This is a genomic window from Desulfofalx alkaliphila DSM 12257 (assembly GCF_000711975.1).
Lineage (GTDB): Bacteria > Bacillota > Desulfotomaculia > Desulfotomaculales > Desulfohalotomaculaceae > Desulfofalx > Desulfofalx alkaliphila.
The window spans coordinates 115,343-164,232 of record NZ_JONT01000004.1; the positions used below are offsets into that span (position 1 = coordinate 115,343).

Genomic DNA, 48,890 nt, shown 5'->3' on the forward strand with positions numbered 1-48,890 from the left:
TAGGAAAATTGAGTATTTTTCAACTAATCAATACATGATGTTAGATACATCCGCCAGAAGGAATCTTGAATTAACAAAAACCCTCTTGCATGGAGAAAAAAAGGGCAGTTTGCTTTGGGTGCTCGATCACACAGCCACCGCAATGGGCGGTAGAATGTTAAAGAAATGGATTGAGCAGCCTCTGCTGGACATCAAGAGCATCAATGCCCGTTTAGATGGTGTAGAACAATTCACCAAAGATATTTTCCTTAGGGAAGATTTAAAACAATTATTAAGTCAGGTTTATGACCTTGAGAGACTTACCACCCGGGTGGCATATGGAACAGCCAATGCCAGAGATTTAATTTCTTTAAAAAACTCGCTGTCTGTACTGCCGAAAATTAAGTCTTTATTAATAAACAATCAAGCCATGCTATTGTGTAAAAGTGCAGCTGAAATAGATACCCTGGATGATTTAGTCGAACTGCTGGAGACGGGGTTAAAGGATGACCCTCCTGTTGGAATAAGGGAGGGAGAGATAATCAAGGAGGGCTACAGTCAAGAAGTAGATACCCTTCGCAAAGCCTCAACTGACGGACGAAAATGGCTGGCCCAGTTAGAATCCAAAGAAAGGCAGCGCACCGGCATTAAATCGTTAAAAATTGGTTTTAACAAAGTATTTGGTTATTATATTGAGGTTACCAAAAGCAACATTAATGCTGTTCCGGAAGAATATCAACGCCGCCAGACCTTAGCCAATGCCGAACGCTATATTACACCCCAATTAAAGGAATACGAAGAAATGATATTGGGTGCCCAAGATAAGTTGGTGGAGCTTGAATACCAGCTATTCATCCAAATAAGGGATAGTGTTGCTCGGGAAATTTCACGAATACAGAAAAGCGCTGAAGCGGTGTCCAAGATAGATGTGATGGTATCACTGGCTGAAATTGCAGTAAAGTATAATTATGTAAGACCCCAGGTAAATGATAGTGGTAAAATTCACATAAAGGAAGGGCGCCACCCAGTGGTTGAATTATCATTGGAAGACGGTCAATTTGTTCCAAACGATACATTAATGGATAATGATGGGAACACTCTTCTATTAATAACAGGACCTAACATGGGTGGAAAAAGCACATATCAGCGTCAGGTGGCCTTAATTACACTGATGGCACAAATGGGGAGCTTTGTTCCTGCCAGTGAGGCTGAAATAGGTGTAACTGACCGCATTTTTGCTCGGGTAGGAGCCTCCGATGACCTGGCGTCAGGTAAAAGCACCTTTATGATGGAAATGCACGAGTGTAAGAATGCATTAAAAAACGCCACCAAAAACAGTTTAGTGATCATCGACGAATTGGGTCGGGGCACCTCAAATCTAGAAGGAATGGCCATTGCACAGGCGGTAATTGAATATTTACATGATGAGATAGGGTGCCGCACACTTTTTTCTACTCATTATCATGAATTAGCAGAAATGGAGTCTAATCTAAGCAATTTTAAGAATTATGCTGCGGCAGTGGAAGAAAAGGGAGATAACGTTGTTTTCTTGCACCGGATTGTACCTGGCAGAGCAAGTAAAAGTTATGGTGTTCACTGTGCAAGACTTGCAGGACTGCCAATGGTGGTGGTGGATAGGGCAAACCGCCTGCTTGTGGACTTAGAAATATATCGTCAGGCAGCGGAAGAGGTAATTTCCGGTGGAAGCCAAACTGCCACAGCAAAGGAAGAGGTTCAAACACAATTATTTTGTTGCAGTCCCGAAGCAGCAGAGCTGCTCGATGAAATTTCAGAGTTAGATCTACTAAATACTACACCACTGGAGGCATTAAATCAATTATTTATAATTCAGAAAAAAATAAGAAACATAAAACAATAATCCCACTTTCTATATGTAATATGATAAACTAATGAATTAATGTTAGGGTAACGGAGGTGTACCGGTGTACATTGGCATAGATGTAGGAGGAACCAGCACCGATGCAGTTTTATTATCAAGCGGAAGGGTGCAGAAAACGGCAAAGGTATATAACACTCCTAATTTAATGACTTCACTGCTACAGGCCCTAGACTCTGTATTAACAGGTGTTTCGGCCACTGAAGTAAAAAGAGTGGTGCTTTCAACCACTATGATTACTAATTTAATAGCAGAACAAAAGTATCACCCTGTTGCGTTGTTGTTAATGCCCGGTCCAGGATGTAAACTTTATAAATTCAGGGACGCCGATGTGCACATACTTAAGGGCGCCATCGATTATCGCGGCCGTGAAATAAGGCCCCTGGATGAGCAAGAGGTACTGCAGGCGATTAAAGAGGTGGAATCCAAAGGTTATAGTAAAGTTGCGGTTGTGGGTAAATTTTCCACCCGTAACAATATTCACGAAATAAAGGTAGCTGAAATAATAAAATCACAAAAGCCACATTGGCAGGTAGATATGGGCCACGTGGCTGGGGGGCAATTAAACTTCCCCCGCAGAATAGCAACTACTATGCTAAATTGTGCCACTAAAGAAAAGTATAGTTACTTTGTGCAATCGGTGAAGGAAGCTTTGAATAAACGTAATATTGTTAATGCCCAAGTGTTTATATTAAAAGCCGATGGCGGAACAATGACACTTGACAGTTCCGAGCAATCACCGGTAGAAACTATATTTTCGGGACCGGCTGCCAGCACTCTGGGGGTGCAAGCACTTACCCCAGCCGGTGAAACTTCACTGGTGGTGGATATCGGCGGTACCACAACAGATTTGGCACTGATTCTGTCTGGCCAGCCTTTATTATCCTCAAAGGGTGTAACATTGGGAGACGACCTGCTAACTCAAGTACGGGCCCTGGCAGTAAAATCAGTTCCCATTGGAGGCGACAGTGTAGTAGATCAAGTTGGCCAGGAGCTGATCATATATTCTGAAAGGATGGGCCCTCCCTATTGTCTCGGCGGTTCCTTCCCTACACCCTCTGATGCCTTAAATGTTATGGGGCTTACTAAACTAGGCGACATCGAAAGGTCATGGCAAGTAATGGAAGCCTTGGGTGAATCAATTAATATGTCTGCACTGGAAGTGGCCCGTAAAGTAATAAACCTAGTGGTTGATACCATAGCCATTGAAATAGAAAATATGTTTCTTGAATGGGAGCAAGAACCTGCCTACAGAATATGGGAAGTAATGCAGAAACGTAGAGTTAGACCCAAAAATGTGGTTGGGGTAGGTGGTGCCGCTGCCGGATTTGTGCCACAAATCGCCATTAGGGTTGGTGGAATGCCGGTATTACCTCTCTATACTTCATCTGCAAATGCCATAGGGGCTGCTGTAGCTAAACCAACATTGCAAATTACACTGCGTGCTGATACCGAACAAAATAAATTTAGTGTTGAAGAAGACGGTTATCAAGGCAGCATTAATGAACAGCCCTTTGGCAGTGAACAGGCTCTTAATTTAGCAAAGAGTTTGCTGGTAAAACGTTCTGAAAAAATGAATATCAGTGATGAAGTAAAGGACATTGAAGTAACCAGACGGGACGTCTTTAATATTGTACGAAATATGGTGACCACCGGGCGTATTTACGATGTATGCGTACAAACTCCCCGGGGTATTCAATGGCATGTGGGAGCAGGGGGTAAGTTATTATGAGAAAAAAAACAGGGATAGTTTTTTTCCCCGCATTTGACTGGTCTATCAGTGATATGCACCCCGAAAGGGAAGAGCGCTTGCTTTATACCCGTGATCAAATATTTGAAGAAGGGGTACTTGATTTACCGGAAATTGCTCAGTACCCCCCATTGGTTGCCACACCCCACGACATTGCCCGGGTTCATTTTTGCGTTCCCCAGGTGGATGATCAAGTATTGGCAGCCCACCGTATTGCAGCGGGTGCTGCTATGAATTTAAGTGATAAAATTATGGATGGGCAGATAAAAAACGGTTTCGCCATAGTAAGGCCCCCGGGACATCATGCCATGCGCGTGGTACATGGTAACAGGGGGTTTTGCAGTATTAACAATGAAGCGGTAGTAGTTGAGCATCTACGTCGCACCTATGGCATTAAAAAGATCGCCATAGTGGATACTGATGTACATCATGGTGACGGCACTCAGGATATATTTTATCACGATCCCGATGTATTGTTCATATCTTTTCACCAGGATGGACGTACCATCTTTCCGGGAACAGGTTTTGCTGATGAACTTGGCGGTCCCACTGCATATGCCAAGAACATTAACATACCCTTACCCCCGGGTGTAGCAGATAAAAGTTTGTTGTATGTGGTGGACAACTTAATATTACCTATATTAGAAGATTTTCAACCGGAATTTGTTATTAACTCCGCCGGTCAGGATAACCACTATACTGACCCCCTGGGAAGTATGTTAATTACTGCTCAGGGTTATGCTCAATTAACTGAAAAGTTGAAGCCGGACTTGGCAGTGCTTGAGGGTGGTTATGCAATTGAATCTGCTCTTCCCTATGTAAATCTTGCCATACTGTTAGCAATGGCCGGACGGGATTATTCCCATGTCATTGAGCCGGATTACCAACCTGAAAAGCTTGTGGAAAGTCCACAGGTTACCGATTATGTTCATCGGATGGTTGCAAATATACAAAGGGTATGGGAAAAAAGCAAAGCAATAACCATAGAGCAGTTATGTGGCAGTAATAAATTTTACCAAAGACAAAAAAGTATTTACTATGATACAGAATACTTTGAAGAAAAGCAGTTAGAAAAGGTACGGACTTGTACAAAATGTCCTGGCTATGTGGTGATAGACTCCCATGCTGCACAGCCCAAAATAGGACGTTGTCGAGTGCTAGCCGTCTCTATTCATAATCGCTGCTGTAAGCAGTGTATAGAAGAGGGTTTAGAGGCCTATAACGAGGCTAAAAAGGATTATCGATATTCTTATGTCTATTTGCAAGATAAAACACAGGATAACTTTTTGACCTTTAATAGGGAAGATAAGAGTGAGTTGAGAACGGAAGGTTAGCATCTAACTTAATTATTTGCGTCGGGGGTAATGTTTTTTGAATAAAATTAAGGTGCTGGATCAAGATACTGCCAATAAAATTGCTGCAGGTGAAGTAATAGAAAGACCCCTTTCGGTTGTGAAAGAATTGGTTGAAAACTCCCTTGATTCCGGTGCTAGCAAAATATCCATCGAAATAAAAGACGGGGGAGTTTCTGCTATCACCGTTAGTGATAACGGCTGTGGTATGGATGCTGAAAATGCGCCACAGGCCTTTTTAAGGCACGCCACCAGTAAACTAAATCGGGTTGAAGACTTGTTCGGTTTAGCTACACTGGGGTTCCGGGGCGAAGCACTGCCCAGCATAGCAGCGGTTTCTAAGGTGACAATGGTTACTAGAACAGCCAGCCAAGATAGTGGTATAAAAATCTCTCTCGATGGCGGTAAAATAATTGAAACCTCCACTGTGGGGTGTCCCCAAGGAACGAAAATTACCGTAAGAGATTTGTTCTATAACACACCGGCCCGAAAGAAACACCTTAGGGGAGCCGCAGCTGAAACCGCTCAAATAAGCGATGTGATAACAAGGCTGGCCCTGTCTCGACCCGATGTAAAATTCAAACTAATATCTCAAAACAGAATACTTATTGAAACTCCGGGTAACGGAAAACTAATCGATACAATAGTAGCCGTTTATGGTGTTCAAGTTGCTAAAAAAATGCTTCCCGTTGAAGGACAGGGCAATGGCATGCATATCAGTGGCTATGTAAGCAAGCCTGATTTAAACAGAGCAACCAGAACATATCAAACAATACTGGTTAACGGCAGATATGTAAAGAGCAAGGTTATATCAGAGGCCTTGCTGCAAGGGTATCACCCCTTGTTATCCTCAAAACGTTATCCTGTGGCTGTTTTGGTGCTTGAAATGATTCCGGGTATGGTGGATGTAAACGTCCATCCTGCAAAAATGGAAGTGCGAATTAGTCATGAAAATGAACTGACAAAACTCCTTACTTCGTCAGTACAAAGGGCTGTGCGTAGATTGGTGGCAGTGCCCCAGCTGGAAGAACAAATACCGGTACAAAATGTACACCCACCCACTGAGAACAATACTGGAAGCAATAAACAAATTGAGCTTGTCCTCGATAACCAAAGAGTAGCAAACTCAGATTTTAGAGTTTTTACAGAAAAAGTTCCCCAAGAACTTGATATACAGCCCGTTAATAAAGTTGAAGAAAAAGAATCAACATATAGTGCTGTTAAAGATAAAGAAATATTATCAACTTTACTGCCCTTAGGCCAGTTAATGCCCACTTATATACTGGCCCAGGGAGCCAATGGCTTATTTATTATTGATCAACATGCAGCCCATGAGCGGGTACTTTACGAGCAATATCTTAAACAAGATGACGGCAATTCCAGTCAAATGTTGTTGGCCCCAGTGGTGCTCGAACTTAATCACCAAGAGGCGCAGATTCTTACCGAAAAGATTGTGGTTTTTAGAAATATAGGATTTATACTGGAACATTTTGGCGGTAACACCTACATGTTGCGGGGTGTACCTGCCTCGTTTCCGCCGGGAAATGAAACCAGTTTTTTTTATGATGTATTAGACAGCAGTGGAGACGATTTTACCCATATGCTTAAGGCCAAATTGGCCTGTCACAGTGCAATAAGAGCCGGTCAAAAACTAACAGTGGATGAAATGCAAACACTTATTAATCAACTCAGTGAAACAGAAAACCCATACAGTTGCCCCCACGGACGGCCTACAATAATAAATCTATCCTTCAATGAATTAAATAAGAGGTTTAAAAGATGATTGATAATATGGGTAAACCCATTGTAACCACTTCATTAAGTTACAGCCACCAAGTTGTTGAAAGCGCTAAATCTATAGCAAGTCAACTGGGCCTATCATTTGTGTCAAGGAACGGCACATCGCTGACTAATATGGAATCCGGATATAACAGCACTGGTATATTGGTGGTGTCAAAAACCAAATTAAGTATTTACATTAAGGGCGAAGAATTCTTTTTTCACCCTGGAATGGCAAAATTAAGAATTAAAGAGCTAGTAAATGGCAATACTGATCTAATGATTAGAGCTATGGATTTACGTGCCGGGGATATGGTATTGGACTGTACTTTGGGATTAGGTTCTGATGCGGTGGTGGCAAATTATGTTGCCGGACCAACCGGAACGGTGGTGGGGCTGGAGAGTAACCCTCTTATGGCTTATGTGGTACAAGAAGGAATAAAGCATTATAAAGACGGCAATCCGGCCCTTATTAAAGCTATTCGTGGTATTAAGGTTATTAATGTCGATCACCGCAACTACCTAAGGAAGTTGCCGGATAAATCATTTGATGTTGTCTATTTTGACCCCATGTTTCGCAATCCATTAAAGAAATCTCCGGGAATGGCACCCCTGCGCAAATTAGCTAATAATGATTCAATAAGTAAAGAGACAATAAATCAGGCCCTGAGGGTTGCAAAGAAATGTGTGGTCATGAAAGAAACTGCAAAAAGCGAAGAATTTACCAGATTGGGTTTTAAGAAGATCATTGGTGGCAAGAAATCACCTATTGCCTATGGAGTTTTGTTAGCAGGGGGTGAAGATTTATGAAAAAACCCTTGCTGGCGGTGGTGGGGCCTACGGCCACCGGAAAGACAGAGGTGGGCGTAAATTTATCACAGAAGATAGATGGGGAAGTGGTATCAGCTGATTCCATGCTAGTGTATAAAGGAATGGATATAGGTACTGCAAAACCTTCGATGGAAGAACGCCAGGGTATACCCCATCACATGATTGATGTGGCAGTACCAACTGAAGACTACAGCGTTGCCCGCTATCAGCGTGAAGCCCGTAAGGTTGTGGCAGAAATTCATAACAGAAATAAAATTCCTGTAATAGTAGGGGGAACAGGCTTATACATTCGTGCAGTGGTAGATGAATATAACTTTGATGTGCCGGGAGAAAACCGAGAAATACGTCAAAGCCTATTACAACAAGCTAATGAAAAGGGTACTCAATGGCTGCACAGAGAACTGTCACTGGTTGACCCCCGGGCGGCTGAACGTATACATCATAAAAATGTACGGAGGGTAATTAGGGCGCTGGAAGTCTATAAACTTACAGGTAAACCCTTCTCCAGTTTCCAACAAGCGGAATATAAAAGCAGACCCGAGTATAAAGTAGCTTTATTTGGCCTTACTATGCCTAGAGAAATACTTTATAAACGCATTGAAAAGCGTGTTGATATAATGCTGGAACAAGGGCTGGTTGAAGAAGTCCAGGGGCTAATAAAACAAGGTGTAAAGGCCCATGTTACCTCTATGCAGGGTTTAGGTTATAAAGAAATTGCTTCATATCTTGCAGGTGAGTTAACATTGGCCCAAGCGGTTGAACTGATTAAGAGAGATACTCGGCGTTATGCCAAACGACAATTGACCTGGTTTAAAAGGGACCCACGCATAATCTGGTTTGATATGAATAAATACAATAATATAGACCTAGTTGCAGATGAAATTATAAAAACTTGGCAGGAATATAATTCAACTTTGTAGAAACATTTCCTAAATAAAGATAAACGGAGGTACACCCATGACTAAACCCCAGATTAATTTGCAAGATGCTTTTTTAAATCAAGTTCGTAAAGAAAATATCCCCATCACCATGTTTCTTATAAATGGATTTCAACTTAAGGGGTTGGTTCGGGGGTTTGATAACTTTACGGTAATTTTGGAAAGTGATGGCAAGCAAATGATGGTTTACAAACATGCTATTTCTACAGTAAGCCCTTTAAGGCCTGTAAATACAGCATTTGCTGAAAACAAAAATCTATAAGCTAAAAAGACCTCTCCCCTTGGGCGAGAGGTTTTCTTTTTATTATACAATTATAAGACAAAGGGGCTTGGCCGGTATGAGATAGTAATAGTTTATCTAAAATTTTCTAATTCATAACTTATACCTTGGGCGTATATATGAGAATAACACATAATATGCCCAAGAGGTGAACCCGATGGTTAAAATAAATATGTGGCAGAACCAAGGAAAGAAAATAGAAAAAAAAGATAATGAATGGCGCCGCAAACAACTGGGGCCTATACGGCCATCGGGAGGTGACCGACAACAGGCAAAAAATGAGCTAGGAGCAACCAGTCAGGATAATGTAAATAAAATAATAGCAGAGTTAGATAGTTTAGTTGGCTTAAAAAGTGTTAAGAAACTGATTACTGAATTACAGGCTTTTATAGAAATTCAAAAACTGCGTCAAAAAGAAAAGCTTGCCTATGAACCAATGGTTCTACATATGATTTTTAAAGGTAGTCCCGGCACCGGCAAAACTACCGTCGCCAGAATTATAGGTAAATTATTTAAGGAAATGGGTGTGCTAAGTAAAGGCCATATTATTGAAGTAGAGCGAGCGGATCTAGTTGGTGAATATATAGGACACACTGCCAAACGCACTAGGGATGAAATCAAAAAAGCATTGGGCGGAATAATGTTCATTGATGAAGCCTATTCATTGGCCAGGGGTGGGGAAAAGGATTTTGGCAAAGAAGCAATAGATGCCATGGTGAAGGCCATGGAAGATAACAAAGACAACCTGGTGTTGATTTTAGCCGGGTATAAACATGAAATTGAAGCTTTTTTGGAAACTAATCCGGGACTGCGTTCAAGATTCCCCATTCATATAACTTTTCCTGACTACAGCACCCAAGAATTAATGGAAATAGCAGAAATGATGCTAAAAAAACGTCAGTATTGTTTAACTGATGAGGCCAGGGATCAATTGAGAACTTTAATAAAAATCAGAGCACAGCGCCATATTAACAGCGGCAATGCCAGAATGGTCAGAAATCTAATTGAGCGTGCCATGAGGTTGCAGGCAGTGCGATTAGTAAATGCTCAACTGCCAAAGATTAGCAAAGAAGAACTGATGACCATTACCGCAGAAGATCTCATAAATGCCTATGATGACTTAACAGAGGACTAAATAAATCAGGAGGAATACTATTGTATAACAGTGAAATGTTAAAAAAAATAGTTTCGGAAGTGGAATATGAAATCGAACCCATTTACCGTCAAATTGAAAAAACATCTATGCACAATCATGCACGGGTGTTAAAAGCGTTTCAGCTGGCAAGGGTTAGTGATTTTCACTTAAAGGGAGGCACCGGTTATGGTTATGGTGATGCAGGTCGTGATGTACTAGAAAAAATATATGCACATGTTTTTGGTGCTGAAGCGGCTTTGGTTAGGGGACAAATTGTTTCCGGTACCCATGCCATCGCTTTATGTTTGTTTGGGGTGCTACAACCCGGAGACCACTTGCTGGCAGTGCAAGGTGCGCCTTATGATACCCTTGAGCAGGTTATTGGTATTCGAGAAAGCACCCCCGGATCTTTAAGAAGCTATGGCATCACTTATAACCAGATAGAATTGCTACCTGACGGTAGTTTAGATTGGCAAGGTATAGGTAAAGCCTTGTCAAAAAAGACAAAAATGGTAATGATACAACGTTCCCGTGGGTATGCATGGCGTCCTTCATTAAGTATTGCGGAAATAGAAAAATTAGTTCAGTTTATTAAAAGCATACAACCACAAACAGTGGTGTTTGTGGATAACTGTTACGGTGAATTAGTAGAAACCAAAGAACCCTGTCATGTGGGGGCTGACTTGATAGCCGGTTCATTAATAAAAAATCCTGGCGGCGGCTTAGCGCCAACCGGTGGGTATGTGGTTGGACGCAAAGATTTAGTACAACTGGCTGCCAATCGTTGGACCGCCCCGGGTATTGGAGATGAAGTGGGCCCCACATTAGGTTATCATCGCCTACTGATGCAGGGTATTTTTATTGCCCCCCATACAGTGGCAGAGGCTTTGAAGGGTGCTGTTTTTACGGCGAGATTATTTGAACGGTTGGGTTATAGGGTTTCGCCTGTCTATGATGAGCATAGAACTGATATCATCCAAGCCATAGCTTTAGGTGACGGAGATAAGTTGGTGGAGTTTTGTCGCGGGTTACAAAGTGCTTCTCCGGTGGATTCATATGTGCAACCTGAGCCAGACGGCATGCCCGGATATGATGATGCAGTTGTGATGGCAGCGGGCACCTTTGTACAGGGTGCATCTATAGAATTATCCGCCGACGGCCCCTTAAGAGAGCCCTACGCTGTATATGTTCAAGGAGGATTGTCAAAGGAATATATAAAGTTGGGCATTTTATCAGCTGCTGAGGCGGTATTAAATAGTTAAACAACAAGAGGGCTGCTAAGCCCTTTTTGTGTACTCGAACAGTCAAAGCATTGTTGTTCTAAGTTTCCCTAGTAAATGAAGCGGTTTGCAAATATGAAAAAACATCGCTATACTGTTAACAAGGAGGTTGTTAGATTATGGATAACTACCGAGTGCTTTCACCCACAGCTATACTGGGCTATGGTTTTCCCAAAGAATCCTTTTACGAAGGTTTAAAACGGGATCCTGATATAATTGCTGTTGATGCAGGTTCTACAGACCCTGGCCCCTATTACTTGGGTGCTGGGGTATCTTTCACTGATGGAAACGCAGTAAAGAGGGATTTGGAGATAATTATTGGCGGTGCCTTAGAACACCAAATTCCGGTATTAATAGGTACTGCCGGCGGTTGCGGTGCAAACAGTCATTTACAATGGAATTTGAATATAATTAAGCACTTAGCAAAAGAAAAGAACTGGAATTTTAAAATTGCCGTGATTTCTTCGGAGCTGGATAAAGATTATTTACTACAGCAATTGGAAAAAGGCAAAATAGTACCATTGCATCCTGCACCTGAACTCACACCCTCCGATATCTTGACATCCACTAATATTGTGGCACAAATGGGGGTAGAGCCGCTAATTAAAGCATTGAATGACGGAGCACAAGTGGTACTGGCAGGACGTTGTTATGATCCTGCTGTTTTTGCGGCTGATGCTATTAGGAAAGGGTATGACCCCGGTCTGGCTATACATATGGGAAAAATTCTGGAGTGTGGGGCCATTGCCGCAGAACCGGGCAGTGGTAGTGATTCTGCCTTGGGCACCTTGGTGAACGACGGGTTTATTGTGGAACCTTTAAACCCAAAACGCCGATGTACCGTTACTTCGGTGGCGGCCCATACATTATACGAAAAAACTAATCCACTGGAGTTACCTGGCCCAGGTGGGGTATTGAGCTTGGCAGAAACACAGTTCCATAAACACAGTGATACGGCGGTAAAAGTATCAGGCAGTAAATTTATCCCCACCGATAAATACTATGTAAAACTTGAGGGCGCAAAAAAAGTAGGTTACCGCACAATATCTATTGCCGGTTGCAGAGATCCGATTATGATCAGTCAAATTGATAATATTATAAATGAAGTGCGCAAGACGGTTGCAGATAATTTCAGTAGCCAAGGCTATGAATATAACTTGCAATTTCATGTCTATGGAAAAAACGGTGTAATGGGGCCTCTGGAACCTACACCGGAATGTGGTCATGAATTAGGCATAATAATAGATGCAGTTGCACAAAACCAGGATATTGCCAATACCATTTGTAGTTTTGCCCGTAGTACAATGCTACACTTTGGTTATCCCGGCAGAATTGCCACTGCAGGCAACCTTGCTTTTCCCTATTCCCCATCAGATTTTAAAGCAGGTGAGGTATATGAGTTTAGTTTATATCACCTGTTGGAAGTTGAAGACCAATTAAAACTGTTCCCTGTTAAAATATTGGAGGTATAAAATATGAAAGAGGTACCAATCACTGAATTGGCAAAGGTGATACGCAGTAAAAATTCAGGGCCTTACGAGTTAACACTTGATATTATCTTTAAAGATCAAGAGGGCTACCGGCTGGCAATGCAATCTAACATAATTAATGAAGACACAATAGCCAATCTTTATAAAATAAATAAGGAACAAATAATAAATATAGTACCGTTTCCCCAGGCCTTAGCTATAAAGGCTACCATAGTAAGAACTCGTTCTTCCGGGGCCCTGGGCGAGACCGATGTATATGGTGCGCAGCAGCATGCTCCTCTTTTAAAGTTAAAAGTTCCATATTATGAGAAATAATATGACTAAAATTTGCAAGTTTCTTAAATATTCTCCCTCAAAAACAAATTAGATTATTTACAAAGTTGCTTTGAAAATATATAATGTTTATGTGACTAACTATAATAAAAGGTGGCTGATTTAGATGGTATTAGTAAATGACGATCAACCGCTATATAATATTGGCGTAATAGCGGAATTGTTAAAAGTTCATCCCGAGACTCTACGCATTTGGGAAAAACACAACTTAATTGAACCCGCCCGTAGAAACAAACAAAGACTGTACACAAATAACGATGTCAAAAGACTACAATTCATTCATCATCTAATTAATGAAAAAGGCTTAAACATTGCTGGTGTGCAGCAAATGTTAGCATTATATCCTTGTTGGACGGTTAAGAACTGTCCTGGAGGAAAAAAAGAAATGGAAGCTGAAGTTAACCATAACAAGCCCTGTTGGAAAGAAAAAGATACATATTGTTTTGTTGTCCAAGATAAATCAGACTATTGTAGTTCTTGTAATTTATGCAAAAACGGTGATGCAAGAAACGCTTAGTACCACTATAATCTAAATTGTTACCTGTTAAAAAACAGGCTTGTGCCAAAGTTTAAAACTTGACACAAGCCTGTTTTATATTTTACGCAATAAACCAATTACCACGCCTAATATTGTTACATTTCTTTCTAATATAGGTGCCATATTTTTGTTTTCAGGTTGTAGTCGTATATAGTTATTTTCTTTATAAAACCTCTTCACCGTAGCCTCGTCATCCAAAAGTGCCACTACTATTTCACCATTAAGGGCAGTTGCTTGACGTCTCACCAATACTAAATCACCTTCTAAAATTCCTGCCTCAACCATACTGTCTCCCTTTACCCGGAGCATAAATAACTCACCGTAACCGGCAAAACTTCTTGGCAAAGTAATTTTTTCATCATAGCTTTCATCGGCAAGTAATGGAAGACCCGCTGCCACTTGACCCAGTATTGGCACCTCTACCAAGTCTTCTCTTTCCGTTTTTTCTTCATCTAATAACTCAATAGCCCTTGGTTTAGTAGGATCCCTACGTAAATAACCCTTTTTTTCAAGCCTTTTTAGATAACCGTGCACCGTTGAACTGGAACTAAAGCCAACAGCTTGCCCTATTTCTCTTACAGAAGGAGGGTATCCCTTGGTACGAATGTTCTTTTTTATTATTTCAAGTATAGCCAGTTCACGATCATTTAAGGTTTCACCCAAGTCCAAACATCCTTTCACAGTTAATTTGGATCATTATACCATAATATTACCGTATCGAAAACGCTTGTTCGTATATTTTTTATTAATTGCGTAAATTAAAGGGGAAGGGGAATTTAGTGCTATTGTGGAAATAATTCTTAATATTAAAAGGTATATTTAAATGTAATTTAGTATGACATAATAATACTTGTATGGAAATAATTTAATGTTGGGTTTTATAAAACATTTGTGTTTAGCATATATGACAAAAAAATTGGGGGAGGGTCTACTATTAAAACCATTACTTGTCAGGAAATTATAGATGCTGTAGCTAAGTTATGCATAGAAGCCTGTCATCACTTGGGCGATGATGTGTTAAAGGCTTTTGAAGATGCTGCTGCTAAAGAAACAGCACAAGGTGGTAAGGAAATATTAAAGTTATTAACAGAGAATGCCAGAATTGCAAAAGAAGATAATATTCCCATATGTCAGGATACCGGCTTTGCTGTAGTATTTCTAGAAATTGGTCAGCAAGTAAAGATTGAAGGTGGCGATATTAACCAAGCCATAAATGAAGGTGTTCGCCTTGGATACAAAAAGGGCTATCTTCGCAAATCTATTGTCGGTCACCCCTTAAATCGTGTGAATACCGGTGACAATACACCTTGTGTTATACATACCACCATGGTACCAGGGGAAAACATTAAAATTACCGTTGCGCCCAAAGGCGGAGGTAGTGAAAATATGAGTGCATTAAAGATGTTAAAGCCTGCAGAAGGCGTAGAAGGGGTAAAAGAATTTATTATTAATACCGTTAAAAATGCTGGACCTAACCCCTGCCCACCTCTAATAGTAGGCGTTGGCATTGGGGGTACAATGGAGAAGGCTGCAATTATGGCTAAAGAAGCACTGCTAAGGGACATTGGCAGTGTTAACCCTCAAAGAGATTTAGCACAATTAGAAGATGAGCTATTAGAAGAAATTAATAAATTAGGAATAGGCCCCCAGGGTTTAGGTGGTCGAACAACTGCCTTAGCAGTTCATATTAAAACTTTTGGGACCCATATAGCCAGTCTACCGGTGGCAGTTAATTTAAACTGTCATGCATCTAGACATAAGTCGGTCTTATTATAAGAAAAATAATTTAGCTAGGTGGTGTATATATTGACCATAATTAAAATAAGTCCTCCACTGACCGAAGATATGGTACTTAACTTGCGGATTGGTCAGCAAGTGTTAATAAGCGGTAAAATATATACCGGCAGGGATGCTGCTCACAAACGCTTAGTAGAATTAATTGAAAAAGGCGAACCTCTACCTGTTGATTTTACCGGTCAAATTATATATTATGTAGGGCCGTCGCCGGCAAAACCGGGTCAGGTGATAGGGGCGGCAGGGCCCACCACAGCCGGGCGCATGGATACCTATACGCCTAAAATATTAGAACAGGGATTAAAAGGCATGATTGGTAAAGGTAAGCGCTCCCAAGAAGTTATAGAATCAATGAAAATTAATAAAGCGGTTTATTTTGCCGCCATAGGTGGAGCAGCAGCTTTAATTAGCAAGTGTATTAAAAAGGCGGAAGTGGTTGCCTACCCTGAACTGGGTCCGGAAGCTATTTATCAACTGGAAGTGGAAGACTTTCCGGCTATAGTAGTTAATGATGCTTATGGAGGTGACTTATATACCGAAGGCACTAAACAATATGCACTGGATTAAACAGTATCTTTTTTACGAACAATTAGTTAACATAAAGGATTTACAATAGGCAAGAAGGGGTGGCAGGCCAACACCGCTTATAAACTTGCCTGGGTTTTGCAGGTAAATGATTAGCTTTAATTGAGAAGATTAATAGCTATAATAAGAATAATAATTGTTACACATGGAGGGCTAATATTTAATGAAGAGAAAAAAAATTACTATTGTAGGAGCAGGAAACGTAGGAGCAACTTGTGCCCATTGGGCAGCATCAAAAGAACTGGGCGACATTGTACTTATTGATGTTGCTGAAGGCATACCCCAGGGTAAAGCTTTGGACTTGATGGAAGCAGCACCCATCGAAGGTTTTGATTGCCACATCATTGGTACGAATGACTATACAGACACCGCCAACTCTGATCTAGTAATTATAACAGCGGGCATAGCTCGTAAACCAGGTATGAGCAGAGACGATTTATTAAATACCAATGCAAAAATAGCAGAGCAAGTTGCTAAAAATATTGCACAATACTCACCAAATGCATTTGTTATTTGTGTCTCTAATCCTGTGGATGTTATTACTTACATAACTTACAAAGCAACAGGATTTGACTCCAGTAGGGTTTTAGGTATGGCAGGGGTACTTGACTCTGCACGCTATCGCACCTTTGTGGCTTTAGAATTGGACATATCTTTTAACGATGTAAGCGCTTTTGTCCTGGGCGGTCATGGAGACGATATGGTGCCCCTAGTGCGTTACACCTATGCCGGTGGAATCCCTATTGAGAAACTAATTTCCCAAGACCGCATTGATGCTATTGTGGAACGCACCCGTAAAGGTGGTGCCGAAATAGTAGGCCATTTAAAAACCGGCAGCGCCTATTATGCGCCGGCAGCATCTGTTATAGAAATGGCCGAAGCAATACTGAAAGATAAGAAAAGAATTTTACCGGTTTCAGCATATTTAGAAGGCCAGTACGGCGAAAGTGATATTTTTGCAGGAGTACCTGCTATTATTGGTGGAAAAGGTGTTGAAAAAATAATAGAGGTTGATCTTACAGACCAAGAAAAAGCTGCTCTAAAAAAGTCGTTCCAGGCCGTAAGAAATGTTTTATCCACTGTTAAACTATAATGAAGGCAGATCCAATCTGCCTTCATTATTTTTTTGCAGTTGATGGGTAAAGATGTTGATGGTTATAATAACCAGTAAATAGTAATAACTATTTAATAGAAGGGAGTAGTGTGGCAACTCAGCAGGGCTTGACCTTTGTCCCCTTATAAAATAACCAAACATACTTTGAAATTTATGGTTATTGTAGTCAATGTTTGTAAAAACTATATAATATATTGTTTAAGCAGGGCAACTGAGGAGGTTTTATGGAAAAAGGTAATTGTATCATTGAAATTAAAGATATGTATTTTAACTACTCTTGTCACCCAGTGCTGGAAAATATTAATTTATCAGTTAAACAAGGTGACTCTATAGGGATTACTGGGCCTAACGGGGCAGGTAAAAGCACATTATTAAAACTAATATTAGGCTCACTGAAACCTTCTGCAGGCTTTGTTAAAATTTTTGGTGTTGATGCTTGTAAATATAAATCTAAACACCAAGTAGGTTATGTACCACAAAAGGCCACTTCTTTTAACCAGGGTTTTCCAACAACGGTATTGGAAACTGTTGTTTCTGGCAGAGCTGGCAAGCGTGGTCTCTTTAAATTCCTTAACGGTGCAGATTATGAATATGCTGAAAAAACAATGAAGCAATTAGGAATTTACCACTTACGACATCGTATGCTTTCTGAAATTTCAGGAGGGCAACAACAGCTAGTATTTATAGCTCGGGCATTGGTCTCTCATCCTCGACTTTTAGTTTTGGATGAACCCACCGTTGGGATAGACAAACAATTTCAGGATAAAATTGTAAACTTGTTAAAAGAGTTAAATAATTCTCAAGGGATAACCTTATTAATTGTATCCCATGAACCAAATATAATATCACCGGTGATCAATCGACAGGTTTGTCTAGACAAAAAGATATGCCACTGCAGTTGTCATTCATCCACCTTTGGGAGTATAGACTGTAAAAGAAAAATAACTATACGTCAAGCAATTGATGTAGGTTAAGGGGATATAGGAGTATATTATGGATATCTTTCAATATACCTTTATGTGTAACGCTTTTATTATCGGTTTAGTGGTGGCAATAATTTGTCCGCTGGTGGGGCTATTTATCGTGTTAAGGCGTATGTCATTGATAGCGGATGCTCTATCACACATTTCATTGGCCGGCGTGGCCGCCGGTCTTATTTCCGGTACTAACCCTGTTATCGGTGCAGCTTTGTTTGCAGTGGGTGGAGGTATATTGATAGAAAATTTGCGCCAAAGATACCGAAACTACTCTGAGCTTTCAATAGCTATTATGTTATCCACCGGAGTGGCTTTGGCCGCAATTCTGTTAGGTATGGGGAAAGGAATAAATGCAGGTGTACTGTCTTACTTGTTTGGAAGCATAATCGTAACAGATCGGTTTGATGTATTAATTATCCTTGTTGCCGGAATAACAGTTTTACTTCTGATAGCCTTGCTGTTTAAAGAGCTGTATTTAATATCCTTTGATGAGGAAACTGCACAAAATTCAGGTATCCCCGTTAGAGCCATCAACATAGTATTTACTGCTTCTACAGCCCTTACTATAGCTTTAGCCATGCGTATAGTTGGCATACTAATGGTTTCATCGCTAATGATAATTCCTGTGGCCACAGCACTACAACTGGCAAAAAGTTTTAAATCTGCCTTATGGTTATCAATTATATTAGGTATAATTTCAGTGATTATTGGTTTATTTTTATCATTTTATCTAGATCTACCCCCAGGAGGTACAATTATTCTGCTATCAGTTGCCATCTTGGTATGTATATTGGCCATCAAAAATCTTGCTACTAACAAACATCATATCAACAGCTTACCTGAAAAAGCAGAAACAAATTAAAATTACTGTATTCTAAGCTAACAAAACCATCATTGCCCCATAACTTTCCAAAAGGGAAATGTAGAACAATGTCGTAATGTTTACTTGTACCTAAAAAAATTACAGAAAAGGGAGGGACAGGTTTTCATTACGAGATTAAGTTCTATTTTTGTGGGTTTATTTTTAGCCATGCTTTTTGTGGCGGTACCGTTTGCTGAAGCTGAAGCTAATACCACACATACTGTACAAAGGGGTGAATCACTTTACTTAATTAGTCAAAAGTATGGTGTAACAGTACCTCAACTACAGCAGGCCAATGGTATTAGCGGTACAATTATTTATGTGGGGCAAAGTATAACTATTCCGTCAACTTCCTCTGGCAGTGGGGTGCACACAGTAACCAGAGGAGAAACATTATATATTATAGCCCAAAAATATGGAGTAACATATCAAGATATAATGCGTCAGAACAATTTAAGCAGCACAGTAATTTATCCAGGTCAACAGCTACGTATTCCCATTGCCAGTACGGTTGCAGATCGCGGCGCAGTTAGATCCGGCAATGGCAACGTTTCTGCCGCTGATTTGGATTTGCTGGCCAGAATTATCAGTGCAGAGGCCCAAGGGGAATCATACACCACTCAAGTGGCAGTTGGTGCCGTTGTATTGAACCGTGTAAAGCACCGTGATTTTCCAAACACTATTTCAGGTGTAATATATGACCGCAGCAACGGTTATTACCAATTTACACCGGTAATGAACGGCTGGATCAACAGACCGGCCACTGATTCTGCCAAAAGAGCTGCCCAAGATGCAGTTAATGGTTGGGATCCAACTAACGGGGCAATATATTTCTTTGAGTCCTGGGTTACTAATCAGTGGTTACAGTCAAGACCCTTTGCTGCAAAAATTGGCGCATTTACCTTTACCTACTAATTCAAATATTGTTAGCCGGGAGTAATCCCGGCTATTTTTAATAAGAAAGTAGAAAGTTTACATAAAATCTTAATTGTCTAACTTGGTCTCATGTCAAGGATTATCTCTAAGAAGAAATTCCTCTAACTCCTTAAAAAGTTCAAATGAGTATCAATGGTCATCATAACTAAAGCTTCTATATCTTTGTTGTCTTCGTGAGTTGGTAAAGTATTTAATAAAATACTGTTAATTACCATAACATGTTAGATTTTCAACTATAATGGGCCTAGAAATATCTTGATACTGTTCAGAAATATTTACATTATCAATAGGGAGATAGGGAGCTACTGATAATTTATTTGGGTGAACAATGAGTGGCTGAAATTAGTCTTATATAAAAATGTGGAAAAAATGGGGAAGGGGAATAAAGCATTACTCAAAGGGAAACGTAATTCATAGCTTATTAGATTATTACAAGAATAGCACACTTACATTTACCTATTAATTTATTTTTTAAAAAACAGCCGGTAATATACCCCGGCTGTTTTTTAAAATGGTTTACATAATCCTTATTTGTACACATTTAATCTGGACAAGGGCATGGTCATACACCTGGGGCCACCCCTGCCACGGACCAGTTCAGAACCATCTATTTCAAGTACATTTATCCCGTGTTTCCGAAGCAGTTTATTTGTTACTTGATTTCTGTCATAACACACCACCGTTCCCGGTTTGACAGCTAAGGTATTGGTGCTGTCGCCCCATTGTTCCCGGGCTGCTGTGATTGCATCGTCACCACCGGAGTAAATAATATCTACCTGGTTGACACCCAAGGCTTTACTCAAGGCAGAGGATAGGCTAAGACCATTTTTGGCAGATACACGGTTATCGTTACTTTTTTCCATCCAGTAAACATGTATATTATCCCTAATACCGGGGTACATTAAAAATTTATCATAGTCTACCATTGTAAAAACAGTATCCAAGTGCATATAAGCCCTCTTTGCAGGAATTTGCACAACAATTATTTGTTTAACAGCGTTTTTTTCTACTAAATATTTATTTGCCACCCATTCAATGGCCTCTTCAGTTGTTCTTTCACTTAAACCAATGACCAGGGTAGAGGGGTTGATAATTAACACATCCCCGCCTTCAATACCCACAGGAATCTCTTTGTCAAACCACAGTGAAGTATTATTAAATAAAGGATGATACAAGTGAATATATTTTAAAAATATGGTTTCTCTTCGGCGGGCAAAATTAAACATGCTGCTTATCTGTAGTCTGTCTAATATCATTGAACCGTGATCCCGGGTAAAGTACATGCTGGGCATAGGATCTAGATAAAATGGGTAACTGCTCACTGTTAAATCACTGAGGGTTTGATGTTTTTTAAGCTCTCTAACTTCACTTTTAGGTAAACCGGCCATTAATTTAAAGACCAATTCACGTGGGGGAAGAGTTAGCAAATATTCTTTTACTAAGCCACAAACTTCAGGATCAACCAGACGGGTAAAATTTAAATGTTCTTCGATAAATTTAACTTTGATATCATTATCTTGAATTACATCGCTAATCAAATTTTGCACATAATATACCTTGGCACCACAATCCATAAGACATGATACAAATTGGTCATGTTCTAACTGTGCTTTTGCCAGCCATGGAATTTCATCAAACAGTAAATCCTCAAGGTATCGAGGAACTAAGTTTTCTAATTCTGAACCGGGGCGATGCATTAGCACTGCCTTTAAATGGCCAATTTCAGAAGTTATGTTAAACTGCTGCTCAGTCATCTTGAGTAACTCCTTTGTTAGAGAGGAAGATTATTCAGCAGTATTATTTCCATTTATAATAAACTTAATCTTGCAAGTTTGGTTCCGCTAATAAGTATTATGTAAACTAGCTAGTCTCTGAAAGAGAAAAAAAGATAAGCCTGTAATTTCTACAGGCTTACATAACAAATTCCCCATCATGAATCTGTATTAAATAAATCTGTGCTCAAGTATTTTTCCCCCCGATCGGGAAACAGCACCACAACAAAACCATCGTCTATTTCTTTAATGCACTCCAAGGCAGCAATCATGGCCGCTCCGCTGCTCATGCCCACAAAAATACCTTCCTGAGAAATAATCTTTCGAGCCATTTTAAAAGCGGCTTCAGTTTCAATCATAATTCTCCGATCAATCTTACTGGGATCGTATATTTCCGGCACAATGGCCTCTTCCATATTTTTTAACCCCTGGATGTAATGTCCTAAAACAGGATGTGCCTCCACTATTTGTACCTGGGGATTTTTCTTTTTTAATCCCATACCAACTCCCATGATGGTACCGGACGTTCCAAGGGCGGAAACAAAATGAGTGATCTTCCCACCGGTTCCCTCCCAAATTTCATTGGCTGTGGTCAAATAGTGCGCCATCTTATTGTACTCATTGGAAAATTGGTTTGGCATAAAGTATTTATCAGGATACTTTTTGCATAGTTCGTGGGCCTTCCTAATTGCCCCGTCTGTACCCAAATTTGCATCTGTCAGCACAACCTTTGCCCCAAAGGCTTCGATCATTTTACGGCGTTCCATGGACACCGCCGCACTCATGACTATTTCTACTGCATATCCTTTTACGGCACCTATCATGGCCAGCCCAATCCCTGTATTGCCGGAGGTGGGTTCAATTATTGTCTTATCTTTGGTAAGAATGCCGTTTTCCTCGGCCTGTTCAATCATTTTTATGGCAATACGGTCCTTTATGCTCCCTGTTGGGTTAAAACCCTCTACCTTTGCATACAGCGGGATATGCGGCTTCGGATTTAACTTATTTATCCTGACAAGCGGAGTACCACCAATAGTTTCAATAATGTTGTTGTACATGTGCATTTATCCTCCCAGATTATTATAATTAATATATCACAAATTTGTTAGTTAATATACAAAGGATATTTTATCATAACAATTTAAAAAAGTGCTGAATGATTGTCCAATGGCAGCTTTCTCGGAATTGGCAGTGGACTTAATATTGAATATTACAATATAAATAAATCCATAATGTAAAGGTATTATAAGCAGTAAATTCACTCTTTCCTGCTTAACTATAGCGGTATATTCTCTTTTCTGTTAGAATTGTAACAGGTTAATTAGACTGCAAGGAGGCCTAAACAATGTTCACTGTCGATAAATTAGTGCAACCTGATAGCATTGAAGAAGCTTATAGCCTTTTAATAAATAATAAAAGGGCCACTGTTTTAGGAGGTTGTGCCTTTTTAAAACTGGGATCAAGAAAAATCGATACTGCCATTGATTTGTCAAAGCTTAATTTAGATTATATCACAGAACACCATGACAATATTGAGATCGGTGCCATGGCCACCTTTAGGGATCTGGAAACTAATGATGCCCTCAATAAATATTTTAACGCCGTTATACCCAAGTCAGTCAGCAATATAATTGGTGTTCAGTTTAGAAATGTAGTCACTGTGGGTGCCAGTGTATTCTCAAAGTATGGTTTTTCCGACTTAATTACTGCACTGCTGGCCTTAGATACCGATGTAGAGCTTTGTAAAGGTGGCAGAATGCCGCTGGAACAGTATTTAAACAGACCGGCAGAAAAGGATATATTAACAAGGGTCTTTATTCATAAGGATGACAGAAAAGCCAGTTACCATAGTTTGCGAAACTCCATAAGTGATTTTCCCATCTTAAATGCTGCTGTGTCAAAGATTGGAAATGACTGGCGGATTGTGGTTGGCGCAAGGCCCACCAAAGCTACTCTGGCACATAAGGCCGCCGCTGAACTGGCTAAAGGCAATTTAACCCCTGACATGGTCAAGAGGGCCGCTAAGATTGCAGCCGAAGAATTGTCCTTTGGCACAAATATGCTGGCATCTGCCGAGTATAGAACAGCCATGTGTGAAGTACTGGTTACAAGGGCAGTAACGGAGGTTTTAGCATGCAAATAGAAACTATAATTAACGATAAAAAAGTAAGGTTAGAGGTAGAAAATGACGAACTGCTGGTAGACACCCTTAGAAATTATGGCTTGTTTAGTGTTAGACAAGGCTGTGATACTTCTTGTTGTGGGCTTTGTACCGTATGGATTGACGGCAAGCCAACCCTTTCCTGTACTACCCTCTCCTTTAGGGTTAACGGAAAAACAATTACCACCATTGAAGGGGTACAAAAGGAAGCAGAAGAATTTGCCCGGGTATTGGCATCGGAAGGGGCAGACCAATGTGGTTTTTGCAGCCCCGGCTTTATTATGACGGTGCTGGCCATGAAAAGGGAACTTAAAAATCCTAACGAGGACGAAATAGTACATTACCTAACGGGTAACCTATGTCGGTGCACAGGATATCTGGGGCAATTAAGAGCAATTAAGAAGTATTTGGGGGTTGATTAAATGTGAGTATTGGCAAGAGCATTCCTAAAATAGACAGTATCAGCATCACCACAGGCAAACCAGTTTATACCGATGACTTAGCAATGCCAAATTCATTGGTAGTAAAAATACTGAGAAGCCCCCACGCCTTTGCAAAAATTAAAGCCATTGATAAAAGCAGAGCTGAACAATTGCCAGGGGTGGAGTTAGTTTTAACTTATCAAGATGTTCCCAACATAAGGTTTACTTTGGCCGGACAATCCTACCCTGAACCCTCCCCCTATGACCGTTTGATTTTAGACCGGGTGGTACGGTATGTGGGAGATGAAGTGGCCATTGTTGCGGCTGTGGATGAAAAAACGGCCACACAGGCACTGGGCTTAATTAAAGTTGACTATGAAGTATATCAACCGGTGCTGGACTATGAACAGGCAATCGGCCACCCATCCGTCGTTCATTTCGAAGACGACTTATATTGTAATTTTGATATCGGTATGGAAAAGGAAAAAAACATCGTATGTAAACACCATGTTGAGTTTGGCAATGTTGAAGATGAACTAAAGAATTGTGCCGTGGTGGTGGAGGAAACCTACTATACCCAGGCCCAAGCCCACGCCATGATGGAAACTTACCGGGCCTTTAGTTATCTCGACCATACCGGAAGGTTGGTGGTGGTTACCTCAACACAAATTCCTTTTCATGTAAAGAGGCAGTTGGCCAGGGCACTACAGTTGCCGGCCAGTCAAATTAGAGTCATTAAGCCCCGCATCGGCGGCGGCTTTGGTGGTAAACAAACCGGTGCGGTGGAGATATTTACAGCCATTGTCACCCTAAAGACTGGAAAACCTGCTAAAATTATCTATGACAGAAAAGAAACCTTTAGCTGTACCACCAGTCGCCATGCAATGCGTTTAAAGGTCAAACTAGGCTCAGATTTAGACGGTACCATCAGAGTTGTAGATATTCAGGGCTTATCAGATACCGGTGCCTACGGCGAGCACGCCCCTACCGTTTTTTCAGTGGTGGGTGAAAAAACACTCCCCCTTTATAACAAGGCTAAGGCTCTTAGATTTATGGGACAGGTAGTTTATACCAACAAAATGCCTGCCGGGGCACTAAGGGGTTACGGAGCTACCCAGGGAACCTTTGCCCTGGAATCTGCAGTTAATAAGTTGGCCGAAAAACTAAACATGGATCCTATTGAAATTAGAATGAAAAACCTGATTAAGGAAGGAGAATCTTCGCCGGCATACCATGACGGCAAACCCCTTGACAGTTCCTCATTGCACCGCTGTATAGAAAAAGGTAAAGAATTAATCCGCTGGCAGGAGAAATACCCACGGGTAGAGATGGGTAATAACAAAGTAAGGGCTGTGGGAATGGCCGTAACCATGCAAGGTTCCGGCATTGCCGGAATTGATACAGCATCGGCAGAGATCAGATTGAATGATGATGGCAACTACACCCTCTTAGTTGGCTCCACTGACATGGGAACCGGCAGTGACACCATACTTGCCCAAATGGCCGCTGAAGTGCTGGATACAGAGGTTGAGAACATCATAGTAAACTCCGCAGATACCGATGTTTCACCCTTTGATCCCGGCTCCTATGCGTCCAGTACCACCTATGTCACCGGTATGGCTGTGAAAAAGGCTGCAGAACAACTTAAGGCTAAGATTATCGAGCATGGGGCAAAGCTTCTGCAAGTGAACACCGGCGAAATAGTATTTACCGGCCATACACTTAAAACAAGTGACGGTTCGGCATCTCTCAGTTTAGTTGAACTGGCCTATAAAATGGTGTTGGGTACAGGAAAACTACAGCTGGTTGGCACCGCAACCTATGGCAATGATGTGTCTCCCCCACCCTTTATTGCCGGCTTTGCAGAAGTGGAAGTGGATAAGGAAACAGGAAAAGTAGACTTGCTGGATTTTGTGGCGGTGGTGGATTGTGGTACTGTCGTCAACCCCAATCTGGCCAGAATACAAACAGAAGGTGGCCTTGTCCAGGGTATAGGTTTGGCCCTGTACGAGGATGTAAGGTATGATAAAAAAGGAAACATGCAAACCAATAACTTTATGAATTATAAAATCCCCTGCCGCAAAGATATTGGCAATATCACCGTGGTCTTTGAAGAGAGTTACGAGCCTTCTGGGCCCTTTGGGGCAAAATCTTTGGGAGAAGTGGTTACTAACTCACCTGCCCCTGCCATTGCCGCAGCTGTTTACAATGCCGTGGGCGTTCGCATTAACGACCTTCCCATAACCCCGGAAAAGGTGTTCATGGGATTAAAAAATAAGTAACTGCAGTTTTAGATATTTAAATGGAGCGGTCCTCACCGCTCCATTAATTATGTTAATATTTAACATTTACTGCCCATCCATAATAATATAAGAAAACTGAAACTATGGAGGGATAAGATATGAATGCATATAACCGGTCATCCGGCAAGGTAGCGGTGGCGGATATTGTGGGCGGACCCTTGGCACCGCAATTAAGTGGTGTGGTTTATTTCCGTGAAGTTTACGGAGGTACTTGGGTATCAGTGGAGGTAAACGGTCTTCCTCCCTATCAACCGGCCACTGACGGCAAAAATCCCATTGGACCCCATGGATTTCATATCCATCAAATGGGTGATTGCACAGTGGGCAAGCCCGAAAATCCCTTTCAAGCCGCCGGGGGGCACTGGAACCCGTATAATCAACCCCATGGCAACCATGCCGGAGATTTTCCAGTGATATTTTCTAACAATGGGTATGCTAAGATGAGTTTTTATACAAATAAATTTACCGTTGACCAGGTTGTGGGTTTGTCAGTGATAATTCACGAAAATCCCGATGACTACCGCACTCAACCGGCAGGGGACGCAGGCAGGCGGTTGGCCTGTGGTGTAATTGGCTGGAGTTAACAATAATTATGTTTATGTAAACTAATTTGTTATAAAATAACTTTGGGGCTGTTCGCCCCAAAGTTATACTACTCTTCCCGTAAGTCAAATACTCTCTTACTCTTTTTTTCAGTCCTTGGCAGCTGACCATACTCCAATGCTTCTACTTCAGCTAATATACCAATTTTTTTCTTGATATTTTGCTTGCACAGGTCAGCCACCTGCTGCAGTTGGTGGCCCTCTTCAGCTTCAATCCTCACCAATATTTTATCTTTACCCCTGTCACGGGTTAATACCAGTTGATATTCACTGGCTGCTCCGGGGGTTTCCTTTAATACATGATCAATCTGCCCGGGGTAAATGTTAACACCCTTTACTTTAATCATGTCATCACTGCGGCCCAGTATTCTACCTATTAAAGGATATGGTGACCCACAGGCGCAGCGTTCTAACTTTAAGCAGGTGATATCGTGGGTGCGGTAGCGCAACAGTGGCATACCTTCCTTGGTTAGGGTGGTAATTACCAGTTCACCCTGCTGGCCTTCAGGCAGTTGTTCTCCGGTGTCAGGGTCGATAATTTCAAATAAAAGGTGATCAGACCAGTAGTGTAAGCCATTGTGCAAAGGACAGTCTATGGCAATGCCCGGCCCATAGATTTCTGTCAAGCCGTAAATGTCAAAGGTTTCAATGCCTAAGTTTTCTGCAATACGGGCTCTCATTTTATCTCCCCATCGTTCAGAGCCGAAAATGCCAAGCCTCAATGCAACTTTATTTTTTATTTTCCGACGGCAAATTTCTTCCGCTAACAATAAGCCATAGGATGAGGTGCCAATTAAAACAGATGATTGCAGATCCACCATCATTTCAATTTGCTTTTCAGTATTACCGGGGCCGGTCGGTATGGCCATGGCCCCAATACGTTCTACCCCCGCCTGAAACCCGATGCCGGCAGTCCACAGGCCATAACCTGGGGTTATCTGAATACGATCTTTATTTGTTACCCCCACCATGCTCATACAGCGAGCCATCATTTCCGTCCAGTTTTCCACATCCTTAGCGGTATAGGGTATAATTACCGGCTTGCCGGTGGTGCCGGAAGAAGAGTGTATACGCACCACCTCTTCTTCCGGCACCGCCATCATTCCCAATGGATATGCCAGGCGAAGTTCTGACTTGGTGGTAAAGGGTATTTTAGCCAGATCTTTAATGGTGCGAATATCACCGGGCTTAACACCGTGCTCATTTAACTTATTTCGATAGTAAGGAGAGTGTTGATATACCCTGTCGATTAATTCTTTTAATTTTTCCAGTTGTTGGGTGTATAGTTCCGAATAGTTAAAAGATTCTTTTATCGCTGCCACTGCCATCCTTTTACACCTCCAGAGACTGATAGCCCAATTCAAAGGCCCGCCGATTAACATCTTTGAATTTTATTGGTACCGCATTAATCACAGTATCTAACAGTTGTTGACCTGAAAAGGGTAATATTTTTAAAGCAGCCACAGCACCCAGCAGCACAACGTTAGCCACTTTCACATTTCCGGCTTTAGCGGCCAAGTTACTTGCATCTAATAAATGAAGGTTGGGTGCATGCTGTTTTAGGTAATTAATTAAAGTGTTTTCATCATAAGGGGCCATTCCCAGGGTGGCAGATACCGGTATAATGCAGGCGGTATTTGCCACCACAGTGCAGTTTTTCTTAACCCTGGGCAGCATCCGCACTGTCTCCGCCAGTTCCAAGCCAAGCAGCACGTCCCCCTCACCCTCGGGAATAATAGGGCTGTAAACGTCTTCACCAATGCGTACTTGACTCATCACCACGCCTTCCCTTTGGGCCATGCCAATTGCCTCAGAGGTGCGCACCGGGTGTCCTGCATTAATCGCTGCCTGGGCCAGTATGCGGGATGCTAATACATTTCCCTGGCCCCCTACACCGCTTATAATTACATCAAATTTCATAATTAGCGTACCTCCTGAATTGCTTTAGCCGGACAAATTTGAGCACAGAGGCCACAACCGGTGCAACGGTTTGATATAACCGGCAGGTTACCCCGTTTAAAAATTGCCGGGCAACCTAACTCATCTATGCAGATGCCGCATTCCAAACATTCTTCTTCATTTACATGAAGGGGCCGGTTACCGTCTTTAACCAAGGCGACACATTCCCTGCGCATCACTACCACAGAGGGCCCTGGATAATCCAAGGCGGCTTTGGCAGCTGCCTTAGCCTCTTTCAACCGGTATGGGTCAACCACTTGTACAAACTCTGCACCACAGCATTCTGCTATTTTTGCTATATCTAATCCTTTAGTTGCTTCACCCATGGCCGTGTGTTCCAGCCCTGGGTGAGGTTGGTGTCCTGTCATGGCCGTGGTACGGTTATCAAGTACCACCAGCGTTATATTGGCCTTGTTATATACCGCATTAATTAAACCGGAAATGCCGGTGTGGAAAAAAGTTGAGTCTCCTAAGAAAGCAATTTGCTGCCGGCCGGGTTCTACCCTGTTTAAACCGCTGGCAATGGTTACGCTAGCCCCCATGCAAAGACAGGTATCCACTGCATTTAGCGGCCGCATATTACCCAGTGTGTAACATCCTATATCACCGGCAAAAACAGCATCTTTGTCAGCAACTTGCTTAAAGGCATAAAAAGAGGCCCGATGGGGACATCCTGCACAAAGCACAGGTGGGCGCACCGGCAAGGGCGGCAGTTCCGCCTCTTCAATCTCCGGTACTTCAATGCCCACAAATTGGGCCACAGCCTGTGCTACCTTATTTACATTCAATTCCCCTTCCCGGGGAATATAGTTTTCTTCTTTACCAACCAACTGCACCGACAACCTGTGTTTATAGGCTAATTTTATTAACTGGTCTTCCACCACCGGTTCTTGTTCTTCCACCACCAGTATCCTTTGATGGCGCTGCATAAAATCCAATGCCAACTTATTTGGCAGCGGATAAGGAGTGCCTATTTTCAGCACTGATAATTTAACACCCAACATGTGCAATGCTTCCTTCACATAATTGTAAGAAACACCGGCGGCCACAATACCTACTCGGTCACGGTATTCTGCTTGGTTATAATTCAGTTTTTCAAACAGGTCTGCAGCAACCTCTTGCTGCCTGTTTAACCAGTGGTGCTGTTTAATTGCCAAACTGGGAAATATAACCCAACGTGGGTCCTTCACAAATCCTTCCGGCACAAGGGGCTCCCTCTCATCACCTAGGGTCACGTCCTGACAGACATGACAAGTGCGGGTGGTGGGGCGCAATATAACAGGCATGCCTAATTTTTCGGATATTTCAAATGCTGTGACAGTCATATCTTTAGCCTCTTGAGGGGTAGACGGATCCAGCACCGGCAGCTTAGCCAATTGTGCAAACTTCCTGGTATCCTGCTCATTTTGAGAACTATGGGGGCCGGGATCATCGGCAACCACAACCACCAGTCCGCCCTTTACACCTATATAAGCTAAAGTCATCAGTGGATCCGCTGCCACATTTAAACCAACTTGTTTCATGGTAACCATTGCCCTGGCCCCGGCATAGGCGGCGCCGGCAGCAACCTCCAAGGCAACTTTTTCATTAACTGACCATTCCACATATATATTTCTATCTTTAGCCATTGATGATAGGGTTGTAAATATTTCTGAAGAAGGTGTACCTGGGTACGCAGCGGCAACCTTCACCCCGGCCTCTACCGCCCCCCGGGCAATGGCCTCATTTCCCATCAATAGTTTTTTCATCTTTTACTCCTCCAAAAGTATAAAATTATGCTACTCCGTATCCATGTATCCTGGCCACTATAACACAAATTACCATTACCGCTATTAGTACCATAACAAAAACATCAATGGCCTTAATTGCCTTTTCGTTAAAGTAGGTTCGCTTGCCCCCTCCATAGCCCCGTGTCTCCATGGCCATAGCCAGCCTTTCTGCCTTTTGCAGTGAAATCAACACCAGCGGTACCGCAACCGGGATATATGACTTTATCTTTACCAGAGGGTTGCCTCCATCCACCGTACAGGCCCGGCAAGCCTGTGCAGCACTTATTTGTTTTACTTCTGATAAAAAGGTGGGTATAAATCGCAGTGCAGTCATAAACATAAAAACATAATCATAGGGTAATTTTAATTTTTCTGTAAGACATAAAACAATATCTTTAAATTGGGTTGTTGCCAGAAAAACCACAAAACTTAACACCAAAGCCATCATTCTAATGCCCATGGCTATTCCCAAGTTTAGTGCACCGGTGGTTACAGGTACATACCCACCGGGTATTAAATAAAAGAGTGTTAAACCTTCTTTATAAAAAAACACTTGCAACAACACCAGCACAAGGGCAAATATACTTAAGCCCTTTACCAACGGTAATATTCTGTTAATTACCCCTGCCGACACAGCAACCAATAATACTGAAACTAACAATGCCAAAAGGAAATAGGTGTGACTAAAAGTAAGAGCCACCACCATTACCGCCACCGTCCAGCACATCTTCGTCAGTGGATTTAGCTGATGTATAAAGGAATTCCCCTGTACATAATCAACCGCAGATGCCAATGGGTTCACTCCTTTGGGTTCTCTTTATCGCTTGATACACTTCTTCCACCGTAAGTAAATTCCCGTCTATTACACCGTACTCATTTAGGCGGTTAGCCAATTGAGTGATTGGTGGCAGTTCTAGCAAGGTTTGTGCAAGTAGGGCCGGCTTGGAAAACGCCTGGCGAACGGTACCGTCCAGTAAGACTTGGCCGTTACAGAGAACAACAACGCGCTTAGCATACTCAGCCACCAGTGACATGTCATGGGTGATAAAAATAATGGTATGGCCGGCTTCATTTAAAGCACGGGCCATCTCCATAATTTGCATTCCTTCCCGGTAATCTTGTCCGGTGGTGGGTTCATCAAGAACAATAACCTTGGTGCGCATTGCCAATACCGATGCCAAGGCCACACGCTGACGCTGACCCTTACTTAGGTCATAGGGGTAGGCTTGACGGTAGTCCTCCAGACCCACAGATTTTAAAGCTTCACTTACTCGCACCTCTATTTCATCACTGCTTAACTTTAAATTTTTAAGGCCAAAGGCTATTTCACTTTCCACCGTATTGTGAAATATTTGATGATCTGGGTTTTGAAAAACAAATCCCACCTCCCTGGCCAGTTCCGAAACCTTAAGTGCAGCGGTATCTTTATTGTTCACGAACACCTTGCCAAAGGTGGGTTTATGCAAGCCATTAAAATGTTTTACCAGGGTTGTTTTGCCGGCGCCGTTTTGGCCCACCAAGGCTATAAAATCACCGGCCTCTATCGTCAAACTTATATTTTTCAGCACCATTTCTTCTTGATAGCTATAACTCAAATTCTCTACTTTAATCACTTTTATTTCCCCTTATTTAGCAAGCAACTTTTCAATGTATGCCATCCCCTCGGTCACCGTTAGGGGTAAGTGCTGCAATTTTTTATCTATCATATGGGCTAGCTCAGCCACCTGGGGTGGCTTAACGCCTAAATTCAGCAATTCCTCCTGCCGGGAAAATACCTCCCTGGGTGAACCCTTCATTATTACCTTTCCCTCGTTCATTACAACTATTTCATCTGCATAACGGGCCAGCAACTCAGTTTTTTGTTCCACCAAAACAATGGTAATGCCATGTTTTTCATTCAAAACCCTTAATACCTCAAAGATTTCTTTGGTGCCTATGGGATCCAACTCAGATGTCGGTTCATCAAGCACCAACACCTTAGGGTATAATGCCAGTACTGCGGCTATTGCCAATCGTTGTTTTTGACCGCCCGAAAGTTCATTGGTGTTACTGTTACGTAAATGACTGATGCCGGTCATTTGCAAAGCCTCAGCTATCCTAGCATCCATTTGTTCCGGTGCCACACCCATGTTTTCCAAGCCAAAGGCAATTTCTTGTTCCACGTCCATGGATACGATCTGTGATTCCGGATCATCAAACACACTGCCCACGCTGCGGGCGATATTTGCTATGGTATCTTGAAAGATTGATTTACCTTTAAATAGCACCTGGCCCTGCATTTTGCCACCCTGAAAATGTGGTATAATGCCATTTAAACATTTTGCCAGTGTACTTTTACCGGCACCGGTGGGCCCCGTAATCGCTATAAATTGGCCTTCCTTTACGGTAAGGTTTAGCCCCTCTAATGCGGGTTTTTCGGCCTGTGGATAATAAAAGGACAGGTTTTGAATGTCATATAGCACCATTGCAGTCACCCCAGTAAATTCTTACCCATGCTTATAATCTTAAAAACTTTTTTGCAGGCGCATAAAGTGCCTGGGCCATCACAGCATTAATGAACATCATAGGAACCACTACACCCACAAAGGCAGCTTGCATGGCAGCCATTGGCATTTTTAATGCAAAGTGGAAGTTTAATACCACATAAATTGCACCACTGACCAGTGTGCCAATTAAGGTGGCCACTATTGGTTTAAAGGAATAACCCTTCATTTTTTGCAAGTCCGGTATCATTTTAACTACCAGTAAACAAGCCAGGGCGCCGGCAGGTTCAGTAATTAAATTTAACATCGGGATTGGAGACTTGGAAAAAATCATGCAAACTGCACCGGCCACAAAGCCAATACCTAAGGTGCCACCAATTCCTGGCCTTAGCAAAACTATCGCTAAACAATACATGGCAATTATAAAGTTAGGAGTAATACCCAAAATATTAGGTGAAAACATTCTTAACACTGCACCAATAGCAATTAGAATTGCTACTACGGCTATTGACTTACTACGGCTGACAGGGGCTGCATCGATAAAACCGGTTTCAGCCGCGGCATTTTGTTTTAAGTTACTCATTTACTCATCTCTCCTCTTCTAATCTAATCTTTCATTAACCAATTAAACTAAGGATATACTCGGCCTCTTACTTTGGACGGGTGCTCCTTGATTTATGATAGCCCTTCTTTGCTGCCGAAAACACTGCTCCAAACCAAAAAACCAGGCATACTGTGCCTGGTTAAAATCACATAGCAACCAATGCTAATCTCTCCTTGGCTCAGCTTACCTCAACTAAACTCACCTGCCTATATAGTTTTTAGAAGTACTAATCTCAGCTAACTAAACTTTACTGCTTAAAATTATACCACAACGATTAAGCACTGTCACGCATTATTTGCATTAGACCCTGTGAATAATATAAGTGGAGGTGATATGCAATGCAAAAATATGTGGTAAGAGGCCCGGGAAGAAATTGCGAAGAAATTCAAGCAGATAATCTTCAACGGGCTGTACAGCGGGTGCAACAGATGCATCCCCAAAACACTGTAACAGCAGATGCCACTGAAGTAATTTATGTGTGCCAGCCCAATGAAAATGAAACAACTTGTCAAATGAAACTAAATGAAGAATAAAAACTATTAATAAAGAACCGTGTACAAGCCACGGTTCTTTATTAATAATTGTAACCGTTAATCATTGAAGCCACCATAAGTAGAATCTAGCCCATGCTTTTGGTATACCAAAAGAGGTATTTTAAATTAAGGAATCTTTCTTTATTATAAAAATTTTATTGTAAACCGACCAATATATAGTTATAATTCATATAAGATTGGTATACCACGGAGTTGAATATCTATGGAAAAAATGCGTGATAACGTATATTCTAGGTTGCGAAAAGCAATTTTAAAGGGCAAGTTTCAACCGGGTGATAGACTGGTAGAGAGGAAATTAGCCGAAAAATTAAATGTCAGTCGAACACCAATTAGAGAAGCTATTAGAATGCTTGAATTGGAAGGATTAGTATCCCATATACCTAGGGTAGGCTCAGTGGTATCCAGTATAGATGCTGTTGAGGTACATGAAATCTATCGTATACGTGCAGTGTTAGAAGGACTTGCTGCCAGAATGGCTGCAGAAAGAATTAAACCGGAACAACTTCAACAATTAACTGTTACATTACAAAAAATTGAGCAAGCCATCATAGACAATAAAATAGACAAATTAGAAGAACTGCACTTAGATTTTAACAGACTAATCTATGAATCTGCAGAAAGTACACGGCTTTATAACATGATTACTTCTATGGTAGATTTTATCAACAGATTTACCATGGTCGGTTATACTCGCCCGGGTCGCATCGCCCAAGCCCATAAAGAACACCGTCTAATAGTAGAGGCAATAAAATTAAGAGATGGCGAACTGGCTGAACGGGTGGCCAGGGAACATATCGAAAATTCCAGATATGCTTATTTCAAATCCATTGGCGAACAAGAGACTTAATTAGTACACTATGAGGGGGGTTTAAAAATTGACACCGCTTGAAATAATCTTGATATTGGTGGCCGGCTTCGCGTCCGGTTTCGTAAACGTTGTAGGTGGCGGAGGATCGCTGGTTTCAATGCCGGCACTAATTTTTTTAGGATTACCCTCTGCAGTGGCAAACGGAACTAACCGCATAGCCTTAATGGTACAAAGTATTGTAGCCATTACCTATTTTAAACAAAAAGGATTCTTCTACCCAAAGTTAAGTGTATTACTTGGTATTCCGGCAGTGCTGGGGTCAATAGTGGGGGCAAAATTTGCAATTTCGCTCTCCGATGAAATGTTTAATACCATTTTAGCCATTGTGATGATAGTGGTAATGTTTTTAATCATAGTAAGACCTGAAAAGTATTTCCTTAAACCTAAAAAGGAAAAAGACAGTGAAGAACAGGAAGACGAAGAAAGTTATGGGCCATTACGTATGGCCTTAGCTGTAGCTGCCTTCTTCGGTGTCGGATTTTACGGTGGTTTCATCCAAGCAGGCGTTGGCTTTATCATTATTGCTGCGCTGGCACTAATAACCGGCATGTCATTGGTAAAAATTAATAGCTTAAAAGTGCTAATTACAGCAATGTACATATTGGTTTCATTACTGGTATTCGTTATCAGCGGAAAGGTAGACTGGGCCATCGGTTTTTGGCTGGCTTTAGGTAACGCTTTGGGAGCCTACTACGGCAGTAAGTTCGTGGTTTACAAGGGGGATAAATGGATCCGCATTTTCTTAGTGGTCACGGTAACCATTATGGCCGGAATGCTGCTGGATGTACACAAGTTACTGGGTTTCTAATAAAAAGTATGTGGGAGCGGCAGACAAGACGCTCCCACACTAAATAAACTACCTATTTGACATTTGGCGGCGCAGAATCTCGCACATATTACACGTTTCCTCGAACTGTTCATCTGTCATTTGCGGAATGCTGTTTACAACATTTTTTAAACTTTGATCGATATTATTCCGAAGCATTTCCGAACGCTCCTCATCACTCATTGGAGGGCGCTTGCCACTTCTAATATCTTCCATTAGCTTTGCCATTTTATCTGCGGTTTCTTTGTCTAAATGCATTGGTATGTACTTCTTAAGTGTGTCCAGCTCATCAGCAGTGACCTGCTCTTTATTTCTAACCCTGGTTAAAACATCCCTTAACTCATCTGAACTAAAGTGCTTCATAAATATTCCTCCAATTTACCACTGAATTTATTAATGCATTTCTTCGTCAACAGTAAATTTCCCTGCCCGGCACTATATTATTGCTAATATTTTTTTCGATAAAATGAAGGAAAAACTAGTAATTCCCCAGAAAGTATCATAAATACAATTAATTTATCGCCAAGGGGGATATAAACTTGAAAATTAATGCCACTAACGATGAAGCCCAAAAAATACACTCAGATATATACCAGGAAATAGTAAACTATATTGCCCAACCTGAACACATTAAACTATTTATCAGTCGCAAAAAATTAAATCTTGATGCTTTTGTTTATACAGTGGAGCAATTGATGGGCCGCTTAACTGTTATCAGAATACTTGAAGACACAGGGCAACTGCCACAGCCTGTATTACAGCCCTTGCTAAAAATGCATCAGAAGGCAGATAATGACGGTGAAGAATTATGGGAAGCCCTATTGGATATATTCCTTGACATGCGCCTGGCAATGGAAAAAGAAGATGATATGGAGAGCGTCTGGTCACTTAGCGGTGTGGATGAATTGCATATACAGAACAAAACAACGCGTAAAATTCTGGACCTGTATAATCAGTTAGATTTTTCCGATGGTCTACAAATTGCGGCACAGTTAGATAGCTGGATAAAAGAAATGTCAAAGGCTTTCTGCGAAGGCTTAGAGGGTACACTTAACAAAAGGCAGAAGCATTAAATGCATGCGGAGGGTTTTAATGAAAAAATTTATCTTTTCCGGGTTTGTGGCTGGATTATTTGTTTACTATATTGCTATCATACAGCAAGCAATGACCCCCATTTACCATAACATGGTATTGTTCTGTGTTACTTGGATGTTATTTTATGTACTTGTTGATTTATTGGTTGAGCCCTTTACCACCCAGGAAACAAATTCCAGGGTAAAGATTCGAAAAAAAGTTAAGAATACGCCCAAAGAGTCGTCATTGTAATGAAAACTTGGCAACGCCAAGTTTTATTTTTTTGTTTGCTCTTTTTCATCATCTAATAATGAATCATATTGTTTTTGAACCTCGTTCTTAATTTTTCCCACTTCGTTATTTAGTTCTTTTTTAATTATATCTGTTTCCTCTGTAATATCCTTTTTTATTTTTTTTCTTTCCTCTTCAAAGGACTGTGTTACTTCACTGGTCATTTTTCTAAACTCCATTAGGCCTCTACCCAGCTTTTGCCCAATTTCCGGCATTTTACTGGGACCAAAGACCACCAGTGCAACTAACATAATCAGTATTAAATCTGTAAATGTAAAGTTTAACACACAAATCACCTTCTCAATCCATTTTGACCTGAATGTTCTAGAAGAACCGGCCCAACGGGAAAAACTATAAAAAATTTTAACCGCCGGCACACATGGTTACTTTTAAAAGGTAATAAACAATACAAATCAATAGAAAATAACCGATATTTCTAACGGCCTTGTCTCTATTTTTTGCATTCCTTCTTTGACGTTCTCTTTTTTCCTTTAATTCCTTTTGGGCAGGGTCAACATATTTAACTGTTTTAAGTTTTCTCTTTTTCCTGGGTTTAAATTCTATGACCTTCCCCTTTTCACCTTTCTTTTGTGACATATGTACGCACCCTCATAATATATAGTATCTATATTATATCAAAAATCAACCTGCTAATTAATGATTATTATAGTAGTATAAAAAATAAACCACCCTCAGAGGGTGGCTTATTTTTTATTTTTTTGATCACCTTTACGGGCTTCATTGGCAATCATGCTACTATAGTATTTTACCTGTCTTCTTTCAATTGTACCCATATCACCCAAAACATACTCCGCAAGGTTCACCGCATGGTCCCCTATCCGTTCCATGTTACTTAACAGATCTAAGAACAAGGCTCCGCCAATGCCGCTACATATCTTTTCATTTAAACGCTCAATATGTCCTTGTCTAAATTCACGCTCTAAATTGTCAATAATAACTTCATTTTGAATAACCTTACGGGCCAATTCATGGTCATTATGTTCAAATGCTTCTAAACTCAATTTTAGTGTTTCTTCAGTTAATTTTGCCATTGCATATACACTCTTCACAGCTTCCTCAGAAAAAGTAACCTTGTTTTCTGTGGCGTAAATTCCCAGCTCAACAATGTTATCTGCGTGGTCTCCGATACGTTCTAGGTCATTAACCGCATGCAACAGTGTTGTTGAATAATTGGATTGCTCTGTTGTAAGCCTTTTTTCAGAGGTAAGTTGAACAACATAATTAGTAATTTCTTCATCAAGTTTGTTAATAAGTTGCTCCCTCTGTTCCATATACATGGGGTTTAGTTCTTTATCCTTAGTATTGAAGAAGAATCTTATTGACTCTCCGAAAAACTCCCTGGAATGCTTGCCCATTCTTATCAGTTCTTGATGTGCTTGTTTTAAGGCAACTTCAGGTTGGGATAGCAGCCTTGGTTCCAAATACTTGGTTTTTGCTTCAAATTGAGCCATTTTGCCGGGTATCAGCTTAGTTACAACCCAGGCCAATACACCGACAAAGGGCAAGTGAATTAAGGTATTGGTCACGTTAAACACCCCGTGAGATTGGGCAATCTGCATTCTAATATTTAAAGTATCCCATGAGCCTTCAAAACCCGGCAGTAAAACTAAGATATTGTTAGTTATCAGCTTGACCATCTCCGGAAAGATACCAAGAATGGTCAGTGGTAAAAATATACATGTGCCAACAACATTAAACAACATATGGGTTAAGGCCGCCCGTTTTGCTGCCACCGAAGTACCAATGGCTGCCAATAGGGCTGTGACGGTGGTGCCTATATTGTCACCAAATAATATAGGTAAGGCCTGCAAATAAGTTACAGAACCTTGGCTTGCCAATTCCTGTAATACACCGATGGTGGCAGTACTACTTTGAACTATCATGGTAAACACTGTACCTATTGCCACACCCAGTATAGCATTGCTTTCAACATTAAGCATTAAATCAGTGAATATCTGTAAATCTTTTAAAGGTTTAACACCGCTTCCCATTACATTTAGGCCATAGAAAAGCATACCAAAACCAAATAAAACCTGGCCCACATTATTTATCTTCTTATTTTTAGCAAAGAATAATATAAGTGCGCCCACCGTTAATATAGGTAACGCATAGGCTGTCAAGTTAAAACCAATTAAGTAAGCAGTAACGGTGGTACCAATATTAGCTCCCATTATTATCCCAATGGCTTGTTTTAGCGTAAGTAGCCCGGCATTTACAAGTCCCACCGTCAACACAGTGGTTCCACTACTACTTTGTATTAGTCCGGTAACCAAAATACCTGTTAGTACACCCCTGACAGGTGTTTTGGTACCCTTTTCTAAAAAGCCTTTCATCCTTTGACCGGCTACGTTCTGTAGGCCGTCAGACATATATTTCATGCCAAATAAAAACATAGCCAGACCACCTAAAGCCAAAAACAATACCTCTTGCAGCGAAATTTCCATATGATTACCTCCAGATGTTTATATTTAACCCCTGCAATAAGATAAATATTCGACATCATTTTATCCAACGTTATTATTCTTTGTATATGTTCAAAAACCTTTGCAACAAAAAAATATTTAACGAGAAATTAACAAACCCTCCGGATATACTCAGGAGGGTTTGTTGAAAAACACTATTTAATTATTTAAAAAATTATTTTCCAGCCAGTTCCGTATTTCTTTATCAATATAAAATAAGCCATCATTTAAGCTTTCATTACCTTGGTTTGTCAGTGCAGTTTTGATCATTTCTAACGGCGGTTGCTCTTTCAATGGCTCACTTTTTATACCATAGGGTGAATAACGATATACCGAAACTAAAGCGTTTCCGTCAAGCACATCAATAATAAAGGTGTAGCCACTTTCTCTGTTCTTAAATTCATCATCAAACTTAAAATCCCATGAAAGATTGTTTTTAATTTTATTAATATCCATGACACTGCTCCTTTCCCTGATATTACTTTTCCATGAGTTAATTAATACTTCCACATTATTTACCATATTCCTTCCTTAGTGAAAATCACAGTTACGGTTTTAATGACATATAATGCAGAAATCTTAAAATAGGGAGGGATATTTGTGCAATATACCGTTCAAGCCGGTGACACCTTGTTTAGAATAGCGCAAGGTTTTGGAGTTAGCCTGGATCAATTAATTGCAGCTAACCCCCAAATTCGAGACCCAAACATTATTATGCCGGGACAAATAATTAACATCCCCGTTATAAAAGATGGCGGACCTTTTCCTGATTATACTCACGGTGGACATAAACCGGGGTATCACCATTGTCTCCATGGTCCTGATAAAAACATCTGGCAGAAGGTGTGTTTACCTACACCCTACCCAGAGGTAAAGGTTGAGAGGCCCAACCCAAGGTATGGTAGTATGCTGATGGATGCATTGGCTGATAAAAACGGCGAAATGACTGCCATTAATTTATACCTATACTATTACACCATTTTAGAAAATACAAAATATGAAGAGCTCTCAGAGCTTTTAGAAGCCATCTCTATTATTGAGATGCGTCATATGCACGACCTTATGAAGTTTATCAAGCTACTTGGCTGCGACCCCAAATATGAAAACAGCCTGGGTGTACCCTGGTGTGCTACTTATGTAAATTATAAGCTGCATAACGTTTGCAATTTATTAATGGCAGTCATTCAAGATGAAGAAAATGCTGCAAAACTATATACCTGTATGGCTAGAGAAATTAAAGATAAGTGTGTTTCTGACTGGTTACTGAGGGCGGCAGAAGATGAGACTCACCATGCCAAGCTATTTAAAAAGTATTACAGCAAATACTGCAGGCCAATGGGATAAAGCAAATAGAAACACCTTCCCAACGGGAAGGTGTTTCTATTGTTTAACCGTGTAGTCTATCTATCCTACTACGTTTGCGCCTTATTAAACTCTTATAAACACTTACTAGTTTTAAAGCACAGTTTCTGGAAGATAATAACTCAGCATTTTCCATTGCTTTTTGGCCCATTATATGCCGCAGCTGACTATTCTCTAAAAGCTTATTCACAGAATTTGCAAATAAGTCCTTATCCAAGGGGCAAAGGTATCCGTCCTCGCCATTTACTACCATTTCCGAGACACCAAAGGCATCCACTGCAACCACCGGCAGTCCGGCAGCCTTGGCCTCGGCAATCACCAATCCCTGTGTTTCAGTAACCGAAGCAAATACAAATATATCTGCGTCAACATAACTTTTAATTACATCTTCTTTACTCAGGTTACCGGTAAAAATTATATTATCGCCAAAATCACTTTGCTGAACCGCTGCTTTGAGCCTTTCTTCCTCTGGGCCACCGCCTACTATTAACAAGCGGGTATCAGGATGAGTGCGCCAGATCTTTTTATAAGCTTCAAATAAAAAATCAATATTTTTTTCTTGTCCTAGGCGTCCCACAAATATTAAAACTTTTTTATTATGTGGGATGCCATACTTGTTTCTTAACCAACCTTTTTCAGCCTTTTTAAACTCTTCGGTATAAATACCGGTGGGTATAGGCTGAATGGGTGCTCGCACCCCCTGTGCTCTTAAGTGATTTGCGATTACTCCGGTGGGGACAATTACTTGGTCACACTGGTTACAAAAATCAACAGTGAACTTTTGTGTTATTTCTTTGGTTATGTTTTGCCCAAAGGGCACATAGTGTACGTATTGATCGTATAGGGTGTGATAGGTAAAAACAAGCGGAATACCAAGACGCCTTGCATACTTTGCCCCTACCCTGCCTAGAATAAACGGCGAATGCACATGTATCACATCGAGATTTAGTTCTTTTACTTTAGCCCATAAACCTAACGAAAAAGGAAGCGCTAAGGTGAAGTCCTTATTCGTTGGTGACGGTATAGAAAAGAACCTATAAACCCTGGGTTCCTCTTTACAGTTAGGGTAATTTGGTGCAAAAATAAATACTTCGTGACCCATTTGTGTCATTTCTGTAGTAAAGGTTTCCACAGAACGCACTACCCCACTGGTATAAGGACGATAACTGTCACAAAATTTGCCAATTCTCATATCATCCTCCCCCTTCATTCACTTAATTACCCTCACATTATATTTCCCAGGTTTACATCACTATTATACCATCCTTTACCAATCTTTATGATACCTATAATCAAATATTCTCCATCCGTCCACAGTATTGTGCAGATAAAAGGCGGCCTTATCGCGATGGGTATTGTTAATATCATTTAAATCCCTATCAATAAGGGTTACTATGGCCATGGCTTTACTTTCATTTAAATATATAATATGTATTGATTCCACATTAGTTTGCCAATACCAATCGGTTCTTAAATCAATAAAATTCAATGCGGCGGTTGTGTTCCGTTCCAACAATTCCCCGGCAAAGTATTGACTTAACAAATCTTTTACTTGCTGCTCTGACTTGGCATTCATCCAACTTGTATCTTCTACGGCACCTTTAATAACAGTGCCAATTTCATTTGCCTGGTCCTTCTGTTCTCCGCTTTCTAAAATTACAGGAATAAGTAATCCACTTGCCACCATCAACAGCAAGAGAACAATTATTTTTTTCATGCCCCTACCCCCACCTTTTACCTTTATAAACATTAAATACGGTAAGGGGGCTCAATTATCCTTGGTAAATATTGGCATATATTGGTATATATTTTAAAAATAAACTAATGTCTTGGGTTAAGGTGTACCTTATCCATGGCTTTCATCAATTGAGTAATAATCAGCACCTTGCCGCCCAGTAAATCAAAATTAACTTGGGTGATAATTTTTCCGGTTTCTGTAACAATGTAGTGTGGTGGCAAATTATTTAATGCTATAGCCATTACGTCTTGTCTGCAGCGCTCACAGGTACATACACCGGGTATTCTCTTTTTAAACTCATTATATACTGAGTCTATCAAGTGCAAAACCGCTGTTTCAGTGTAGTTATATAACATGGCACCCACCTCGCTCAAAAGCTTTTTATTATTTTCTATATTTAACCTATTTCTATATTATTTCTATATTACCAAAAAAATTGCCGGTATTAAACCGGCAATTTTTCAGTAAATTATATGGTTTGCTCACTAAGCCGCTCAAGCACTTCCCTTAATTTATTTTGGCTTTCCCCATAACCGGCCCAGTCACCTTCTTTTAATCTTTGCTGACCTTCATTAAAGTGCCTTTCAGCTTCCTGTATTAATTGATCTATGCTAATAACTGAAGGCCTTTCGATATCACCGGGAAGGTCCCCTGCTTCCCCATCGGATGGCAAGGTAGGTTTATCTATGGGCGATCCAATTCCTTCTCCAAAGAGACGTTGCAAGGCCAGCTCCAAGGTGGGCTCCATTACAATCCTATCACCATGGGCTACTATTACCCTGCGCAGTTCTGGCATACTGCTTTGCTCAGCCTTTAGATAGAGCGGTTCAACGTAGATTATTGCATTATTAATGGGTATAACCAGTAAGTTGCCCCTAATTACCGATACACCCCGTTGACTCCACAGTGTTAACTGTTGAGAAATATCTCCGTCCTGGTCAATTCTGGCCTCAATTTGCATTGGCCCGTAAACCAGCTCCCCTTGGGGGAAGGTGTATACTAACAGCCGACCATAATTATCACCGTCAGATCGTCCTGCAAGCCAACCAATCATATTTACCCTGTTAGTGGGCGTAAACGGCAAGATCTGCACAAATTCCGGCCCATCGGAGTCCGGCAACTCAATGACTGTATAATAGGGTTCCATGCGAGATTCATCGCCAGCAAATACCTCAGTGGGCAGCTGCCAACGGTCTTCCTTATTATAGAACACCTGAGCATTAGTCATATGATAAGTGGTATACATAGATGCCTGCACAGCAAACAAATCAATGGGATATCTGATGTGACGGCGTAAATCTTCAGGCATCTCGTCAAGATCCTTAAACATATCGGGGAAAATTTTACTGTACACCTGAATGATCGGATCATCCGGGTCAGCAATATAAAAATCTACTAAACCGGTATAGGCGTCAACCACTGCCTTAACCGAATTTCTTAGATAGTTTAAATTCTCCTGGTAAGGCTCTGAATAGGGATACATGTTGGTTGATGTGTAGGCATCCCACAACCAGTATAACTTTCCTTCACTTATGACAATATAAGGATCGTCATCAAATTTTAAGAAGGGTGCAATCTTTGGTACACGCACCTTAATATTCCTATCCATTAACAGCTGGCTTTCCGGTGTTATGTCACCGGTAAAGATCATTCTATAATCTGACAATACATATGCCAGTACAAGCTTTCTAAAAAATGAGTTTATCTTAATCCCGGTATCGCCTTCCCAGTTTGTATAAACGTTCTGATCCCCCATGGGATAGTTAAACTCCTGAGTCTTGGTGTTGACAAAAACATATTGATCCGTCTTTTCACCAAAATAAACCTCCGGTCTTTCAATGGGGACATCATCAATACCTACCGGTGGAATATCTTTAATAAAGAACTCCGGCAAACCTTCCGTTGTAACTTCGTTAACCGGGCTCATGGCCACTCCAAAACCGTGAGTATACATTAAATGCTGGTTAACCCAAGTTTTAGCCTGGGCCGGCAATTTATCAATATTCATTTCCCTGGCTGACAACATTACTTGCCGTATTTCCCCATCAATCATATATCTATCAATATCATTGTCTACAAACTCATAGTACAGACGTAGCTCTTGCAGCTGAGCATAGGTCTGCATTAATGGTTTCCAATCCCACAGACGAATATTGTCCACTGTAGCTCTGTTGTTACTGATGTCATCGGCATTTAAAAGCTTGCCGGCAGGAAAACTGGCCACTTCAATCTTGTCTAAATTATAAGCGGCCCGTGTAAATTCAATATTATGGGCAATATAGGGTTCTTCACGGTGAAACTGATTGGGTACCACCACAAACCGCTCAACCAAGCTGGGTACTACCCCGGTCAATATAATGGCAGTTACAATTAAACCCACTACGCTATACATTACTAAGTTAAAGCGACGCAATCTAATGTTTACCAGAATTACAAGGGCGGTTAGAACTGACAAAACAGCCAGCACAGTGAGGGCCAGCAGGTTGACGTTTATATCTGTATAGCCCGCGCCGTATATTACCCCGGTTTCACTAAATAGCAACATATATCTACTTAAGAAAAAGTCAATGGCTTTAAAGACAAAGTATAATGCTGCCAGTGCTGACAGGTGTATTCTGGCCTGTGTGGACTTAATTAACTCAATGCGGCCATTATTAAGCATTGACTCTGATAAGAAATATATAACTGCCACCACCAAGGCAGTTACTATGGTGGTCCAAGTTAAAAAGGATAAGATAAACTGATACAGAGGCAATAGAAATACATAGAATCCAATATCTTTATTAAATATGGGGTCTGTTTTGCCAAAATCCGTGGCATTTAAAAATTTCTGTACAGTTATCCAGTCACCGCTAAATGCACTACTGGTCATAAATGCCAGTACTGCACTGATTATTATAAAAAATAAAAAAACGGTCCGTTTATTTATCAGTCCCAGCCATTCTTCAATAGGAGGTTGTTGTATTACAATTACATTTTCATCCAAATGTTGTCTACGTAAATGCTGGAAATTTTCAACCTTTTCCAGTAAAAAGCGTCTGGTAAATAATAAATTAAATAAAATAAAAGCAAAAAACAGTAGGCCTATGGCCACCCTAAGCCCCATTTCGGTTAACAGTACTGTTAAAAACACCGACTGGTAGTTCAGTGTTCCAAACCATAACCAATCTGTGTATAAACTAGCAAGCCAGTATGACATGCTAAAAACTGCTACTACTAAAGCCAGTATTACGTATATTGATGCTTTACCGCGCAATAAATACACCTCCATAGTCTCTTATTCTAGCATTTTTCCCAATGTCAACCAATTTAAAACATCCTGTTCTAAATCGGGGCCTTTAAGATTCTTTTACATGGGTTTTCTGGGCTTGTGGGTGTCATCTGCTTCCTTTCTTAGCTTGGCTTCACAAAATTGACAAAAGGATGAAACTTTTTTCTTTGGTTTGGGAATGAAATCATCTTCATCGTCCCACATGCTTTTTTTCGGTTCATCTTCTTCTTGATTAATTAATCTACCACAAATAATACAACGTGTAGACATTACTCCACCCCCAATTTGGTAATTGTTATTTTTTTCTCTGCTTACTGCGCCTTTTCCTGCTGTTTATTACACTTTCTTTAAAATTAAAATTAAACTGCACAGTCCCTTTAAGTAAAAAGGCGACAAGGTTGTCGCCTTAAATATCTATATTCTTATTATGTTTTTCAAAGGCCAACTTAACTATTTCTTCCACAAGTTCAGCAAAGCCAATACCCGCTGCCCTTGCCGAATCCGGCACCAGGCTTGTTTCAGTCATACCGGGTATGGTGTTTATTTCCAATACATAGGCCCTACCCTCAGGTGAAATTATAAAATCTACCCTGGCTAACCCACTACAACCCAAAGTTGTATAAGTGCGTAGCGCTAAATCTTCTGTGACCCGCAAAACTTCATCGGTAAGCCTTGGGGGAATGATGTGTTCGCTCATACCAACAGTATATTTGGCATGATAATCATAAACCCCGGTGGCCGATACTATCTCAATTTGTGGTAAGACGCGAGCTTGTTCATTGCCCATCACTGTCACTGTTACCTCTGTGCCGGCAATAAACTTTTCTACCATTATGGTTGAATCATAATTTAAAGCATTTTCCAATGCCTCCGGTAATTCTTCGATATTATTCACAAAATAGATTCCAATGGTAGACCCCTGGGTTGGAGCCTTCACTACCACCGGTAAAGATAGGCGGCCAACAATTTCGTTACAGACCTGTTCTAAACCCATTTTTTCAATTGAATGCTTCGTATAAGTACAAAAATCAGGGGTAGAAATATTGTCAAATAACAATAATTTTTTAGTTGCTATTTTATCCATAGCCACTGCACTGGATAGCACACCGGAACCGGTGTACGGAATCTGCAGTAATTCCAGCAACCCTTGAATTGTGCCGTCCTCACCATATGTCCCATGCAGGGCCAAAAAGGCCAAATCTATGTTATTGGCTTTAATTTCTTCTATGAAATTAGGATCCCCGGTATCAATTTTTATTGCTTTATAACCCTTTGATTTTAAAGCTTGAAAGACCGCTTCTCCGCTTTTTAAGGAAACCTCCCGTTCAGCAGATTTTCCACCGTATAACACACCTATGGTTATTGGCATTGTGACACCTCCAGTTAAGTATATTTTATTATATTCGCAGACCACCGATAAAATCCTTTTGAAGTTTTTCCCTTGACTAATGAAATCCAATATTTTATAATGTAATTTGTCGACTAAAATACTATACTAACCATACAGGGGAGTAGCTCAATTGGCAGAGCATCGGTCTCCAAAACCGAGGGCTGCGGGTTCAAATCCTGTCTCCCCTGCCAGTTTAGAATAACTTGGCTTACACTGCGTCCTTTGGACGCCGATGGAAGCCTTTTTTCTTCTTCAAAAGTAATAAAAGGGTGCCCCTGCACCCTTTAAATATGCTTCTTGCAAGCCTTGTCTGTGGAATTTTTGTTATAATGTGCTATCGGTTGTAGGTAATCAAAACGTAAGGTCTGAGGTTTTTCATCAAAATTTATCATTACTACCTTGCAACGCATTAATCTTTTTAGAAATTTAAACATAAAACACACTCCTTTACTTTCTTTGCTTTATCTGCTTGTCCTATAATATTCAATATTACCACTTGTTAGAACCGGGTATCTTTTAATTTAATATATTATTTGTGGAAAACATTGGGGGTTTACTAATAAGATTATCTATTATATAATGTTATTTGCGAATAAAAACACAGGGGAGTAGCTCAATTGGCAGAGCATCGGTCTCCAAAACCGAGGGCTGCGGGTTCAAATCCTGTCTCCCCTGCCAAATCAAAGCCAAGCACCGCAAGGGTCTGCGGTGCTTTTTATTTTTGTTGGTGTCGTCAAAAGCGTTATTTAGTTGACACTTGGTTGTCAATTACTCTAACAACCCCCTTGTCTTTCCGCGATGAGTGGGGCATTTTTTTTTATTTATTTTTTGATAATATAGTGTTGACATTATATAATCTATATGCTATAATAGTATTAACAATAAAGGGGGGGTAATAAAATGAGAAACATCGAATCAGTAAAGCAAGAATTAAAGGCAGAGATAACAATAGGGAATATGAAAAATATACTCCCTATAATCAGAAAATCAGCGGAAACCATGGAGTTAATAAAAAGCAGATTAACGGGCGAAAGAGAAAAAGATAACCAGATGATATTAGATACAGTCAAAGAAATTATTGAGAACGAAAACAGAACGGAAATGTTTT

The 48,890-nt window shown here is 40.8% G+C and carries 50 protein-coding genes and 2 tRNA genes (1 of these 52 cut by a window edge); 31 read left to right on the forward strand and 21 right to left on the reverse strand.

Annotated features, from left to right (window positions below; all coding sequences use genetic code 11):
• The 12 genes from mutS to BR02_RS0104435 form a co-directional block, all read left to right on the forward strand.
• Window positions 1–1,858, forward strand: the 3' portion of a protein-coding gene (mutS, locus tag BR02_RS0104380; RefSeq protein ID WP_034638825.1) for a DNA mismatch repair protein MutS. It extends 755 nt beyond the left edge of the window; the window shows 1,858 of its 2,613 coding nt (coding positions 756–2,613); its start codon lies off the left edge, out of view; its stop codon occupies window positions 1,856–1,858.
• A 64-nt stretch (window positions 1,859–1,922) separates the two neighbouring features.
• Complete coding sequence (locus BR02_RS0104385; protein WP_031514578.1) at window positions 1,923–3,608, forward strand: hydantoinase/oxoprolinase family protein; 1,686 nt, start codon at window positions 1,923–1,925, stop codon at window positions 3,606–3,608.
• Window positions 3,605–4,960, forward strand: coding sequence for a histone deacetylase family protein (locus BR02_RS0104390; protein WP_031514580.1), 1,356 nt, complete (start codon window positions 3,605–3,607; stop codon window positions 4,958–4,960). The genes BR02_RS0104385 and BR02_RS0104390 overlap by 4 nt, the downstream gene beginning before the upstream one ends.
• Window positions 4,961–4,997: 37 nt before the next feature.
• On the forward strand, window positions 4,998–6,761 hold the full coding sequence (mutL, locus tag BR02_RS0104395) for a DNA mismatch repair endonuclease MutL (RefSeq protein ID WP_031514582.1): 1,764 nt from the start codon (window positions 4,998–5,000) through the stop codon (window positions 6,759–6,761).
• Window positions 6,758–7,567 carry a class I SAM-dependent methyltransferase gene (locus BR02_RS0104400; RefSeq protein ID WP_031514584.1) on the forward strand — a complete coding sequence of 270 codons (810 nt, stop codon included), beginning with the start codon at window positions 6,758–6,760 and terminating at the stop codon, window positions 7,565–7,567. Before mutL ends, BR02_RS0104400 begins: the two co-directional genes overlap by 4 nt.
• Window positions 7,564–8,508 (forward strand): tRNA (adenosine(37)-N6)-dimethylallyltransferase MiaA, encoded by a 945-nt coding sequence (gene miaA / locus BR02_RS0104405; protein ID WP_031514587.1) that lies wholly within the window; start codon window positions 7,564–7,566, stop codon window positions 8,506–8,508. Before BR02_RS0104400 ends, miaA begins: the two co-directional genes overlap by 4 nt.
• 37 nt (window positions 8,509–8,545) lie before the next feature.
• Window positions 8,546–8,788, forward strand: coding sequence for an RNA chaperone Hfq (gene hfq / locus BR02_RS0104410; RefSeq protein ID WP_031514589.1), 243 nt, complete (start codon window positions 8,546–8,548; stop codon window positions 8,786–8,788).
• Between the two features lie 175 nt (window positions 8,789–8,963).
• Window positions 8,964–9,941 (forward strand): AAA family ATPase, encoded by a 978-nt coding sequence (locus BR02_RS0104415; RefSeq protein ID WP_031514591.1) that lies wholly within the window; start codon window positions 8,964–8,966, stop codon window positions 9,939–9,941.
• 35 nt (window positions 9,942–9,976) lie between these two features.
• The gene (locus tag BR02_RS0104420) at window positions 9,977–11,203 is read left to right on the forward strand and encodes a methionine gamma-lyase family protein (RefSeq protein ID WP_031514592.1); all 1,227 of its coding nucleotides are present in this window, start codon (window positions 9,977–9,979) and stop codon (window positions 11,201–11,203) included.
• Window positions 11,204–11,340: 137 nt separating this feature from the next.
• Window positions 11,341–12,693: an acyclic terpene utilization AtuA family protein gene (locus BR02_RS0104425; protein WP_031514594.1), complete on the forward strand. Its 1,353-nt coding sequence runs from the start codon at window positions 11,341–11,343 to the stop codon at window positions 12,691–12,693.
• Window positions 12,694–12,696: 3 nt separating this feature from the next.
• Window positions 12,697–13,026 (forward strand): DUF4387 domain-containing protein, encoded by a 330-nt coding sequence (locus tag BR02_RS0104430; RefSeq protein WP_031514596.1) that lies wholly within the window; start codon window positions 12,697–12,699, stop codon window positions 13,024–13,026.
• A gap of 124 nt (window positions 13,027–13,150) precedes the next feature.
• Complete coding sequence (locus BR02_RS0104435; RefSeq protein ID WP_031514597.1) at window positions 13,151–13,561, forward strand: MerR family transcriptional regulator; 411 nt, start codon at window positions 13,151–13,153, stop codon at window positions 13,559–13,561.
• Between the two features lie 75 nt (window positions 13,562–13,636).
• Here BR02_RS0104435 and lexA read toward each other — a convergent pair whose 3' ends face one another.
• Window positions 13,637–14,263: a transcriptional repressor LexA gene (gene lexA / locus BR02_RS0104440; protein ID WP_238442401.1), complete on the reverse strand. Its 627-nt coding sequence runs from the start codon at window positions 14,261–14,263 to the stop codon at window positions 13,637–13,639.
• A gap of 219 nt (window positions 14,264–14,482) precedes the next feature.
• Here lexA and BR02_RS0104445 point away from each other — a divergent pair, with 219 nt between their 5' ends.
• From BR02_RS0104445 to BR02_RS0104470, 6 genes are all read left to right on the forward strand, one after another.
• The gene (locus BR02_RS0104445) at window positions 14,483–15,358 is read left to right on the forward strand and encodes a fumarate hydratase (protein WP_476580447.1); all 876 of its coding nucleotides are present in this window, start codon (window positions 14,483–14,485) and stop codon (window positions 15,356–15,358) included.
• A 30-nt stretch (window positions 15,359–15,388) separates the two neighbouring features.
• Complete coding sequence (locus BR02_RS0104450; protein WP_031514603.1) at window positions 15,389–15,943, forward strand: Fe-S-containing hydro-lyase; 555 nt, start codon at window positions 15,389–15,391, stop codon at window positions 15,941–15,943.
• Window positions 15,944–16,124: 181 nt separating this feature from the next.
• Complete coding sequence (mdh, locus tag BR02_RS0104455; protein ID WP_031514605.1) at window positions 16,125–17,054, forward strand: malate dehydrogenase; 930 nt, start codon at window positions 16,125–16,127, stop codon at window positions 17,052–17,054.
• 245 nt (window positions 17,055–17,299) lie between these two features.
• A complete protein-coding gene (locus tag BR02_RS0104460; protein WP_031514607.1) occupies window positions 17,300–18,049 on the forward strand; it encodes a metal ABC transporter ATP-binding protein in 750 nt (249 codons plus the stop codon).
• Between the two features lie 19 nt (window positions 18,050–18,068).
• Complete coding sequence (locus BR02_RS0104465; protein ID WP_034638828.1) at window positions 18,069–18,914, forward strand: metal ABC transporter permease; 846 nt, start codon at window positions 18,069–18,071, stop codon at window positions 18,912–18,914.
• A 150-nt stretch (window positions 18,915–19,064) separates the two neighbouring features.
• On the forward strand, window positions 19,065–19,829 hold the full coding sequence (locus BR02_RS0104470; protein ID WP_238442402.1) for a LysM peptidoglycan-binding domain-containing protein: 765 nt from the start codon (window positions 19,065–19,067) through the stop codon (window positions 19,827–19,829).
• A 548-nt stretch (window positions 19,830–20,377) separates the two neighbouring features.
• Here the strand turns inward: BR02_RS0104470 and BR02_RS0104480 are convergent.
• Window positions 20,378–21,604: an arginine deiminase gene (locus BR02_RS0104480; protein ID WP_031514613.1), complete on the reverse strand. Its 1,227-nt coding sequence runs from the start codon at window positions 21,602–21,604 to the stop codon at window positions 20,378–20,380.
• 176 nt (window positions 21,605–21,780) lie between these two features.
• Window positions 21,781–22,680, reverse strand: a complete 900-nt coding sequence (locus BR02_RS0104485; RefSeq protein ID WP_031514615.1) for a PLP-dependent cysteine synthase family protein — start codon at window positions 22,678–22,680, stop codon at window positions 21,781–21,783.
• 287 nt (window positions 22,681–22,967) lie between these two features.
• On the opposite strand from BR02_RS0104485, the gene BR02_RS0104495 reads away from it, so the two are divergent.
• The 4 genes from BR02_RS0104495 (at window position 22,968) to BR02_RS0104510 (ending at window position 27,092) form a co-directional block, all read left to right on the forward strand.
• Entirely contained in the window at window positions 22,968–23,765 is a 798-nt protein-coding gene (locus tag BR02_RS0104495; protein WP_031514617.1) for an FAD binding domain-containing protein, read from the forward strand.
• Window positions 23,756–24,205 (forward strand): (2Fe-2S)-binding protein, encoded by a 450-nt coding sequence (locus BR02_RS0104500; protein ID WP_031514619.1) that lies wholly within the window; start codon window positions 23,756–23,758, stop codon window positions 24,203–24,205. Before BR02_RS0104495 ends, BR02_RS0104500 begins: the two co-directional genes overlap by 10 nt.
• Before the next feature lie 2 nt (window positions 24,206–24,207).
• Window positions 24,208–26,487 carry a xanthine dehydrogenase family protein molybdopterin-binding subunit gene (locus BR02_RS0104505; RefSeq protein WP_031514621.1) on the forward strand — a complete coding sequence of 760 codons (2,280 nt, stop codon included), beginning with the start codon at window positions 24,208–24,210 and terminating at the stop codon, window positions 26,485–26,487.
• A gap of 119 nt (window positions 26,488–26,606) precedes the next feature.
• Window positions 26,607–27,092 carry a superoxide dismutase family protein gene (locus BR02_RS0104510; RefSeq protein WP_031514623.1) on the forward strand — a complete coding sequence of 162 codons (486 nt, stop codon included), beginning with the start codon at window positions 26,607–26,609 and terminating at the stop codon, window positions 27,090–27,092.
• Between the two features lie 68 nt (window positions 27,093–27,160).
• On the opposite strand, the gene BR02_RS0104515 is transcribed toward BR02_RS0104510, so the two are convergent.
• From BR02_RS0104515 to BR02_RS0104545, 7 genes are read right to left on the reverse strand one after another with little or no spacing between them, the layout of a single operon-like run.
• Window positions 27,161–28,438, reverse strand: a complete 1,278-nt coding sequence (locus BR02_RS0104515; RefSeq protein WP_031514625.1) for a phenylacetate--CoA ligase family protein — start codon at window positions 28,436–28,438, stop codon at window positions 27,161–27,163.
• A 4-nt stretch (window positions 28,439–28,442) separates the two neighbouring features.
• Window positions 28,443–29,030 carry an indolepyruvate oxidoreductase subunit beta gene (locus BR02_RS0104520; protein ID WP_031514627.1) on the reverse strand — a complete coding sequence of 196 codons (588 nt, stop codon included), beginning with the start codon at window positions 29,028–29,030 and terminating at the stop codon, window positions 28,443–28,445.
• Window positions 29,031–29,032: 2 nt separating this feature from the next.
• On the reverse strand, window positions 29,033–30,817 hold the full coding sequence (gene iorA / locus BR02_RS0104525; protein ID WP_031514629.1) for an indolepyruvate ferredoxin oxidoreductase subunit alpha: 1,785 nt from the start codon (window positions 30,815–30,817) through the stop codon (window positions 29,033–29,035).
• A gap of 25 nt (window positions 30,818–30,842) precedes the next feature.
• On the reverse strand, window positions 30,843–31,640 hold the full coding sequence (locus BR02_RS0104530) for an energy-coupling factor transporter transmembrane component T family protein (RefSeq protein ID WP_238442403.1): 798 nt from the start codon (window positions 31,638–31,640) through the stop codon (window positions 30,843–30,845).
• A complete protein-coding gene (locus BR02_RS0104535) occupies window positions 31,615–32,451 on the reverse strand; it encodes an energy-coupling factor ABC transporter ATP-binding protein (RefSeq protein WP_238442404.1) in 837 nt (278 codons plus the stop codon). Before BR02_RS0104535 ends, BR02_RS0104530 begins: the two co-directional genes overlap by 26 nt.
• Before the next feature lie 12 nt (window positions 32,452–32,463).
• Window positions 32,464–33,303 (reverse strand): energy-coupling factor ABC transporter ATP-binding protein, encoded by an 840-nt coding sequence (locus BR02_RS0104540; RefSeq protein ID WP_031514634.1) that lies wholly within the window; start codon window positions 33,301–33,303, stop codon window positions 32,464–32,466.
• 31 nt (window positions 33,304–33,334) lie between these two features.
• Entirely contained in the window at window positions 33,335–33,904 is a 570-nt protein-coding gene (locus tag BR02_RS0104545) for a tryptophan transporter (RefSeq protein WP_031514636.1), read from the reverse strand.
• Between the two features lie 359 nt (window positions 33,905–34,263).
• On the opposite strand from BR02_RS0104545, the gene BR02_RS0104550 reads away from it, so the two are divergent.
• The 3 genes from BR02_RS0104550 to BR02_RS0104560 all read left to right on the forward strand — a co-directional run bounded on the left by BR02_RS0104550 (window position 34,264) and on the right by BR02_RS0104560 (window position 36,155).
• Complete coding sequence (locus BR02_RS0104550; protein WP_031514638.1) at window positions 34,264–34,458, forward strand: hypothetical protein; 195 nt, start codon at window positions 34,264–34,266, stop codon at window positions 34,456–34,458.
• A 223-nt stretch (window positions 34,459–34,681) separates the two neighbouring features.
• The gene (locus tag BR02_RS0104555; RefSeq protein ID WP_051688119.1) at window positions 34,682–35,326 is read left to right on the forward strand and encodes a GntR family transcriptional regulator; all 645 of its coding nucleotides are present in this window, start codon (window positions 34,682–34,684) and stop codon (window positions 35,324–35,326) included.
• Between the two features lie 28 nt (window positions 35,327–35,354).
• Window positions 35,355–36,155, forward strand: a complete 801-nt coding sequence (locus tag BR02_RS0104560; protein WP_031514642.1) for a sulfite exporter TauE/SafE family protein — start codon at window positions 35,355–35,357, stop codon at window positions 36,153–36,155.
• A gap of 48 nt (window positions 36,156–36,203) precedes the next feature.
• On the opposite strand, the gene BR02_RS0104565 is transcribed toward BR02_RS0104560, so the two are convergent.
• Entirely contained in the window at window positions 36,204–36,536 is a 333-nt protein-coding gene (locus BR02_RS0104565) for a hypothetical protein (protein ID WP_031514644.1), read from the reverse strand.
• A gap of 176 nt (window positions 36,537–36,712) precedes the next feature.
• On the opposite strand from BR02_RS0104565, the gene BR02_RS0104570 reads away from it, so the two are divergent.
• On the forward strand, window positions 36,713–37,246 hold the full coding sequence (locus tag BR02_RS0104570; RefSeq protein WP_031514646.1) for a hypothetical protein: 534 nt from the start codon (window positions 36,713–36,715) through the stop codon (window positions 37,244–37,246).
• A gap of 19 nt (window positions 37,247–37,265) precedes the next feature.
• Window positions 37,266–37,499, forward strand: coding sequence for a hypothetical protein (locus BR02_RS0104575; RefSeq protein ID WP_031514648.1), 234 nt, complete (start codon window positions 37,266–37,268; stop codon window positions 37,497–37,499).
• Window positions 37,500–37,522: 23 nt separating this feature from the next.
• Here BR02_RS0104575 and BR02_RS16080 read toward each other — a convergent pair whose 3' ends face one another.
• From BR02_RS16080 to BR02_RS0104595, 4 genes are all read right to left on the reverse strand, one after another.
• Window positions 37,523–37,825: a Sec-independent protein translocase subunit TatA/TatB gene (locus BR02_RS16080; RefSeq protein ID WP_031514650.1), complete on the reverse strand. Its 303-nt coding sequence runs from the start codon at window positions 37,823–37,825 to the stop codon at window positions 37,523–37,525.
• A gap of 76 nt (window positions 37,826–37,901) precedes the next feature.
• The gene (locus BR02_RS0104585) at window positions 37,902–38,135 is read right to left on the reverse strand and encodes a hypothetical protein (RefSeq protein ID WP_031514652.1); all 234 of its coding nucleotides are present in this window, start codon (window positions 38,133–38,135) and stop codon (window positions 37,902–37,904) included.
• 107 nt (window positions 38,136–38,242) lie between these two features.
• Complete coding sequence (locus BR02_RS0104590) at window positions 38,243–40,003, reverse strand: Na/Pi cotransporter family protein (RefSeq protein WP_031514654.1); 1,761 nt, start codon at window positions 40,001–40,003, stop codon at window positions 38,243–38,245.
• A gap of 177 nt (window positions 40,004–40,180) precedes the next feature.
• Entirely contained in the window at window positions 40,181–40,543 is a 363-nt protein-coding gene (locus BR02_RS0104595; RefSeq protein ID WP_051688120.1) for a DVU0772 family protein, read from the reverse strand.
• A gap of 78 nt (window positions 40,544–40,621) precedes the next feature.
• On the opposite strand from BR02_RS0104595, the gene safA reads away from it, so the two are divergent.
• The gene (gene safA, locus BR02_RS15735; RefSeq protein WP_051688121.1) at window positions 40,622–41,365 is read left to right on the forward strand and encodes a SafA/ExsA family spore coat assembly protein; all 744 of its coding nucleotides are present in this window, start codon (window positions 40,622–40,624) and stop codon (window positions 41,363–41,365) included.
• 43 nt (window positions 41,366–41,408) lie between these two features.
• Here safA and BR02_RS0104605 read toward each other — a convergent pair whose 3' ends face one another.
• The 6 genes from BR02_RS0104605 to BR02_RS0104635 form a co-directional block, all read right to left on the reverse strand.
• On the reverse strand, window positions 41,409–42,575 hold the full coding sequence (locus tag BR02_RS0104605) for a glycosyltransferase family 4 protein (RefSeq protein ID WP_031514659.1): 1,167 nt from the start codon (window positions 42,573–42,575) through the stop codon (window positions 41,409–41,411).
• 75 nt (window positions 42,576–42,650) lie between these two features.
• Complete coding sequence (locus BR02_RS0104610) at window positions 42,651–43,100, reverse strand: hypothetical protein (RefSeq protein ID WP_031514661.1); 450 nt, start codon at window positions 43,098–43,100, stop codon at window positions 42,651–42,653.
• 104 nt (window positions 43,101–43,204) lie between these two features.
• Window positions 43,205–43,477 (reverse strand): late competence development ComFB family protein, encoded by a 273-nt coding sequence (locus BR02_RS0104615; RefSeq protein WP_031514663.1) that lies wholly within the window; start codon window positions 43,475–43,477, stop codon window positions 43,205–43,207.
• A gap of 113 nt (window positions 43,478–43,590) precedes the next feature.
• Window positions 43,591–46,386: a UPF0182 family membrane protein gene (locus tag BR02_RS0104625; RefSeq protein WP_337999120.1), complete on the reverse strand. Its 2,796-nt coding sequence runs from the start codon at window positions 46,384–46,386 to the stop codon at window positions 43,591–43,593.
• Between the two features lie 84 nt (window positions 46,387–46,470).
• A complete protein-coding gene (locus tag BR02_RS0104630) occupies window positions 46,471–46,662 on the reverse strand; it encodes a hypothetical protein (protein ID WP_031514667.1) in 192 nt (63 codons plus the stop codon).
• A gap of 136 nt (window positions 46,663–46,798) precedes the next feature.
• On the reverse strand, window positions 46,799–47,761 hold the full coding sequence (locus tag BR02_RS0104635) for a D-alanine--D-alanine ligase (protein WP_031514669.1): 963 nt from the start codon (window positions 47,759–47,761) through the stop codon (window positions 46,799–46,801).
• Window positions 47,762–47,897: 136 nt separating this feature from the next.
• Between BR02_RS0104635 and BR02_RS0104640 the strand changes: the two genes are divergently transcribed.
• From BR02_RS0104640 to BR02_RS0104655, 3 genes are all read left to right on the forward strand, one after another.
• Window positions 47,898–47,973 (forward strand) — tRNA-Trp (locus tag BR02_RS0104640).
• Between the two features lie 411 nt (window positions 47,974–48,384).
• Window positions 48,385–48,460, forward strand: a tRNA-Trp gene (locus BR02_RS0104650).
• Window positions 48,461–48,682: 222 nt separating this feature from the next.
• Window positions 48,683–48,890 (forward strand): hypothetical protein (locus tag BR02_RS0104655; protein ID WP_031514671.1); only part of this gene is annotated, 208 nt, incomplete at its 3' end.

What these genes read in the sequence shown, in the direction of transcription:
- BR02_RS0104390 (WP_031514580.1), top strand. Translation starts at nt 3,605, where the DNA reads ATGAGAAAAAAAACAGGGATAGTTTTTTTCCCCGCATTTGACTGGTCT.
- BR02_RS0104400 (WP_031514584.1), top strand. Translation starts at nt 6,758, where the DNA reads ATGATTGATAATATGGGTAAACCCATTGTAACCACTTCATTAAGTTAC.
- miaA (WP_031514587.1), top strand. Translation starts at nt 7,564, where the DNA reads ATGAAAAAACCCTTGCTGGCGGTGGTGGGGCCTACGGCCACCGGAAAG.
- hfq (WP_031514589.1), top strand. Translation starts at nt 8,546, where the DNA reads ATGACTAAACCCCAGATTAATTTGCAAGATGCTTTTTTAAATCAAGTT.
- BR02_RS0104415 (WP_031514591.1), top strand. Translation starts at nt 8,964, where the DNA reads ATGGTTAAAATAAATATGTGGCAGAACCAAGGAAAGAAAATAGAAAAA.
- BR02_RS0104420 (WP_031514592.1), top strand. Translation starts at nt 9,977, where the DNA reads ATGTTAAAAAAAATAGTTTCGGAAGTGGAATATGAAATCGAACCCATT.
- BR02_RS0104425 (WP_031514594.1), top strand. Translation starts at nt 11,341, where the DNA reads ATGGATAACTACCGAGTGCTTTCACCCACAGCTATACTGGGCTATGGT.
- BR02_RS0104430 (WP_031514596.1), top strand. Translation starts at nt 12,697, where the DNA reads ATGAAAGAGGTACCAATCACTGAATTGGCAAAGGTGATACGCAGTAAA.
- BR02_RS0104435 (WP_031514597.1), top strand. Translation starts at nt 13,151, where the DNA reads ATGGTATTAGTAAATGACGATCAACCGCTATATAATATTGGCGTAATA.
- mdh (WP_031514605.1), top strand. Translation starts at nt 16,125, where the DNA reads ATGAAGAGAAAAAAAATTACTATTGTAGGAGCAGGAAACGTAGGAGCA.
- BR02_RS0104460 (WP_031514607.1), top strand. Translation starts at nt 17,300, where the DNA reads ATGGAAAAAGGTAATTGTATCATTGAAATTAAAGATATGTATTTTAAC.
- BR02_RS0104465 (WP_034638828.1), top strand. Translation starts at nt 18,069, where the DNA reads ATGGATATCTTTCAATATACCTTTATGTGTAACGCTTTTATTATCGGT.
- BR02_RS0104480 (WP_031514613.1), bottom strand. Translation starts at nt 21,604, where the DNA reads ATGACTGAGCAGCAGTTTAACATAACTTCTGAAATTGGCCATTTAAAG.
- BR02_RS0104485 (WP_031514615.1), bottom strand. Translation starts at nt 22,680, where the DNA reads ATGTACAACAACATTATTGAAACTATTGGTGGTACTCCGCTTGTCAGG.
- BR02_RS0104495 (WP_031514617.1), top strand. Translation starts at nt 22,968, where the DNA reads ATGTTCACTGTCGATAAATTAGTGCAACCTGATAGCATTGAAGAAGCT.
- BR02_RS0104500 (WP_031514619.1), top strand. Translation starts at nt 23,756, where the DNA reads ATGCAAATAGAAACTATAATTAACGATAAAAAAGTAAGGTTAGAGGTA.
- BR02_RS0104510 (WP_031514623.1), top strand. Translation starts at nt 26,607, where the DNA reads ATGAATGCATATAACCGGTCATCCGGCAAGGTAGCGGTGGCGGATATT.
- BR02_RS0104515 (WP_031514625.1), bottom strand. Translation starts at nt 28,438, where the DNA reads ATGGCAGTGGCAGCGATAAAAGAATCTTTTAACTATTCGGAACTATAC.
- BR02_RS0104520 (WP_031514627.1), bottom strand. Translation starts at nt 29,030, where the DNA reads ATGAAATTTGATGTAATTATAAGCGGTGTAGGGGGCCAGGGAAATGTA.
- iorA (WP_031514629.1), bottom strand. Translation starts at nt 30,817, where the DNA reads ATGAAAAAACTATTGATGGGAAATGAGGCCATTGCCCGGGGGGCGGTA.
- BR02_RS0104540 (WP_031514634.1), bottom strand. Translation starts at nt 33,303, where the DNA reads ATGGTGCTATATGACATTCAAAACCTGTCCTTTTATTATCCACAGGCC.
- BR02_RS0104545 (WP_031514636.1), bottom strand. Translation starts at nt 33,904, where the DNA reads ATGAGTAACTTAAAACAAAATGCCGCGGCTGAAACCGGTTTTATCGAT.
- BR02_RS0104550 (WP_031514638.1), top strand. Translation starts at nt 34,264, where the DNA reads ATGCAAAAATATGTGGTAAGAGGCCCGGGAAGAAATTGCGAAGAAATT.
- BR02_RS0104555 (WP_051688119.1), top strand. Translation starts at nt 34,682, where the DNA reads ATGGAAAAAATGCGTGATAACGTATATTCTAGGTTGCGAAAAGCAATT.
- BR02_RS0104565 (WP_031514644.1), bottom strand. Translation starts at nt 36,536, where the DNA reads ATGAAGCACTTTAGTTCAGATGAGTTAAGGGATGTTTTAACCAGGGTT.
- BR02_RS0104575 (WP_031514648.1), top strand. Translation starts at nt 37,266, where the DNA reads ATGAAAAAATTTATCTTTTCCGGGTTTGTGGCTGGATTATTTGTTTAC.
- BR02_RS0104585 (WP_031514652.1), bottom strand. Translation starts at nt 38,135, where the DNA reads ATGTCACAAAAGAAAGGTGAAAAGGGGAAGGTCATAGAATTTAAACCC.
- BR02_RS0104590 (WP_031514654.1), bottom strand. Translation starts at nt 40,003, where the DNA reads ATGGAAATTTCGCTGCAAGAGGTATTGTTTTTGGCTTTAGGTGGTCTG.
- BR02_RS0104595 (WP_051688120.1), bottom strand. Translation starts at nt 40,543, where the DNA reads ATGGTAAATAATGTGGAAGTATTAATTAACTCATGGAAAAGTAATATC.
- BR02_RS0104605 (WP_031514659.1), bottom strand. Translation starts at nt 42,575, where the DNA reads ATGAGAATTGGCAAATTTTGTGACAGTTATCGTCCTTATACCAGTGGG.
- BR02_RS0104610 (WP_031514661.1), bottom strand. Translation starts at nt 43,100, where the DNA reads ATGAAAAAAATAATTGTTCTCTTGCTGTTGATGGTGGCAAGTGGATTA.
- BR02_RS0104615 (WP_031514663.1), bottom strand. Translation starts at nt 43,477, where the DNA reads ATGTTATATAACTACACTGAAACAGCGGTTTTGCACTTGATAGACTCA.
- BR02_RS0104630 (WP_031514667.1), bottom strand. Translation starts at nt 46,662, where the DNA reads ATGTCTACACGTTGTATTATTTGTGGTAGATTAATTAATCAAGAAGAA.
- BR02_RS0104635 (WP_031514669.1), bottom strand. Translation starts at nt 47,761, where the DNA reads ATGCCAATAACCATAGGTGTGTTATACGGTGGAAAATCTGCTGAACGG.